The following is a 57,671-nucleotide window of genomic DNA, read 5'->3' on the forward strand; positions in this document are numbered from 1 at the left end:
GCAGGCCCGGAGCGGATCACGCCCGAAGCGAGGCCGCCAGGTTGCGCCGGGACGGCCGCGAAGAGAGGCCCGCCGGGCTGTTGCGACGGGCCGAACAAGGCCGGAGAATGCCCGCCAGAGGCCACCGGCACAGAGGCCAAAGGGACCGCCCGAAGTGAGGCAGCCAGGCCGCCAGGTTGACCGGAACGGCCGCGAAGAGAAGCCCGCCGGGGCTGTTGCGAGGGGTCGAAAAAGGCCAGAGAATGACCGCCAGGAGCCACCGGCACAGCGGCCAAGGGGACCGCCCGAAGCGGGGCCACAGTAGGGAGCCCGCCGGGGCTTTCGGAGCCAGTTCAACAGACCGAAAGCCCGGAGCGGAACGCGCCCGCAGCCAGGCCGCCAGGTTGCCCGCGAAGAGAGGCCCGCAGGGCTGTTGCGAAGGGGAAAATCAGGCCGGAGAGACCGCCTCGGATCATGACCGCCAGAACCCGCCGCCGAGGGTTCCGGGCCGTCCTGGGGGGATCGCCGCCGGGAGTCCGCAGGCCGCCGCAGAGAGGCCGCCGGAGCTCCCGGAACCAGTTCAGCAGACCGAAGGCCCGGAACGGATCGCGCCCGCAGCCAGGCCGCCAGGTTGCCCGCGAAGAGAGGCCCGCAGGGCTGTTGCGAAGGGGAAAATCAGGCCGGAGAGGCCGCCCCGGATCATGACCGCCAGGAGCCACCGGCACAGCGGCCAAGGGGACCGCCCGAAGCGGGGCCACAGTAGGGAGCCCGCCGGGGCTTTCGGAGCCAGTTCAACAGACCGCAGGCCCGGAGCGGATCACGCCCGAAGCGAGGCCGCCAGGTTGCGCCGGGACGGCCGCGAAGAGAGGCCCGCCGGGCTGTTGCAAAGGGGAAAATCAGGCCGGAGAGGCCGCCCCGGATCATGACCGCCAGGAGCCACCGGCACAGCGGCCAAGGGGACCGCCCGAAGCGGGGCCACAGTAGGGAGCCCGCCGGGGCTTTCGGAGCCAGTTCAACAGACCGCAGGCCCGGAGCGGATCACGCCCGAAGCGAGGCCGCCAGGTTGCGCCGGGACGGCCGCGAAGAGAGGCCCGCCGGGCTGTTGCGACGGGCCAAACAAGGCCGGAGAATGCCCGCCAGAGGCCACCGGCACAGAGGCCAAAGGGACCGCCCGAAGTGAGGCAGCCAGGCCGCCAGATTGACCGGAACGGCCGCGAAGAGAAGCCCGCCGGGGCTGTTGCGAAGGGGAAAATCAGGCCGGAGAGGCCGCCCCGGATCATGACCGCCAGAACCCGCCGCCGAGGGTTCCGGGCCGCCCTGGGGGGATCGGTGAAGGGATCTCCGCCAGGAGCCCGCAGGCCGCCGCAGAGAGGCCGCCTTGACGCCTGGAACCAGTTCAGCAGACCGCAGGCATGGAGCGGATCACGCCCGAAGCCAGGCCGCCAGGTTGCGCCGGGACGGCGACGAAGAGAAGCCCGCCGGGGCTGTTGCGAGGGGTCGAAAAAGGCCGGAGAATGACCGCCAGGAGCTACCGGAACGGCGGCCAAAAGGGACCGCCGCCAGGTCATGCAAGGATGGCTCAGGCGACCAAATTAGGGGGAGGATTTTCCCACCCATTTCCCACCTTGATTTTGTGGGAATTTAGGCGGTATTTATGAGATTAAAAAGGCCATTTTTAGGGGTGATAATACCGTTAAAGCGTTTAGTGTTTTAATTGTCCGCGTTTAGTGTTTTAAATGTCCGCGTACAGACCGGGGGACCGGAAATGAATCATGACAAAGAGACTTAAATGCATTCTGGTCAGCCTGTCGATCGCCCTGCTCTTCGCCTGCGGCCAGGAACCTATCCCCAATCAGGTCGAAAAAACCGGGGCAGAAAAGCAGGCCGTAAGTCCGCCCACTACACCCCCAGAGAAAGCCGACACCGTCGACATCCGCCTGGTGCCGGAACGGCCCAAAAGCGGTGAATGTCTGAAGGCAATCGTTACCGGGAAAAAAGATTCGCTGGTTTTGAAGTGGCGGGTCAACGGGGTGGAGTTGCCGGAACAGCGGGGGAACAGCCTGTGTGATGCCAATTTGCGGCGAGACGATCTGGTCGAAGCGTATCTTGCAGGAACAGAAATTCGGGCCGAGGTCACGATCAGCAACACCCCCCCGCGCATTCTGGAAGTTTCGGCCAATATGGAGGCGTTCCAACAGAGGGAAGGTATCCGAATCGTGGCAGTAACCACCGACAGCGAAGGGGACGAGGTTGAATTACGTTATCGGTGGCTGATCAACGACGAGGAAGACCCCTTTTCCACCTCGGAAACTCTGGCCGCCGACCGTTACCGCAAGGGGGATCGAATTCAGGTCGAAGTCACCCCTTTCGACGGCTTCGACGAAGGGAACAGCCTTATCAGCCGGACTTTGACTATCCCCAACACACCTCCGCACATTGTCTCTTCCCCCCCGGCGGGGTTTACCGATTCACAATATATTTATCAAATTCAAGCAGTCGATCCCGACGGCGACGAACTCATTTACCGGTTAGATGAAGCACCCGCCGGCATGAGCATCGACGAAGTCGGACAAATCCGCTGGACCTTAACGGAGGCGACACCGGGAACCTATCCAATCAAAATCACTGCCGAAGACCCCGATGGCGGCAAAATCACGCAAACATTTACCATAACCCTTGCATCCCCGGAGCGATAAACCCCTTTTCACTCCTCCCCCATCTCCTTCACTTTGTAAACCAGGGCCCGCAGGCTGATTTCCAGCAGGCGGGCCGCTTTTGTCTGGTTGCCGTTGGTGGCGGCCAGGGCCTTGCGGATGTATTCCTTTTCAAGTCGCGCCACGGCCTGCTTGAGGGAATAATCCTCGTCCCGATCCCGTTCGCGGCGGCGGACTTCCCAGGGGAGCGCGACCTGATCGACCCATTCCCCCCGGCAGAAGATCAGGGTCTTTTCCATGAGATTTTCCAGTTCGCGGACGTTGCCGGGCCAGCCGTAGTTTTCGAGGGCGGCAACGGCGTCGGCGGTGAGGCGCGGCAGAGAGCGGCCTTCGCGGCGGGCGGCGGCGGCGAGAAAGTGCTCGGCGAGGAGGGCGATATCCTTCTTGCGCTCGCGCAGGGGCGGGATGTGGACATCGACCACCGCCAGGCGAAAATAGAGATCCTCGCGAAACCGTCCGGCGGCCACTTCTTCCCGCAGGTTCCGGGCGGTGGCGGCGAGGACGCGGACATCGACCTTGCGCGGCTTGCTGTCGCCAACCCGCAATACCTCCCCTTCCTGCAACACCCGCAGCAACTTCGGTTGCAGCTCCGCCGGCAGTTCGCCGATTTCGTCGAGAAAGAGCGTGCCGCCGTGAGCGGCGCCGAAGAGTCCCTGGCGGTCGCGGTCGGCGCCGGTGAAGGCACCCTTGGCGTGGCCGAAGAGTTCGCTTTCGAGCAGCCCGGCGGCGATGGCACTGCAATTCACCGCGACGAAAGGAGCCTCGCGGCGCGGCCCGCCTTCGTGCAGGGCGCGGGCGACGAGTTCCTTGCCGGTGCCGGTCTCGCCGGTGATGAGAACCGGCGAGGTCACGGCAGCCAGGGTCGCGACCCGGGCCATGACCGCCGCCATCGCCTCGCTCGCGTAAATCGGCTCGCGCCCGCGCCGTTCCCCGGCGAGGGCCTGTTTGAGGCGGGCGTTTTCCTGTTGCAGGCCGAGGCGCTCCTCGGCCTTCTTCACCGCCAGCACCACTTCGTCGGGCTTGAACGGTTTGGAGATGTAGTCGTAGGCCCCCTGCTTCATGCACTCCAGGGCGGTATCGACGGAGCCGTAGGCGCTCATCATGATCACCGTGAGATGGATGCCTTTCTCGCGCAGGGCACGGAGAAAGGCGAGACCGTCCATATCCGGCATGCGGATGTCGCAGAGGGCGAGCAGGCACTCCCGCTCCGCGATAACCATCAACGCCGCCGCGCCATTCTCGGCCTCGACCACGGCATAGCCCTGCTTCTCCAGCACCAGCCGTAACATATGCCGCATCGGCCCTTCGTCATCGATGATCAGAATCGGTTTCATGGGTTTTCCTTGCCCCGTGAACAAAAAGATCGGGCGATTCATGAATCGCCCCTACCTGGCATGTCGGTTTTCGGTTGTAAGGGCGCAGCATGCTGCTCCCCTACGCCTCACCCCTCACCCCTCACCCCTCACCCCTCACCCCTCACCCCTCACCTCGCTCCTCGCTCCTCGTCCCTCGTTCCTCAACCATACCCGAAACTCACTCCCCAACCCCGGCGTCGAAATCACCTCGATGCGGCCGTCGGCATCTTCGACGATGCGTTGGCAGATGGCCAGGCCGAGGCCGCGGCCGGTGGCTTTGGTGGTGTAGAAGGGGTCGAAGAGATGGGCACGGACCTCTTCGCTCAGGCCGATGCCGCTGTCCTTGACCGCGAGCCGGACCCACTCCCCTTCCACGGCGCCGGAAAGGCGGATGGCACCCCCCACCGTGGTGGCATCGCGGGCGTTGAGGAGCAGATTCACCAGCACCTGCTGCAGGCGGTGGGGGTCCATGTGAATGCCGGGGAGCTGCTCGGGGAGTTCGTCGAAAAGGCGGCGCTGATCGAAGACCCCCTGATGCCGGAGCAGGTCGAGCACCTCGCGCCCGAGAGCGACGGGATCGAAGGCTTCACGGACTTCGGCGGCGGGCTTGGCGAAGTCGAGCAGTTCGCGGACCAGGCGGTCGATGCGTCCGGTTTCGGCCAGGGAGCGCTCGGCAAGATCCCGCTGCGCGGGGTCGGTCAAATCCCCCTTGAGCAGTTCGAGATAGCCGACGACGGCACCCAGGGGATTGCCGATCTCATGGGCCATCCCCGCCGCCAGATGGCCGACGGAAGCCATCTTTTCGGAGCGGATGAGTTCGTCGCGGGTCCGGCGCAGCGAGGCAATCATATGATTGAAGGAGGCGGTCAGTTCGGCGATTTCTCGGGGGCCTTCGACGGCGAGGGTCGCCTGCAGGTTGCCGCTGGCGACTTCGGCGGTGAGGGAGCGCAGACGGCCGATGGGGCGGACGACGTTGCGCCCGAGCAGGTAGAGACCGAAGAGGATGAGGATGGCGCCATAGGCGGCGACGTAGAAGAAGACCAGACGGCGGGCTTCGGCGATGCGCCCGCCGATGTCGGCGAGGGAAAAGCGCGCGTGCAGCACGCCAAGGCGTTCCCCGTTGCGCAGCAAGGGGACATCCAGGGTCAGGCTGCCTGGGTGCTCGCTGTCGGCCGCCAGCCAGTTGGAGGAATAATCGACGGTGACACGAGCCTCGTCGAGGGATGGCGGCGGGTCGCGATGGAGGGCGGAGTCGCCGCCGTAACTCGCCAGAGGGAGGCCGGCGGCGTCGCACAGGGTCCAGTCGACCAGCCCGGCGGGATGGACCAGCGGCATGAGCGCCGCCCGCGCCCGCGCCGCCCGCGCCCGCGCCGCCCGCGCCCGCGCCGCCCGCGCATCGGGCGCGTCATCCCCGGCACTGAGGGAGCGGCCGAGCACCTCCACCGTCGCCCGCGCCCCGGCGACGCGCTGGGATACGAGTTCCTTCTCGGTCAGCTTGAGCAGCAGAAAACCGACGAAGAGCAGCGCCGCTCCGAGCAGAATCGCCAGATTGACGAGTATTTCAGTACGCAAGCCGACACTTCTGGACACCTTGGACTCCCCTCCCCCACAACAAAGCTACCTTGTCATTCTAAGGACTTCGCCGCGACAATACAACAGGCTTGGCGGACGGCGCCGGTCACCCCTCAGCCCGCCGCAACCAGGCCTCGAAACGCTCTCGCGCCCCTGGGGAGAGAATCCGGGCGAAGGTTTCCCGATTGTAGAGATAGAGGCAGTGCCGGATCGAGGTGTAGGGGCTGAAGGTCCGCTCGGCGCTTTCGGCGAGATACGCCTCGCGGTAGTCGCGAACGGTCTTCAGATGTTCAATCAGACTTCGATGCAGATCGGACTTTTTGAAATCGCGGTCGAGTTTGAGGATATCCTCGACAAAGCCGTCGACCTTGAAATCCTCGAATTCGAAATCGCGAAAGAAATGCCGGGCGATGCGCATAAAGTTGAAGGCGTTCGCGGTCTTTTCACTGGCCGCTCCGGCCGTCTCTCCCGCGCCACCGCCGTTACTCCCCGTCGGTTCGCCGATCGGTTCGACCCGGGCTTTCTGGATCAGTTCTTCGGTGGCATTGCGGATCTCTTTAAATTCCCGGTCCGCCAGTTCAAAGAGGGCGGAGAGAACGTTGATCCGGCGTTTGAGCTCATTGGGGATCGATTTTTTGTATTTGATCTTGTGATCGAGGACACTCCAGGCATCCTGAATCAGGGAGCGGATCTGCACCTCGAAGGGCAGATCGGCATAGGCGGCGAACTTGGGCAGGGCTGCCCGCGCTTCGGGCAAGGCCAGGTCCATGTGCAACCCTTTGTAGCCGAAGGAATCCTCGGTGCTTTCCAGGGCCGAAATCTTGTCGGTCACGTCGATAATGCGGAAATGCCGCTTGAGCACTTCGGCGACGGGAACGATCTGGTCTTCGTAGGGGCAGATGATGCGGATGCCGATGAGATCGGTCAGATAGTTCCTGATTTCATAGGGCTGCCCGGCGGCTTCCAGCTTACTCTGGTATTTGCGGTGAAATTTTTTGACGCACTCTTCCCGATCCTTGACCCGCCCTTCGACGGCCGTCACCTCGCCGACCTCCGCCGCCTTGAGCAGCTGGGAGATCATCCGCATATAGCCGTTCTTGACGCTGTTCAGGCGGGCCCGATTGCTGTCGTAAAATTTGTAAAAAGTACGTTTTTCCAGTTCAAAATCGAGAGAGGCCAAGGGCGGCTCCTGCTGTTTGGAGGATGGTCGCGACGACCGCGGAAGCGGGTCGCGCGCCGGTTTGGATCGTGCCGACGCTTATTATTGTAACTCATGAATTGTCCGGCGGCGACAGTTAGGGATGAATTCATCCCGCGCCTTGACAGAAATTTAATAACTGCTAAGTTCCAAGGGTTTCATCCCCTTTTGGCCTTATTCCCGAGGACGGAAGCCGTCCTCTTCGCCTTCGCCGAGGAGACTCGATTCATGGCCCTGCATCCCCTGGCCGGACAACCGGCCCCGAAAAGCCTGCTCCCCAACATCCCCCGTCTGATCAGCGACTACTACACCCGCCGCCCCGACCCGAACGATCCCGCTCAGCTCGTCGCCTTCGGCACTTCGGGGCATCGCGGCGCGGCGACGAAACAGACCTTCAACGAATGGCACATTCTCGCCATTGTCCAGGCGATCTGCGACTACCGCAAGCAGGCGGGGATTTCCGGGCCGCTCTTTCTCGGCATGGACACCCACGCCCTCTCCGAACCGGCTCACGCCGGCGCCCTGGAAGTGCTCGCCGGCAACGGCGTCGAGACGCGCGTCGCCAAGGATTTCGGCTACACGCCGACGCCGGTCATCTCCCACGCCATCTTGGCCTACAATCGCGGCTCTCAGGCGGATCAGGCCGACGGCATCGTCATCACCCCTTCGCACAACCCGCCGGACAACGGCGGCATCAAGTACAACCCGCCCAACGGCGGCCCGGCCGACACCGACGTCACCGGTTGGATCGCCGACCGCGCCAACGGCTATCTGCGCGACGCCCTGCGCGGGGTCAAGCGGTTTGCGCTGGTTGAGGCACTAGCCGCGCCGACGACGCAAATGCACGATTACGTCACCCCCTATGTGGCCGATCTGGCCAACGTCATCGACATGGAGGCCATCGCCAAGGCCGGGCTGCGCATCGCCGCCGACGCCCTCGGTGGCTCGGGGCTCGGTTTCTGGCGGCCCATCGCCGAGAAATACGGGCTGAACATCGAGCTCATCAACGGCCATCCCGACCCGACCTTCAGCTTCATGAGCGTCGATAAGGACGGCAAGATCCGCATGGACTGCTCCTCCGCCAGCGCCATGGCCGGGCTGATCCAGCTCAAGGACAAGTACGACATCGCCTTCGGCAACGATCCCGATTTCGACCGCCACGGCATCGTCACTCCCTCGGCGGGGTTGATGAACCCCAACCACTACCTGGCGGTGGCGATCAACTATCTTTTCGCCAACCGCGCCGGTTGGCGCAAGGATGCGGCGGTGGGCAAGACGTTGGTCTCCTCGTCGATGATCGACCGGGTGGCGGCATCCCTGGGGCGCCCCCTGGCCGAGGTACCGGTCGGCTTCAAGTGGTTCGTCGACGGCCTGGTCGACGGCTCCTACGGCTTCGGCGGCGAGGAGAGCGCCGGCGCTTCCTTCCTGCGCCGGGACGGCACGGTTTGGACGACGGACAAGGACGGCTTCATCCTCGCCCTGCTGGCCGCCGAGATCACCGCCGTCACCGGTCGCGATCCGGCGCAGCACTATCAGGAACTGACCGCCCGCTTCGGCGCGCCGGTCTACGACCGCATCGACGCCGTAGCCACTTCCGCGCAAAAGGCGGTGCTGGAAAAACTCTCGCCGGAGATGATCAGCGCCGCGACCCTGGCCGGCGAGCCGATCACCGCCAAGCTCACCCGCGCTCCGGCCAACGGCGCCGAGATCGGCGGCCTCAAGGTCGTCACCGAAAACGGCTGGTTCGCCGCCCGCCCTTCGGGGACGGAGGAGATCTACAAGATCTACGCCGAATCCTTCAAAGGGGCCGAGCATCTGAAACAGATTCAGCAGGAGGCCCAGGCCATCGTCAGCGCCGCCTTCACCGCCGCCGGCGTCTGAAAGATCCGCTCAAAGCCTTGCGCCCCCGGGTTAACTAACTTGGGATATGCCTATTCAAGCAGCCCCCCTCCTTCCTCCCCCCTCCGGGTGGAGAACTCTTTGCCCTCCCCCAGCGGGGGAGGGGTGGGTGGGGGCAAAAAAGCTGAATGAGTAGCCAGCGTACTTCTGACTAACTATCCGAGGGCGCGAGACTTTTTATCCTCATGAAATTTATTGACAGCGCCCGCGGCAAAGGCGCATAATCCAAATTCATATATTTGGTTATTGATGCTTCCACAAAAAGCATCTCGCTGGATGGCTAAGCAAAAAGCGCCAAATGCAAGGCGCGCCATTGTTGAGCAATGAGGCGTGCCCAGGCACGTCGAACCCGCGAGACGATGGCGGCAACGCAGCAGTTGGCGAGTTTTTGCGACGCCATTCATTATTTCCGAAGGGACGCCTGTGCGAGCAGGGGGGAGGTTGCCAATGGAAGCAGCTGTGGAATTCGATAAGACGTTAAGTTTCGACCGCGAGGCGGAAATCCTCAAGGTATTGGGCCATCCGGTGCGCCTGAAAATCGTCGCCGGACTGATGTCCCAGTCCTGCAATGTGAAAAAGATCTGGGAATGTCTCGAACTACCCCAGGCCACCGTCTCCCAGCATCTCGCCCTGCTGAAAAACAAAGGGATTATCGAGGGGCGCCGGGAAGGGGTGGAAGTCTACTACCAGGTGGTCTGCGAAGAAGCCCGTAAGATCGTCGGCGCCCTCTTCGAATGCATGTCCTGCCGCTGACCATTCCCTCAGGCAAAACTCCCGTTTAACCCTTTGCAATCCCCAAAAATTACTACGGGCGCCCCGCTTTCGCGACGGCGCCCGTTGTCGTTTCTTTCCGCTCAAGGGCGGCGAGCCATACCGTAAATCACTTCGTAGGTCGCCGGAATCATCCCCTCCCGACCGTGTTCCCGCCGATAGAGTTCCATCATCCGTTCCATGACCCGGCGCGAGGCGAGACCGGCCGGACCCGAGCGACTGGCGTTCTGGGCCCCGATCTTTTTCAGGGCGCGCAACAGGTCGGGGACGTCGGGATGGTGCTCCCGCTCATCGACGCTCTCCACCGAAATCCCGACAAAACCAGCCAGCCGCAGCGCCTCCGCGACCTCCTCCCGGGAGGGAAACTCCTGGGTGTGGGAGGGACGGCCACCGTCGATCTCGGCCTGCGCCCGGCGATGGGAGGAACGCAGTTCGCACAGGGTGCGGGCGCCGAAGAGGGCGAAGACGAAGTGGCCGTCGGGTTTGAGCACCCGCGCACTTTCGGCGAAGGCGGCGGGGAGATCGACGATCCACTGATACATGGAAGCCGAGAGCATCAGCCCGAAGGAGCGGTCGACAAAAGGCAGACAGGCGGCGTCGGCATCCAGGGCCGAGGCACCGGGTAGTTGTGCCGCCGCCTGACAGGTCATGCCGTGGGCTAGATCGGTGACGACCAGAGGCAGATGGGGATAGCCTTCGGCGATGCGCCGGGCGAGGGCGCCGGTACCGGCACCGACTTCAAGGATCGGACCGGAGAAGGGCCCGAGGCAGACCAGCCGTTCCAGCAACCCGGCCACTACCCGCTTCTGCACCTGGGCATAACGCTCGTATTCTTCGGCATGGCCGGAGAAGTGCCGACGCACCCGCCGCTGATCGATAGAGGGACGCTTCATGCGAGAAAGGTTCGCCATTGGGCAAAGACCTCGTCGGGCCGGCTGAGGAAGGGGGCGTGGGCGATCCCCGGCAAGAGATCCAGGCGCGCCCCGGGAATCTCTTCGGCGAGGGTGCGAGCGGCGCCGGGCAAGGTGATGGTATCCAGTTCACCGTGCTGCACCAGGGTCGGACAGTCGAGGGCGGCGAGGCGCCCGCGTTGATCCTCCTGCCGCAGGGCAGCGAGGGCCGCCAGAGCGTCGGCGGGCACCGGCGGCGGAGCGATCAGGGCGGCGATACGCTGACGGCGGGCCGAGGGGAGTTCTTCCCCGGCCAGCATCCGCTCGCGAAAATCCTTGAGGGCGGCCGGATAATCGCGACGCAGCTGGCGTTCCAGCGCCCGCACCTGTCCCTCGGGCAGGCCGTGCGGCCAGTCGGCGGCGGCAAAGAAACGCGGCGTCACGGCGACCAGCAGCAGCCGTTCGACCTGTTCCGGCGGCAGCGCAGCGGCCAACTCCAACGCCACCTGCCCGCCCAGGGACCAGCCGAGCAGGCGGATACGGTCGAGAGCCAAAGCCGCGAGCCACTCCCGCAGATCCGTCGCCAGGGCGGCGAAGCCGTCATCGGTGGCGGGGTCACTGGCGCCGTGCCCGGGCAGATCGGGGGCGAGCACTCGATAGTCGGTGGAGAAGGCAGTGAGCGCCTCGGCGAAAACCAGGGAGGAGAAGCACCAGCCATGCAAGAGCAGCAGAGGCGGTCCCGCCCCTGCTTCCCGCCAGGCCAGGCGGCGCCCATCGGCGAGGCGGAATTCGTTCATCGGGGGAGCTCCGCAAGAATGCGCACGATCATTTCGGCGGCGGCCGCCACCTCCTCGGGCCGGTGATCGGCCATGAGAGTGGCGCGCAACCGGCATTGGCCGACGGGGACGGTGGGCGGGCGAATCCCCTGGAGAAAGATGCCCCTATCGAGCAGCCGCCGGGCTGCTTCCATGGTCGGTTGGGGCTCGCCCGTGACAATCGGCACGATCTGAGTGACGCTCTCGCCCAGGTCGAGCCCGCCCCGGCGCAGCCCCTCGACGAAAATTTGCCGGTTGTTTTCCAAAGCGGCCCGTCGGGCCGCCCCTTCCGCGCTGTCGACAATATCAAAGGCGGCCAGAGCCGCCCCCAGCACCCCCGGCGGCAGGCTGGTGGAGAAGATGAAGGAACGGGAGCGGTTGATGAGGGTATCGATCACCTCCCGCCGGGCGGCGAGGTAGGCGCCGAAGCAGCCGAAGGCCTTGCCCAGGGTGCCCATGTGCAGATCGATGCGGTCGAGACAGCCGAACCGTTCGGCACTGCCGCGCCCGCTCGCGCCGAGCACCCCGCCGCCGTGGGCGTCGTCGACCATCAGCAGCGCTTCGTAACGCTCCTTGAGGGCGACCAGCTCGGGCAGCGGCGCCAGATCGCCGTCCATGCTGAAGACGCCGTCGCTGACGATCAACCAACGGCCGTGGCGTCGGGATGCCTCGGCCTGCAGCAACTCTTCCAGGGCGGCCATGTCGCGGTGGGGATAGACGACCACCCGCGCGCCGGAAAGGCGGCAGCCGTCGATGATCGAGGCATGGTTGAGGGCATCGGAGAAGATCAGGTCACCGGGCCCGGCCAGACCTTGCAGGATGCCGGTATTGGCGGCGTAGCCCGAGTTGAAGACCAACGCCCCTTCCGTCCCCTTGAAATCGGCGATGCGCGCTTCCAGCTGTTCGTGCAGCTCCATCGTCCCTGAGACCAGGCGGCTGGCGCCGCTGCCGACTCCAAAACGACTGGTTGCGTCGCAGCTCGCCTCGATCAACGCCGGATGCCCGGCCAGCCCCAGGTAGTTGTTGGAGCAGAGGAGCAGCACCTCGCGGCCGTCGACAATCACCCGCGGCCCCTGGGGACCGGCAACGGTCTTGAGGGTCCGCAGCATCCCCTGCTCGCGCAGGGCCTCCAGTTCCTTTTGCAGTTTGCGCATGGTTTTAGTCCCGCCAGTCTTCCGCGCCACCGATCGTTCCGATGCGATCAAAGAGGAGCACGGCATATTCGAGAAAAGCGATGAGGCCCGCCTGGTCAAGCCCGGCACCACAAACAAAAAAGGCCCGTCCGCCGCGCTCTTCCCCCAAAGGTTTGAGCTGGGGGAAACGGACATAACCCAACTCGCGGCTCGCCACGTAACCGGCCGTATAATCGGGATCGTCGGACCAGCAGAGTTCAGCCAGCACCTCCGGCACGGCCAGCACCTTGCTCGCCAGCACCAACGCCTCGCGCACGTGGGGGTTGTCGAGACCCTGTTCACCGAGACGCGCCCGCAGTTCGGCCTCGGCGGTCGCGGTCAAATCCATGCGACTGGCGCGCACGCCGCGAGCGGGATCGTCTTCGAGGCGCGCACCGCTTTCGGCATCGATGAGCATGGCGCCGCGCATAGCCCGGCCATCGGGCGCGGCCCCTTGGGCGATCCAGTCCATGGCCGAAGTCACTGCCGCCTCGGCGACGCCGACATCAAGGAGCAGACGCCGCGCCGCCCGCCGCCCCTGTTGGTAGTTCCGCACCCGGTAAGTGCGCAGATCGAGGAGGCGGCCACGGCGGATCGCCGACGGCGGCACCAGATCGACGGCCAGGCGGATTTCCTCGGCCCGCCCCCGGGGATGCTCCAGGGCACGGAGCACCAGAGCCGCCGCCGCCGTCTCCAAATCGGCGGGACCGACCAGGCGCTCGGCGCCGGAAAGATGCCGATTTTCGCGGCGGGAATGCATACGCACACTGTAAAGGGACTCATCCATGACGGCAGAATTAGCACGGGGGAAAGCGCCTTGTCAACGAAAGACGCCGCCTTGGTTAACCATCCATTCTTGGCAGTTCCATCAACTTTGTGATAGCGTGCCGAAAACTGCGCTGGACACCCTTCGCGCCTGCTCCGACAACCCTATAGTGACGTGCTGACCATGACCGAATTCGCTCAGATCCTCCTCTGGGGAGCCTTCCTCTGCTACCTGCTCTCCGTCAATCTCTATCTGCTCCACGCCCTGATCCGCCGTCCGCTCCTCTGGCGCGGCGCCTTCGCTCTGGTCGGGCTCGGCTTTCTGCTGCACAGCCTCTGCCTCGGGCTGCGCTGGTATCTGGCCGGATACCTGCCGGTGACCAACCTCTTTTCCACCCTCTTTTTCTTCAGCTGGGCGCTGGCGGCCGTCTACCTCTATTTTGAGCTGCGCTACCGGATTCACGCCGCCGGGCTCTTCGTCATGCTACTCAACCTGCTTCTGCTCGGCACCGCCCTCCCCCGCGACAGCGCCCTCAAACCGCTGATCCCGGCCCTCGACACCCCGCTCTTCACCCTGCACATCGCCTTTTCCTTCCTTGGCTATGCCTTCTTCGCCATGGCCTTCTCCCTTGGCGTCCTTTATCTCGTTCAACGCCGTCTCGCCACGGCGCTTTTGCCCGACCTTGCCCTGTTGCGCCGACTCAACGAGGAGGCGATCTTTCTCGGTTTCACCCTTTTCAGCCTGTGCATGCTCTTCGGCGGCATCTGGGCCCAGGTCGCCTGGGGCTACTATTTTTCCTGGAACATCAAGGGGCTCTGGTCCTTCCTCGTCTGGCTCTTCTACGCCGGGATGTGCCATGCCAAATTCGTCCGACGCTGGCAGGGGACAGGCTATGCCGGCCTCTCCATCCTCGGCTTCGCCCTGGTTCTCTTCACCTACCTGGGAATCGGTCTGCTCATGAGCAGCAACCATCCCCTCGACTGAGCGAAAATCACCATGTCCCGATTCCGCCCTCTGCTCAAAGATTTCTGGAAGCTCTGCTGTTCCCTCAAGCTCGCTATCGTCCTGGCAACCCTGGCGACCCTGACCGCCTTCGGCGGCTCTTTGCTGATGCCTTCCCGCCCCTGGATCTTCGCCAACATGGACAGCGTCAACCTCGGCGAATGGCTGGCCCACCAGGGCCGACAGTATCCGGGCGTGACCTGGTGGATTCACCTCTACGGCGTGCTGCTGCTGTTGTTGGGGCTGAACACCGCCTGCTGTGTCACCGACTGGCTCGTCCATCTGCGCGGGCGCTGGCGCAAGAGCGGCGAATATCTCATCCACCTCGGCTTCGTCCTGCTGCTCGCCGCCTATCTCTGGGGGAGTCTGGCCGGTTTCCGCGTCGCCGGGGAAACGATCGCCGTCGGCGAAACCCGGCCAGTGCCGCGCCTGCCCGGTTACTACCTGCGCCTGCATGGGGTCGAACCGGTACTCGGACCAAGCGGCCGGCCCATGGATGTGCGCAGCTCCTTGAGTCTGCTGCGAGGGGAGACGGTCGTGGCGGAACAAGCCGTGCGTGCCAATCACCCCCTGATCTGGAAAGGCCTGACCGTTCTCGGGGTTTCCTTCGACCAGCGCAACGACGGTTTCCGCTTCACCGGCAGCCTTGGCACGGTGGAGCTGCGGGCCGGCAGCCGGATCGCCTTGCCGGACGGCGGCGAGCTGCACATCCTCGACTATCGCCCTAACGGCGCGCGGCGAGGAAGCGGCGGCGGTCTGTTCGAGCCGGTCTTTTTTGGCGAAATCCGCTATCCCGGCCAGCCGTCAGAGCACGTCCGCTATGCCCTACGCGAAGGCCTCCCCTCCGCTCTGACTCGCATCGGCCTCGACCTGCGCCCGCTGGCCCCCCTCCAACAACCGGTGAGCATCCTCGCCATCCACTATGATCCCGGTCTTGCCTTGGCCTTTGCCGGCGCATTGGTGATGACCCTGGGAATTCTGCTGGCGATCGGTTCTTTTTACTACAAACGCTCCCGAGGGGACCGGCCGCTCCTCTGAGAGCCCGAAAAGCCTCGGAAAGAATGGGTTTTCCCTTGAGTTTTTCAGCGCATAGCTGTTATCATCAAAACAATTATGAATGTTTTTCTCACTAATTTAATGTAATTCAAGGGTCCTCGCCGGTGATCATGATTCGAAACCTCTTCATCTCGCTCCTTCTCGTCGCCCTGTTCCCTCTTTCCGCCTGGTCGGCCCTGACTTTCGGCGCGGTGCCGCGCGAGGGGGGACTGATCCGCGACGATGCCCAGGCCCGGCAATTCGCCGCCGCCCTGGAGAATCAATTGGGGGAGGAGGTGGATGTGCGCCTCTTCCGGGACGAAGCGACCCTGCATGCCTGGCTGAACCGTTACCAACTGGTCGATATCGCAAGTCTGTCCCGGGATTACGTGAAGCGGCAATCCGCCGGGGAATTTATTCTCCTCTCCGGCAGCGGCGCCTTCGGCTCGCTCGACTCCTTCGTCCTCCGCCAGGGGACCAACCGCCGCCTGGTGCCCCGGCTGCAGACAACGATCAACCGCCTCTCCGCAGACCCGCAGGTACGGCGGATTTTCCAACCGGCTCCCGTGCCGCCCGCCCAACCGAAAGTCGCCGCGACGAAAACAAAACCGCAGCGTGCCGCTAAGGCGGTCAAAGCCACCCCAGCAAGGAAGGCGAAGGCGGCCCAAAGCAAAGTGGCGCCCAAGCCGACGGCGACTAAACCAAAATCGACCGCGAAGACCCTGCCAGCGTCAGTTCCCACAGCAACTGATGGGAAAACCTCAGAGTCGGCCGGTGTTTCTCCGGCACCAAGCCCGGTCTCGGCCCCGGCGTCCGCACCGACAGCCGCGACACCAGCCCCGGCTGTCGAAGCGACTCCCCCGGTCGGTGCGGAACCGACGGCGACCGCCGAAACGGATCCGACCAAGCCGGAACCTGAGGTGGCCCCCACACCGAGCACCGCCGTACAACAGCAAACCGCCCAAACTCCCGCACCTGCTCCCGCACCGGTCGACGCAAAACCCGCGCCTTCCCTGTTCGGCCTGAAAGGTCTCCTCCTCACCCTGGCCGCCGCTCTCGCCGCGACCGGGCTGGGCTTGCTCCTCTTCCAACGGCGGCGCCGGGCTGCCCCCCAGGAACCGATTTACACCGGCAAAACGCCTCTCGCCGCGGGCGACTCGATCATCACCGCTGCCCGGGTCAAGGAACAACTTTATGGCGAGCGGCCATCCCCGGGCGCATCGATATTGAAAGAGGCAGCACTCGATGACGTCGCTGTCGCACCGCTTCCCATTGAGGACCAACTTCCCCCCGTCGATGAAGAAGCGGCGCCACAACAAGAGGTGAAAGCATCCAGTTTTTCGAATCTGGCCGCCCTCATCGCAGAAGCGGACACGGAAGAGGAATCTCCTTTTGAACCGTTTTTTCCCGAAGTCTCTCCCGCCGAAAGCATCGAAAGTGAAAGCTCCATTCCGACGACGGACGCCGTGAACCCTGAAGCGGAACCGGAGCAGGTACTTTCCTGGGGACAGGAGAATGAAACCGAGGCGGAAGAGTTGATGACCAACAGAGTGGAAAACGGCTCGGCGGCCGATGACCTCCCCGATGATCTCGGTTATGACGAAGATCCCGAAGGGCTTGCGATCCTCCCGCCGGAGGAGCCGACGGAACCGGAGAAAAGCGAGGAGTTCCCCTGGCTCGAAAAGACCGAAGAGCCGGCGGATCAGGTCTTTGCCGAAGAACCGTTGCCGGAGGCTCCCTTCGCGTTCGCCGGGGAAAATGAGGCGGAGTCCGAGATTCCTGGCGCCCTGCCCCTTGAAGAGACCTCCTTCCCCTGGGACAGCCCGGAAGCGGCACCGGAAGAACTCCAACAGACAAGCGTCGAAGAACCGGAAGCCTCCGCCGATGTCGCGGAAACGCTTCCCCCCTTTCCTTTTGAAGAAGAGTCCGACGCCACGGATATCCCTCTGCCGGTGGTCAATCCGGAAGACCCCTGGGCGCAAGAGCCGGTCGAGACGGACCCCCTCCCAACCTGGGAAAACACTGCGGGGGGTGAGGGTGGATCCTCTTCGCCCCTGCCGGACGGTTTCTTGAAAGTCGACCTTGCCGACGAATTCGGCGGAGAGTCTACCGCCCTGCCGACCTTCAGCGACATCCCGGAATCCCATGAGTTCTGCTCCGAGCCGCAAGGGGGAGAGATTCCGATGGTGGAAACCCCCAGCTATCTGAATTTTTTCCACGGTCCGGAAACGGTCGCAGCGGCGGCGGCAGTGACGCCGACCGAAATGCCGCGCCCGAAGGCGGCCGTCTCCCGCCCCCGTTCAGCAGCCAAACGCCCGAGCCTGAGCATCCAGGGGGAACTGGGGGGGACACAGGCCCCGGCCCTGCTGAAGCTCATTTCCGGCCAGCGCAAGCCCGGTCGGCTCAGGGTATTGACGGCCGTCGACGAAAAACACCTGCACTTCCATCGTGGACATATCGCTGCCGTTCACTCGTTCCACCCGACGGACGGCTCGCCCACGGCCTTTCTCATGCACAAGCTCGGCGACCTGCTGCTGCGTCGCGATCTGATTACTCCCCAGCAACTGGAGCGCGCCACGGAAATCTGCTCGCTGCAACCCCACCGGCGCATCGGGGAAATCCTTTTGGAAACCTCCCCCCTGACTGAAGGGGATTTGCGCGACACCCTCCATATCCAGGCCGAAGAGATCCTCTTTTCCTGGCTCTTCACCCCCCATGGCCGCTTCGAATACGTGGCGACGAAGAACAACGTCCCGCCCCATGAAGACCTGGGGATCGACGTGAACGACCTGCTGCGCAAGGCGGCCTTGCAGGTCGACGAATGGAAAGGCCTGCGGCGGACGATCCCGTCGCTGGAAACGCGGATCGATTTCAAAGGAAATGGCCGGGCCAAATTGCAGCACGCGCGCATGCCCGCCAGCCAGGAAAATATTCTCTCCCTGGTGGATGGCCGGCACACGGTGCGGGAGATCTGCCAGAAATCGGGAATTTTCGAGCTCGAAGTCTGCCGCTTCCTCGCGGCGATGATCAAGGGCAGGATTTTGCAGATCAATCAGGACGAGTAAAAAAGGCCACGCCAGTCTTTCACGCGAACCTAAAAAACCCGGGAGCCTGGGGAAATCCCCCCGCTTCCGGGTTTTTCTTTGTTTCCGGAGTTCGACCTCAGAAAAAACTAGACTTCCCGTTCCCGCCAGGGCATGACGAAATCCTCCTGCCCAAAGGAATAGTCGTTTTCCATATGATCGCGACAGCCGCCGTTGAGGATGGCGGCCACGTCCTCGGCAAAGACCAGTCCATCGGCGACCGGAATCGCGTAGACCGGAAGCCGGGAGTCCGGTCGGGTGATCAGGGTTTCTCCCTCATCCCGATCCGCCTGGCGGTTTTGCTCCCGATCCAGATCGATGCCAAGAAACTCCAGCCCAGCCAGGGCCTTCTCGCGCACCGACCAGCCCACATCGCTGTAGTTGGAGGTAAAAATCAGCGCGTCGACGCGACCGAGGGCGGCAAAGTAGGCGCCGATGTATTTGCGTAAGCGGTAACCTTCGATCTCCTGGGCCAACTGACAGCGAAGATCGCCGGCGGCAGCCCCTTCCAGGATTTCCCGCCGTTCTCCCGTCCCCCCGGCAATCCCCGCTAAACCGCTCTTCTGGTTGAGGATCGATGTGTAGTCCTTGGGGGCGAGCTGCTCCGCCTGCATGATATAAGGGAAAATCCCCGCGTCAATATCACCGCAACGGGAGCCCATAGCGGGCCCTTCGAGGGGGGTCATGCCCATGCTGGTATCGACGGAACGGCCGTTGCGGATGGCGCAGAGGGAAACCCCCTTGCCCAGATGCACCGTGATCAGGTTGACGGCGTTGGCCGGTTTGCCGAGCAGCACCGCGCCACGCTTGGCCATGAAGAGATGGGAGGCGCCGTGAAAGCCATAGCGGCGCACGCCATGCTTTTCATACCATTCATGGGGCAAGGGATAGACGTAGGCTTTGGGGGGCATCCCCTGATGGAAGGCGGTGTCGAAGATCGCCGCCTGAGGGATCTTGGGAAGTAGCCGGCGGGTGGCGTCGATGCCGGCGAGGTTGGGGCCGTTGTGCAGGGGAGCCAGATGTTCCACGGAGCGGATGGCGGCCACGACTTCATCGTCGATGAGGACCGAGCAGGTGAACCGTTCGCCGCCGTGCGCCACCCGGTGACCGACCGCGGCGATCTCGGCAACGGAATCGAGTACGCCGAAATCCGCCGAGGTCAGGGTACGCAGAATCACTTCAATGGCACTGGCGTGATCGGGACAATCGACGGGGATCTGCCAGATCCCCCGGCCGGTCACTTCATGACTGACCGATCCGTCGCCAACCACCACGCGCTCGACGGTGCCGCGGGCGAGGATGACTTTTTTCCGCCAATCCAGCAGATGATAGTTGACGGAACGACCCCAGCAATTCAACGAAAGTATCTTCATGCGAAAATCCCGAAGCAAGGCAAGGCAGGTGATCGGCTCACGGCGACGGCTTCCGGCAGAGCGGCGCGGCGCGGCGGGCAGCCATATCCGGTTTCCATAGGAAACCGAAAATAACATAATACATTTTTTAACACAAACGTTATAAAGCGCCGACCTTCAGCCGATCCCCTCCTTGCGCCTTGGCTTCGTAAAGAGCCTTGTCCGCCTGGGAAAAGAGCTGCTCCAGCATATCGGAGTGACCGAGATCTTGCTGCTCGGGATGCTCCGAGGGGACCGGCAAAGCCGCCAAGCCCGCGCTGAAGGTGATCCCGAAATCCTCCCCCTTCGCGGTCCAGACCAGGTCGCGAATCGATTTACGCAAGCGTTCGGTGAGTTCGGTCGCGCCGTCAATACCGGTCTCCGGGAGGATCACCGCAAACTCCTCACCACCAATCCGCGCGAGAATGTCCGTCTCCCGCAACCGGTTGCGCAGGGTATCGGCCACATCCTTGAGAACCTGATCCCCCATTCCATGGCCATAACGATCATTGACCCGCTTGAAAAAGTCGAGGTCAATAATCACGAAGGTCGCCGTATGCCGATAACGTAGGGCCCGAGCCACCAGCAGGGCCCCTTCGGAGAAGAAAAACCGCCGATTGTACAAGCCGGTCAGGGCATCGACCATGGCCAGGGACTGATAACGCTCTTTCAGCTCTTGGGTTTCCCGCAACACATTCTCCAACTGACGGGTTCGTTCCCGAACCTGTTTTTCCAGATTATGCAAGAGCCGGCTCGACATCATCGCCTGCCCGAGAAAGAGCGCAAAGAGGGGGATGAAACGCTGTTGCCAGGCGCCGAACCGCTGGGGTTCGAAGGCCGCAAGGAGCAAAACGCCGACCCGCTCTCCGCCCACCACCAGGGGGGAACCAAGCAAACTGCGGGGGGAGCCCTCCTTCACCAGGGGGTTGAGTGCGTCATCGGCCAGACAGTCATCACAAAGGCAAACCTCGCCGGAGCGAACCACCTGCTCGACAAAGGCGGCCTCGAGGGGAGGAACCTCGTCGCAGCAGGCATTTCCCCCCTCGGAACAGATTTTCAGGGTGCCGTTGCACCAGGCCACGGCGGCGACGGGGCGTTCGCTTCCGGCCTCGACAAAGAAGAGGGCGCAGCGCTCGACACCATAATTTTCTACCAGGGAAACAAGCGCCTCCTGCAGGAGCTGTCCTTCGCCGCACTGGCCAAGATCGAGGGAACCCAGCCCCTGGAGGGTGGAAAGGGAGGACAACAGCTCATCGAAAACGGCCGTCATCTCCTGAAAAGTTTTATTGAGGGGGAGTGTCATCAGGCATCAACTCCATGCCGGGTCAGGGTCCGGGCCATGTTGCGAAATTCCTCGGCCCGCTGGATCACCTCGGCGATCACCTGATCGATTTCCTCGCGCCGGCCCCAGTGGGTTCCCACGGGCTCCGGAAAGGGGGGCAGACCCTCATGGTCCAGGGACGTCTCGGCAAGTCGAACCGCGACCGCAACGAGCTCGGCCAGGGGGTTATCGCGCAGGACCGCCAGAGGGGAGCGACAGCGTCCGATCGCCTCGCACAGCGGTTCGGGTAGCCCCCAGCGCCGCGCCAAAAGGGTGCCGGCCTGTTCGGCATCGACACCGAGCAGTTGCTGCGTCAAGGCGTGCGGGTCGGCCTCCTCGCTGGTGAAAACCCGATTCATCTCTTCGGGATAGAGCGCAACCAGGGCGCGCGTCCCGAGATTGTGCAGTAGCCCGGCGGCATAGGCCGCCCCCGGCGAGGGAGAGGGCGTCCCGCGATGGAGCGGCGTCAAGGCCCGGGCCAGGTGGGCGGTGACAACGGAAAGATACCAGTGGCGCTCTTCCCTGAATCCCGGGCAGGACTGGACCCGCAAGGAGCTTTCGAGAGCGAGGGAGAGGGCCAGGGCCTTGGCCATGGAGAGTCCGAGCACCCGGATGATGGCTTCGGCCACCGACTGGATCTTCCCCCGATGACCGTAGTAGGCGGAATTGGCACAGCGCAGGATGCGGGTCGTCAATTCCGGATAGGTCTCGACGATGGCGGCGACCTCTTCGAGATCCGCCTGATCGTCGGCGAGCACGGCGAGGATCTCCTTCGCCATGGGGGACGGGGGGGCGAGATCCTGCAAGCGAAAGAGCCTGGATCGGGAGTCCTGATTCAAACCAACCTCCTCCGAAGAACTAAAAGCATGAAATGGAATGAAAGCGACCGGTCAAACACCGGTCGCCAAGGTAATACGAGAGTTTTGCGCTGAAGCTCCCTGAGCGAAATGTTCGCGCACCTGCGCCACCAGGCTTGCCGCATCGATACCGATACGTTGACGCAACTCATCCTGGGTCCCCTGTTCGACAAAGCGGTCGGGCACCCCGAAACGGAGCACGCGGGGGCTTGCGCCCTGATCGGCGAGCAGTTCCAACACCGCCGAACCGAAACCGCCCTGCAGGGCGTTCTCCTCGACGGTCAGCAACAGCCCGGTGGCACGGGCTTCGGCGAGGATCAGTTCGCTGTCAAGGGGCTTGACAAAACGGGCATCGACCACGGCCAGGGAGAGTCCCTCCTCCTGCAAACGCTCGGCGGCTTCCAGCGCCGCTGCCACCCCAACGCCAAGCGCCAAAAAAGTGCCGTCTGTCCCCTCGCGCAACTTCTCCCCCCGGCCGATTTCCAGCGGCTCGATGACCTCGGGAATGGGCAGCCCCAGCGCCGCCCCCCGAGGATAGCGGTAGGCGAAGGGACCTTCTGCGACCAGGGAGGTGCGAATGGCGCGGCGCAGTTCGATTTCATCCCGGGGGGCCATGACCGCCAGATTGGGGATGTGACGCAGAAAGGAGAGATCGAAGACCCCGTGATGGGTCGGACCGTCAGCGCCGACCAGTCCGCCCCGGTCGAGAGCAAAGGTCACCGGCAGGTTCTGCAGGCAGACATCGTGCAGCACATTGTCGTAGGCCCGCTGCAGAAAGGTCGAATAGAGGGCGACGGTGGGACGCAGTCCGTTCGCCGCCAGTCCGGCAGCAAAGGTCACGGCGTGCTGTTCGGCGATGCCAACGTCGAAGAACCGTTCGGGAAAGCGTTTGGAGAATTCGATCAGTCCGGTCCCCTCGGGCATCGCGGCAGTAATCGCCACCACCCGGGGATCGGCTTCGGCCAGGGCAATGAGGCTCGCACCGAAGACCTCGGTATAACTGGGAGGGCCACCGGCGCTGCTTTTGACCTGCCCGGTCTGACGGTCAAAGGGACCGATGCCATGGAAAAGCGCCGGATTCTCCTCGGCCGGAGCATAGCCCTTCCCCTTTTTGGTGAGGACATGGAGCAGCACCGGGCCTTTGAGCCGGGAAACATTCTCCAGGGTCTCCATGAGATCTTCGAGCTGATGGCCGTCCACCGGGCCGACGTAGTCGAAGCCGAAGGCCTCGAAAAGCATCCCGGGGGTGAAAAAGCCCTTCAAGGAATCCTCGGCGCGACGGGCCAGATTGAGCAGATCCTTGCCGAAATGGGGCATGCCCGAGAGGATGGACTTGGCGTCTTTCTTCATGCGCACGAAGAGGTCGGAGGTCATCTTGCGGCTGAGGAAGGAGGCCAGCGCCCCGACATTGGGGGAAATGGACATTTCGTTGTCGTTGAGAATGACGACCATATCCTTCTTCAGATCGCCAGCCTGGTTCAGCCCTTCGAAGGCCAGCCCCGAGGTCAGCGAACCGTCGCCGATGATCGCCACCACCTTTTCCCGTCCCCCGCGGGCGTCGCGGGCCGCCGCCATGCCGAGCGCCGCCGAGATCGAGGTGCTGCTGTGCCCGACGCCGAAAGCGTCGTAAGGGCTTTCGCTGCGCTTGGGAAAACCGCTGATGCCGTCCAGCCGGCGCAGGGTGGAGAAACGGTCGAGACGGCCGGTCAGCAGCTTGTGGGCATAGGCCTGATGCCCCACATCCCAGACGATCTTGTCCGTCGGCGTATCGAGCACCCGGTGCAGGGCGATGGTCAGTTCCACCACCCCCAGGGAGCTGGCCAGGTGCCCGCCATTGACGGATGTCGTGGCGACAATCCGCTCACGCAACTCTTCAGCCAGGTCCTTGAGTTCCGTGAGGGAGAGATCCTTGATGGCGGGGGGATAGTTATTGATCTTTTCCAGATTCATTTGCACAGCCTTTTCTCCGCAAGCGCGACCCGGTTGTCAGCAGCCGCGATCGACAATATAGCGGGCGATTTCCCGCAGAGGCTCAGCGGGGGCGCCCAGAGGCGCCAGATATTCGATGGCCCGTTCCTTGAGTTCCCGGGCTCGCGCGCGCGCTTCGTTCAGCCCCAGCAGGGCAGGATAGGTGATCTTCCCCCGCGCCTGATCCCCACCGACCCCCTTACCCAGGGCCGCGCTTTCGCCGACCACATCGAGAATATCGTCGGCGATCTGGAAGGCCAGACCAGCAGCACCGGCATAACCGCTCAGGGCCTGCATGGCGCTGTCGTCGGCGGCGCCGACCAGCCCCCCAGCCTGAACCGAGGCCAGGATCAACGCCCCGGTCTTATGGGTGTGGATATATTCGAGAACGGGAAAATCGACGGTTTGCCCTTCCGATTCCATATCGACCACCTGGCCACCGACCATCCCCATCGACCCGGAACAGCGGGCGACGAGATGGATGATGCGGGGGAGGGTCGCGGGGGACAGACCCGAACAGAAGTCCGGATCGGAAAGCAGGACAAAGGCCTGAGTCAGCAGGGCGTCGCCGGCGAGAATCGCCGTCGCCTCACCGAAGACCTTGTGATTGGTCGGCCGCCCCCGGCGCAGATCATCATCGTCCATGGCCGGCAGGTCGTCATGAATCAGCGAATAGGTATGGATCATTTCCAGGGCGCAGGCCACCGGCAACGCCCGCTCGGTTGGCGCGCCCACCGCCTCGCAGGCGGCCAGAGCCAGCACCGGCCGAATGCGTTTGCCACCGGCGAAAATCGAGTAGCGCATGGCTTCGTGCAGCCGCCCGGGCAAAGTCGCCGCATCGGGAAGATAACGGTCCAGCGCCTGTTCGACCAGAGCGATCCGCTCATCGAGATAGCTGTGCAAATCCATCCGTAACTCCGGCGTCAATCCTGGGGAAAGGGGTGTTTGGCGAAGCCGCCGTCCTCGCTCCGAGTCAGCTGTTCGACCTTGAGTTCGACCTCGTCGAGCAACCGACGGCAGAGCGCCGCGTTCTTCACCCCGTCCTCGAAAAGGGAGAGGGAGGCCTCCAGGCTGAGATCCTCCTGCTCCAGACTTTCGACCGCTGTTTGCAGGGCCTTGAGTGCCCCTTCGAAACTCGTTTTTTTGGCCATCCCGACTCCTTGCGCAAGTGTTGGATTATGAACATGCCCCCCAAGGGGAGTCAAGATTTTTTCCCACCCAGAAGGGTCGTCAGGGCCAGGGGATCGACCCGGTCGCCGCGCAATTTCACCCCCCAGTGCAGATGGGGGCCGGTGGAGCGGCCGGTACTGCCGACCCGCCCCAGGGGTGTGCCCAGGTCCACCGTCTGGTTGGGGGCGCAATCGAGGCTTTCGAGATGGCAGTAGATGCTGTAGAGACCGTCGCCATGATCGACGATAGCGGTGAGACCGCAATAGTAAAGATCGCCGGTAAAGACCACCCGCCCGGCGCCGCCAGCGCCAACGACCGTCCCCCGGGGGCTGCGGAAATCGACCCCGGCATGGGGGGAGCGAGGTTGACCATTGAGGATACGGCGCAGACCGAAGGGGCTGCCCATCGGGTCGCCGACGGGCAGGACAAAAGCCGTCGGCAGCGGCACCGACGAACGCACCGAAAAGATCTGCCGGAGCAGCTTGCTCTCCCGCTCGATACGCTGGAGAACGGCCGGATCCTGCGGAGAGACGTAGGCCTTGGGGAGGGTGAGGCGTTCTTCCGGACGTTTCTTCGCCGTAACCTTCAGGGTTCCGACCGGCCGTTCCGTTCCCCCCGGTAGCCGCAGGCGCAGGGGATAATCGCCAGGGTCGGCCCCCAGGTCGAGCCCGAGGAGCGCCCATCCGCCCTCTTCCCCCGGCTCCAGGGGAATCAGCTTGTCATTGAAGCGCAGCTCCCCCACCGTCGGCCCGCTCGCGATCCAGCGCGCCAAGGCGACCTCGCCGGGGGCGATTACCTCCGGCTCCAGACGCAGTTCATCCCCCCAGGCCAAAGCCGTTATCCCCAGCCATAATCCCACCAACAGCAGCAACCAGTTTAGCTTCTTCATGATTCCACCTCTTCGATGCGAGCCGCCGCCTGCCCCTGGGCGAAACGCAGGCGCACCCGCTCGCCGGGGGTGAGAACGGCCGCATCACGAACGACGTCCCCTCCAGCCCGACTGACGACGGCATACCCCCGCCCCAGGGTCCGCAGAGGGGAGAGATCGTCCAGCCGTTCGGCCAGGCTGCTCAGGCGCCAGGCCCGTTCTTTCAGCCGTCTTTCCATGGCCTGTGACAGCCGACGGGCCAAGTCGGCCTGGCGCTGCCGGGCCAAAGCCAGGCTTTCCCGGGGGGAACGCAGGCGACGGTGCAGCCCGTTGAGCCGCTCCCGGCCGAAATCGACCCGGCGCCGCATCTGCGTGGCCAGGCGCATGACCAGATGGTCGAGATGCCCTTCCAGCTCCAGCCGCCCGCGCGCCACCATTTCGGCGGCGGCGCTCGGTGTCGGCGCGCGCAGATCGGCAACGAAATCGGCGATGGTATGATCGACTTCGTGCCCCACCGCCGAGATCACCGGAATCTTCGAGCCGTGAATGGCCCGCGCCACCGGCTCTTCGTTGAAGGCCCAGAGATCCTCGAGGGAACCGCCGCCGCGCCCGACGATCAGCACCTCAGCCTCCCCCTGGCGGTTGAGTTCGGCGATGGCGGCGGCGATCTCCTCGGCCGCCCCCTCCCCCTGCACCCGCACCGGCCGTAGCAACAGATGCACCCCGGCCCCCCGGCGGCGCAGAACCTGGATGATGTCGTGAATCGCCGCCCCGGTCGCCGAGGTGACGACACCAACCACCCGGGGAAAGGCGGGGAGCGGGCGCTTGCGCTCGACGGCGAAGAGCCCCTCGTCGGCCAGGCGGTTTTTGAGTTGCTCGAAAGCCAGCTGCAGCCCCCCCACGCCTCGGGGTTCCAGCCCTTCCACGATCAGCTGCACCTCCCCGCGCTGGGGATAGAGGGACAAACGGCCACGACAGACGACCCGCATGCCACTTTCGGGAACGAAGCCGAGAAGGCGGTTCTGCGCGCGAAACATCACCGCGCGCACTTGGGCGTCGGCATCCTTGAGGGAAAAATACCAGTGGCCCGAAGCGGGGATGGAGAAGTTGGAAATCTCCCCCTCGACCCAGACCTGCATGAAATTGTCCTCGACCAGCTCGCGCAACAGGGCATTGAGCCGCGACACGGTGAGGATCATAATGTTGTCTTGCATTGCGAATACCACCATATATGGGGGTTTAAGATTGACTTTTACGCCTATCTGCCCTATATAGGGCCCTATCTATCGACCCGCGGAAGGAAGTCTCATGTCCCGACCTTATGTACTGACCATCTCCAGCGAAAAAGGCGGGGTCGGCAAGACCACCCTGGCCACCAATCTGGCCATCTACCTCAAAGCCATCAACGAAGATCTGCCGGTCACCCTCTTCAGTTTTGACAACCACTTCTCGGTGGACCGCATGTTCCGCATCGGACGCGCGCCCCACGCCGGCAACGTGCTGAAGATGCTGGTGGAGAAAAAAATCGACCCGGCAGTCGAGATGGGGGAGTACGGGGTGCAGTTCGTCCCTTCCAGCGGCGAACTGGCGGAAATGCGCGACCAATTGACCAACCCCGCGCGCCTCGCCCGGATCCTCGCCGAGTCGGAACTCTCCGGGGTGGTCATTATCGACACCCGCCCCGACATGGACATCTTCACCCAGAATGCCCTCTTCGCCGCCGACCGGGTCGTGGTCCCGGTGAAGGACGCCCCCTCCCTGGAGAACTGCAAGCACCTCTACGAATTCTTCGACCGTCACGGCCTTTCCCGGCGGGCGCTGCGCATCCTCCCCTGCCTGGTTGACCAGCGCATCCACTACGACGGCCCCTTCCGCGACCCCTACCAGCTGCTCAAGGCCTACGCCATCAATCGCGGCTACCGCTGCCTGGAAGGCTATATCGCCAAAAGTCCCAAAGTCGAATCCCTCAACACCAACCCCGAAGGGAAGATCTACCCGGTCATCACCCACGGGCGCGCCACCGAGGTCCATGTCCAGTTTTCCCATCTGGCCCGCCAGATCTATCTGGACACCCTCGAGGCCCAACCCCGCCGTCTCGACCTCTTCGCCGAGGAATTGGGGCGCCAGGCCCACGCCCGGGATGAATCCTTCAGCACCCGCCGCGCCCACCTGAGCAGCACCTGCCTGCTCTGCGACAAACCCCTCGTCGCCGACGACGGCTGTCTTCATGCTGGTTATTACTGGGAAAATCCAGCCGCCGAGCGGGCCGGCTTTCTCGAAGAGGACTGTTTCGCCGGCCTCGTCTTTCCCTATTTCTATCGCTCCCGGCGCCAGATCGAAAATCAGGATCCCCTGCGCGAACTCTTTCGCGAGTCGGCGCAACGCTCCTTCTTCGTCCTGCGTCGCGCCCCCAACAGCCGGGGCTTCTACCAGCAGCAGCTCTCCTTCTACCGTTTTGACGACGAGGGGCTGGAAGTCTCCCACAAGGTCATTGAGCTGCCCGAACTCTCCGGCGCCCCCCAGGAAGGGCTGCCCCACTGGACCCCCCTGCTGCGCAACGCCGCCCTGCTCGATGACGACAACCGCCTCACCGACGGTTTTCTGCTCATCCGCCGGGTCAGCTCCGATTTCTCCGAAGGGATTCTCTACGACGAACAGTACCGGCAGTTCCGACAAACGGCTGAGCGCATCGCCGCGCAACTCCCCCGGGACTAAAGCGGCGGGTAAAATCGCCGGCCGCCGTTCAGCGCACCAGCAGGCGGGAGGCCGGCACCACGCGGATCCCCTGGGCGCGCAAATAGCCCACTTCCGCACGCAGGGCGGCGAAGGTTTCCGGGTAGGGATGGCAGATTGCCAACGCCTCACCGGATTTCTTCGCTATCCCCACCATGCGGCGAATCTCCCCGCGAATCGCCGGAACCGTGCGGACATTGTCGAGAAAGATATCTCGCCGCACCGTCGCCACCCCCAACTCCCGCGCCGTTTCAAAAGCCACCGAACGATTACTGGTGCGGCTGTCGACGAAAAACAACCCCGCCTGACGCAACTCCTCCAGCACCACCGCCATCTTTTCCCGGCTCTCGGTAAAACGCGAGCCCATGTGGTTGTTTCCCCCCACGGCATAGGGCACCCGCTGCCGGTAACCGCGCACCAGGGCGCGAATTTCCTCGTCGGAGCGGCTCAGCAGCAGGGCATCGACCCCGGGATTGGTGCGGGGGTAGCCCTGGGGCTCCATGGGCATGTGGATCATCACCTCCCGTCCGCTCTGGTGGGCCAGGGTCGCCACCTGCGGCGCCGCCTCGTTCTGGGGGATAATGGCGAAAGTCACGCCCAGGTCGATCGCGAGGAGTTCCCGGGCCGAGGCCAGATCCCGGCCAAGATCATCCATGACGATTGCCACCCGGCCACCGCTCTCCGGGGGAGGGGGCGTCAGCGAGGTCGGTGGCGGCAGTGCCGGCCGCGGCGCCGGGGGAGGCGGAAGAGCCTTGGGCGGCGGGGGCGCCGCAACCCGAAGCGGACGAAACTGCAGGCGCGCAACCACCCGATCCCCCAGCAGCACCAGCAGCGCCCCGGGGGCTCTTCCCGTTTCCAGACGCACCTCCGGCGCCTCCCGGCGCAAGGGGTCGAGCAGGACATCGAGCTCCGCCGCATCCGGGAAGGGGGTATCGAGGACATAGGTCGTCACCCCATGGTCCTGCTCGATCGTCAGACCCCCGTCGGCATAACCACCCCGGGTCAGGGATTGCTGCAGAAGACGGCGCAAGCCTTCGGGCTGCGGCAGCGCCCGGGTCAGTTCCGGCACAACCGGGGTCGGAGGTTTCACGATCACCGGCGGCACTGGCGGCGACGTTTCGGGGGGAGCGAGGCGAGATTGCCGCACATAGGTCAGCAGGATCAGACTGAGCAGAAGAAAGCCCACCACCCCCAGGGCGGCCAAAAGCAGGCGCAACGGGCGATTGGAGGTCTTTTTAACGGCCGGACGTTTGGCGCGGCGGCTTTTCTTTCGAGGAGGCACAGGGCATAACCAGAAAAAAAGGGGGGATATTCTCCCCCCGTCGTGAGTCGAAGAATCCCGTCGATCAGGCGGCGGGGGCTTGGAGTTCCTTGAAGACGCGCCAGCCCTTGAGCAGGTCGAGGGCGCGCATCAGCTGATAATCATCCCGATCCGTCTCCTTCAGGTCGAACTTTCGGGTCGTTTCGACATCCTTCGGCTGGACTTCGAGAGGTTCGGTGTCGAAATGATTGCTCAGGTCCTTCTCTCGGAAATGGTCGCCCTCCCCCACCTTCTTCAGCTCGGCCGGGGCGACGACGATATCCGGGGTAATGCCCCGCGCCTGGATGGACGTGCCGCTCGGGGTGTAGTAGCGGGCCGTGGTCAGGCGCAGTCCCGAGTTGTCACTTAGGGGGATCACCGTCTGCACCGAGCCCTTGCCGAAGCTCTGGGTACCCAGAACCAGAGCCCGGTCATGATCCTGCAGGGCGCCGGCGACGATCTCCGAGGCGGAGGCGCTACCGCTGTTGATCAGCACCACCAGGGGGAAATCCTCTTCTTCCGTCCCCGGGCGGGCGTGGAATTCCATGTGGCTGCCTTCCTCACGGCCATCGGTATAGACGATCAGCCCCTTGCCAAGGAAGAGGTCGGTCACTTTTACCGCCTGCTCCAGCAGACCGCCGGGATTGTTGCGCAGATCGAGCACCAGCCCATCCAGACGCCCGCCATTTTCCTTGCGCAAATCTTTGAGCGCCTTGGCCAACTCCTCGTCGGTACGCTCCTGGAACTGGGCCAGGCGCACATAGCCGTAGCCGTCCTCCAGGGTCCGGGCCTTGACGCTGCGGATCTTGATGATTTCCCGCTTGAGTTCGAATTCCTTCGGTTTTTCGAAGGCTTCGCGGACGATGGTGATGCGGATCGGGCTCCCCTTGGGACCGCGCATGAGCTTGACCGCATCCATGACGCTCATGTCCTTGGTGAAACCGTCGCCGATCTTGACGATCTGGTCCCCCGCCTGCAGTCCGGCCCGGTAGGCCGGGGTATCCTCGATGGGGGAAACGACGGTGAGAACGCCGTCTTTGATGGTAATCTCGATGCCGATGCCGCCGAATTCACCGCGGGTGTCGTCCTTCATCTCTTTGTAGACGTCGGGAGGCATAAAGGAGGAATGGGGATCGAGGGCGGCGAGCATGCCGTCGATGGCCCCGTAGATGAGTTCCTGCATGGGCACGTCTTCGACGTAGCTTTTGCGCACCAGCGCGAGAACGTCGGAAAAGAGGCGGATATCCTCATACTGGGACTTGGCCTCGGCGGCCAGCGGCCGGGTCAGCTGGGCAACCGCCAGCCAACCGATAGGAAGACAGGCCAACAGGACCAACAGGCGCAACCAGCGGCGTTTGAACATGGATGATTCCTCCGGGTGGGACAACCTCAACGAGGTTTAAGCCAGGGCGCCGGATTGAGCGGCGTCCCGCGATGTCTGATTTCAAAGTATACCGTATCGCTCCCCTCATAGCCCGCATAGGCCACCGTTTCCCCCTGGGCGACCGTTTCGCCGACTCGTTTCGCCAGACGGGAAGCCTGGGCATAGAGGGTATAGTAGCTGTCGCCGTGATCGAGGATGAGAAGATTGCCGTAGCCCTTGAACTCGTTGGCGAAGGCAACCCGACCAGACCAGACGGCGGTCACCGGCTGCTGCGGAGAGGCGCTGATTTCGATGCCGTGGCTTTCGTACAGGGTTCCCAGATCGGCATGGCGCCCGGTCCCGAAAGGGACCTTGACCTTGCCCTTGACCGGCCAGGAGAGCCGACCCTTCTGCCGGCCGAAGGGGTTGGCCAGAGGGGTTTTGGGATCTTGCGCAGAAGGCTTGGAAGTATACGCCCGGGGCTTGGTCGATTCAAGTTTTTTGACCAGGCTCGAGAGCCGCGCGGCCCGCTCCTTGAGGGCGGCCACCTCACTGGCGAGCTTGCTTTTGTCGGTCTTGACCTTCGCCAGCAACCGCTTCTTCAGTCCGGCCGCCTTCTTCAGCGATTCCCGATCGTGCCGCCCCTGCGCCACCAGTGTTTCCTGTTCCTTTTGCAAACCGGTGAGCCGCTCGCGAGTGGCGCTGAGTTCGTCGAGGCGCCGGCGGTAACCGTCCAGCAGTTCCCGATCCCGACGAACGATGCGCCCGAAAAATTCGTAATCCTCGGCCATGCGCGCCGGGCTCTGCGCCAGCATCAGGGTCCGCAGCAAGCCCATGTCCCCACTCTTGTAGAGCGTCACCAGACGTCGCTCGACCTGCCCCCGCAACGACTCGGCGGCCTCTTTCCGCCGGGCACTCTCCCCTTCGGCCGCAGCCAACTCCTCTTTGAGGGCGGCAAGGCGCTCTTCCTGGTTCGCCATACGTTTTTGCAGACGGGCCAGTTCGTTCTCTACCGTCTTCAGATCCTTGCCCAGGGACTTTTCCTCTTTCTGCTTCTTCGAGAGGGATTTGCTCGCCTGGGACAGACGCTGCTCGATCTCCTTGAGGGACTGCCGGGTTTCGTCAGCCTTCTTGTCGGCGGCCAGGCTCTCCCCCGGGGGGTAAGCCAGCAGCGCGCAGAAAAGCAGAATCAGGAAAAAACCGATCCGTGACTTCAAATCCGCACCAGTTTACGCAGGGAGGTGATGCTGCCGAAAAACCCGAGGAAGACCCCGGCGAAGATCAGCAGCAACTGAAATCCGAGAGGGAGAAAGACGATGGAACCGCTGGCCGAGGCGAGGAGCAGGGAAGCCAAGGCCTCGTGGAGAAAATAGCGGAAGACGGCAAAGGCTAGGCTGACAGCGATCAACCCGCCGAGCAATCCCTGCAGGGCGCCTTCGATGAGAAAGGGGGTCTTGATGAACATGCTCGTCGCCCCAACCAGACCCATCACCTCCAGTTCGTCGCGACGGGCATACTGGGTGAGGCGGATGGTGTTGGAAACGATGAAGAGGGCGGCAAAGAGGAGAAAACCGCCGATCACCGCCCCGCCGATCTTGAGCAGGGTGACGAAGGCCTCGAACTTTTCCAGCCATTCCCGGCCGAAACGCACCTCGTCGAGACCGAGATTCGTGCGCAGAGTCGCGACCACCCGTTCAGCTTCGGCGGGGGTGCGGAAATCGGGCTTGAGGGTGATGGCGAGCGATGCCGGCAGGATTTCGGGACCGACCCCTTCGAGCAGATCGGCATCCCGGCCCAGCCGTTTTTTGAAGAGGGTCATGGCCTCTTCCTGGGAGGTGTAGGCGACGGCGGCCACCTCGGGCAAGGCCTCGACCTTTGCACGCAAGGCCTTGAGCGCCCCCGCCTCGGGAACGCGGTCAAGGTAGGCGACGATCTCCACCCGCTCACCGATATGGGCGGTCAACTGCTGCACATTGATGACCACCAGAGCAAAAAAGGCAATGATGGTCAGGGCCACCGCTGTCGTTCCGACCGCCACCCCACAAAGCAACGGGCACTGGCGCATGTTGCGCAAGGCCCGCAGAAAAAAATAGATCAAGCGTTCCACTCGTTATCCTTTATTCGGTCTTCTCAAGCCGGGCGATCCTCGATCAGGCGCCCATGCTCCAGGGTCAGCACCCGTCGCGGAAAGCGGCGGATCATCTCCCGGTCGTGGGTCGCCAGCAGCACCGTCGATCCCCGGGCGTTGGCCCCCTTGAACAACTCCATGATATCCAGGGTCACCTCCGGATCGAGATTGCCCGTCGGTTCGTCGGCGATCAGCACCAGCGGATCGATCACCAGGGCGCGGGCCACCGCCACCCGCTGCTGCTCGCCGCCGGAAAGCTCCAGCGGCAGCCGGTTCAGTTTATGCTCCAGCCCCACCAGTTTCAAGGTCTGGAAGACCTTCTTTCCCACTTCCATGCGCTTGCGTCCCTGTACTTCCAGAGGGAAGGCGACATTTTCGAAAACCGTGCGGGTATTGAGCAGCTTGAAATCCTGGAAGACGATGCCGAGCCGCCGCCGGAGAAAGGGGATCTGCCGGCTGCCCATGCGCGTCACGTTCTGGCTGTTGATGAGGATCTGCCCCCGCGTCGGCTTTTCCGCCGCGTAAAGGAGCTTGAGCAGGGTCGATTTCCCGGCGCCGGAAGGGCCGGTGATATAGACGAAATCCCCTTTGGGGATCTTCAAGTTGAGATCGACCAGCGCGGCCGCGTCTTTCTTGTACGACTTGCAGACATTATAGAACTGGATCATGCACTTACCATTCGTTATAGGGAATGCCGTTAAGCCCGACCAGATCGCTGACGCTGCGGAAATCGTAACAGCCCCCCGGCGCCAGTTCCCCGTCGTCGGTCGCTTCCGGGGGAATGCACTCCCATTCGCTCTCGTTGGTGAAAGGATCGCGGGGAACTCCCCGCAGGTAGCGCTTGTTGATCAGATCCTCGAGGGATTCAGGATAGGCCGCGTGGTCGGCATAATAGGCGTCCGTAGCCCGACGGATCTGGTAGAGATCCTCCATGAGCACCGTTTCCCGCGCCTTGATCAGGCTGCGTTTATAGCTCGGCACGGAGATGCTCGCCAGGATACCGATAACGGTCATGACGATCAAGAGTTCGACCAGGGTAAACCCCCGGGGCAGATGGCGCAAACATTTTATGATCCGCATGGAAGCATTCACCAGGTGGAGTAAGAGGTGCCGTCAAGGGCCGTCCGGCCGCTCTGGGAGTAGACATCGTAAACGTCCTCTCCCCCCCAGACCGTCGAATCGGCGTCGTCGGCATAGGAACGCAGTCCCCAGCCGTCACCGTATTCGTCGAAAGGATCGGAAGGAATGCGGCGCAGGTATTTGCGTTTTATCTTGTTCGGGCCGCCCCAGTCCTTGCCCGTCACCAGGGTTTCCAGATCCTCGGGATAGCCCGAATCGCCGAGAGAGGCGCCGCCGGGCAGGGTATTATCCTTTACTGCCTTGTCATAATCTTCTTTGTAGGCATCGATGGCGCTGCGGATTTCACGCAGGGCGCGGCGCAGTTCGATCTCTTTGGTGCGGCGCACGGTGACTTCGGCGACCGGCAGCACCGCCGCCGCCAGTACCGAGAGAATCGCCATGGCGACCAGCAACTCGACCAGGGTCAGACCCCGTGCGGAAGAAAATCGCATGCGGCGCGTCATGGAGAGCCTATCGCACCTCCAAAGTGGTGGACATGGGCAATACCACCAGGCGATTGCCGGCGGGGTCGCGGAAATTGATGCGATCGAAGCCGACCTGCGCCGAGCCTGCGGCCCGACCCTTGAACACCAGGCGGAAGAGCTTGCCGCTGCCGGTGGCGCCGGGACCGCCCAGCCCCTGTTTGTAGCCGACGATCAGTTCCCCCTTCTCCTGGTTGACGCTGCTGGTGAAAAGGGTCGACTGCCCGTTAGCCTTGAGGAAATCCCCCTCCTCGGCGCGGACGAAACTCAGTTTCTGGCTATCGAAACGGACAAAGAGGGGAGCGCTGTACAACCCGGTGATTTCCTGGACCATCGCCTCGAGCACCACTTCCTGCCCGACGCCGACCTCGGCCGGCCCGGTGAAAGAGACCCGGGCACGGTCTCCGAGCCTGGGCAATTCGGGGATATCCGCGGCGGCTGGAGCCGGGGGGGAAATGACCGGCGCCACGGGGATCGACTCCGGGGCAGGTGCGACGGGCGTGATGGTTTCGACCGAAGACACGGCGGTTGACCCCGGCAGCGGACCGGTACCGCCGACGGGCGTTTCCGCAGTAGCGGCAACGGCGCCATCGACTACCTCGGCGTAATCCTCAGTCACCTCCGCCTCGACAAACCCTTCCGGAAGCCCGGCGGGAGGGGCCGCGACCGCTGCCGCTCCCGGCGCCATGACGGGGAGGGGTTCTTCCAGTTCCGGCTTGAAATAGGCGAAGGAACCGAAATTGGCGCCAGCGCGCAACTCGTCCTCCCCCCCCGACCAGATACTGGCGACGGCCGCTTCCGGCATATCGAGCTTCTTCACGATATGGGGGGTGATGGAAAGGAGAATCTCCCGCTTGGTCTTGTTGTTGTTGTGCCCGGTGAAAAAGTGCCCGATCAGGGGGATATCGCCGAGGATGGGGATGGTCGTCTTGCTTTTCGAATTGTCGTCCCGCAACAGTCCGCCGATCACCGTCTGCTCACCGTCCTTGAGGACCAGCGCGGTGGTGGCGTTGGTAGTGGAGATGACGAGCGGGGTGGTGCCGCTCTTCAAAGCGGCCAGCCGGGTGGCGTTGCTGACTTCGAGGTTGAGCTTGGTCACCACCGTATTGTCGAGCTGGATGAGGGGCTCGACATCGAGCTTGACCCCGACATCCACATACTGGATGTTCTCCGAGGTCTGGTCGCCGTTGATGGTCACGGTGATGACCGGTTCGCGGCTACCGATGTGCACCTTCGCCTTTTCCTTGTTTTTCACCCGGATGCTGGGATTGGCGAGGATCTCCGAATCGGTCAGCTTGCGCAGCACGTCGAAGGTCGCGGTCGGCAGGGTGTAGAAGGTCTGCAGGTTGCTCAGCCCCGAAACCAGATTGTTGGCCAGGCCCGTGGTGGTGGAGTCGGTTCCCGAGGAAACCGTCGTCGAGCCGGCGGTGAGGGTGTCGGAGACGATGTTCTGGCCGTCCTTGCTCAGGCCGAAACTGACCGAGTTGGTGCTCAGGGTCGGGCCGATCTTCAGCTCGTTGTTGTGGGTCACCTCGACCAGCTCCAGATCAAGAACGACCTCCGCGTCTCCCCGATCAGCGGCCTCGATGACCTGCTGGGCGAGTTTGATCACCTGCGGGGTATCGCGGATGACCAGAGCGTTGAGCTCCTCGTGAACATAGATCTTGCGCAACTGCAGCATGGTGCGCAGCATGTTGACCGCTTTTTTGGCATCGATATGGGACAGGTAGAAGGTCTGGATGATGTGATCCTCGTACTGCTTGGCCTTCTCCTTGCTATTGCTGTAGATGATGATGGTCTTGCTGTTGAGCACCTTTTTCCCCAGGTCGTTCATGCGCAGCAAGAGTTCCAGAGCCTGGGAGAAAGTCGCCTTCTCGAAGGAGAGAGAGACGGTCTGTTCTTTCATCTCTTCGTCAAAGATGAAGTTGATCCCCGAAAGCTTGGAGAGGATACCGAAAACTTCCTTGGTCTTGGCCGACTTGAAGGTCAGGGTGATGGTCGTGTCCGAATCGACGTCGAGCTCGAAGCCGTCCATGAGGGTGCCGGCACTCTTTTGCACCCGCTCCTGTAACTCCAGGGCCCGGGGATGACCGGGGCTGATCTCCAGCAACCGGGTGAGAGTGACCTTGGCGTTGCCATAGCGCCGCGCCCGGTAGAAGCCTTCCGCTTCGGCGAGAAGTTTTTCCGCCTCGGCCAGCGCCTCGACCCGTTCTATTTCCTGAGCAGCCACGGCGAGGGAGGTATCCAGCGCCCGCGCCTGGCGCAGCTCATAAAGGGCGCCCTCGTACTGGCCGCGTTCGGCCAGGCGCCGGCCCTCGGCGAGACGTTCCTGGGCCGCCCGAACCTTGGCTTTGAGCAGACCGAGGCGATACTCCCGGCTTTCGGGGGAGCGCTCTACCGCCTCGGCGAATTTGGCCACCGCCTCTTCGTAGCGCCCCTGCTGATGCAGATCTGCCCCAGCCTTGAAAGCCCGCGTGCCGCCGCAACCCGCCAGCGACAAGAGCAGCAGCAGAAGGGCCAGATTGCGGAAAGCGGAATGCATATTCGTCATTGGATGGTGCTCCTCAACTGCAAGGTACTCATCGATTCCATGGGCGATTCGGGCGGCTTCTCCTCGCTTTTGGGCGCGAAGGGTCGCGGTGGCGGCTCCGGCTCCTCCACCACTTCAAGGTCGGTACCCTCTTCCTCCTCCCCGTTATTCGACGGTTGAGGAAAAACCGGCATGCGCGACCGGCCGGGGACGAGAGGGGCATCCCGCTCCGGCGAGGGGCGATTGCTCCGGCCGGAAAGGGAGGCGGTCTGTTGCGAGGTGTCGGTCAGCGACAGGGTCACAGGGCGCCCGTCCTGGCGCACCACCAGTCTGTCCCGGGTCACCTCTTCCACCAGATATTCCCCAGTGGGGCCGAAGGACTCTCCGACCTGGGCAATGAAAATTTCACCGTTGACCCCGAGAAAAACCTTTTTTACCCCATCCTTCTCGAGACCGCCCAGATAGGCGAAGCGCGCCGTCGCATTCGCCGTCGCACCGCCTCCTTCTAAGGAGGAGAAGGTCGGCGGAGGCGGAAAGCTCACCGTTTGAACCACCGGCTCGGGCTCGGGTCGCGCTGCAACGGCGGCGTTCGTCGTCAGCCGGAAGATATCCCGGCTCGGCTCACTGAAGGACGCCCCGGCCCGCTCAAGAATATCCAGGCGCACACGGGGCTCCGCCGCCGCCGTTTCAGGCGCAGTCGGGGTCTTGGCCAGGGCGCGAGGACGGACCGCCGGTTTGGTCGTCACCCGCTCCTGGCGCGGCGTGGCCCACCAGGCATAAGCAAGGGACAAGCCGAGCAAAAGGGCCAATCCGCCGAGAAGCCAGGTCTTACGATTCATGGCTCCTCCGTGCGAAAGAGGGTTGAAAGCTTGATATTGAGGGTCACATCCCCCGCATCCGGGTCGTCGGTGCCGCTCAGAGTCAGGGATTCGAGGGCGATGAGCCGGGGCGATTCTTCGAGGGCATGAACGAAACGCTTGACCTGGAGATAGCTGCCGCTCACCGAAAACCCCAGGGAATAGCGTAAGAAAGGGCGCCCCTCCAGTGTCTGGGGGTCGTAACCGATCTGATCGATGAGCAATCCCGCCTCGTCGGCGAGGGTGAAGAGTTCGCCGAGCAAACCGGAAAGTTCCGCCCGATGGGGGATCGCCTGCCGGAAGGTCGCCAGATCCTGTTCCGCCAGAATCAGGCCGTCCTCCTCCTGCCGGGGGGCGCGCCCCTCCTTTTGTAACCTGCGCACTTCCTCCTGCCGTTGCAGGTAGGTTTGCTCCAGTGCCTGCAGACGGGGCTCCAGCCGGAAACGCAGGCCAGCCCAGGCGCCGAGGTCGATGAGGAGCAACAGCAAGAGCATTACCGGCACCGTCTTGTTCATGCGCCAGGCGGCACGGAGCAGGGAATGGCCGCTCATATCAGAACGCCCCCTTCACTTCCAGGGAGAACCCGATGACACTTCCCCCGGACGGATTATCCCGCCGGGCCTGCTGCAACAGGTAGACATCGCTGAAATCCGGCGAGGCGCTGAGATTGTCAAGCAGCCCGCGCAGGGCATCAAGGTCGCGGGCCTGGCCGGTGAGACTGAAGGAACCCTGGGCATAATCGGGGCGAATCGCCTGGATGCCCACGGTTTCAGGGAGCACCCCCTCCAACTGGTCGAGGAGGCGGGTCCAACGGAAGCTGTCCATGCGCAAAATACCGTTGGCAAAATCCACCTCGGAAAGGAGCCGTTCCCGCTCCGACCCGCTCAGAGCCGGACGTGTCGGCGCCCTTTCAATCCCCCCCCGCGTCTCCAACTCGACCAGCCACTGCTCGACCTGAGCGAGCTGCCGGTAATCCCGCACATAGCCGTAGGTCAGCACGCCCAGCACCAGCAGCAGGAGAAGGGCGACACCCCCGTAGGCAAAGCGCAGAGCCCGACGGCTGAGATAGGTACGACTGGCAAGATTGAGGGTGAGTTTCATGGTGATCCTCAGAGCAGACGCTCGGCCGCGCCGACGGCCGCCGCCAGATGGGTGCCGCCGTTCAGAAGCTGGGGCAGAGGGAGCGGGGCCAGCTGTTCGATTTTCGGATCGAGCAACCGAACCTCCCGTTCGAAGGCCGCCTTGAGAACCTCCATAAGTGCGGTCGCCGGCGGGGCGGTGTGCAGAAAAACCCCGGCCCGCTGGAAACCGGGAAAACTTTCCCGAACCGAGGCGAAGGAGAGGTTGATCTCCTGAAAGATCTCTTCGAAGGCTCCGGAGATCCGCTTGTGGCGCTGGAATACCGGTATTTTACCCTGAAAGAGCTGCAAGCCGAGGAGATCACCGTCGACCCCCACGAGAATGAAATCCTCCCCCAGGTCGATGCGGGGGCGGTAGAAGTTATAACGGTGCATGGCGTGAAAATCGATGACGACGGGATGGTAGCCGGCCTCGGCCAGGACTTCCTCGTACTGACCCAGAACGCTCCCCAGCATCAGGGAAACGAGCACCCGGTAGCGCCCCGTCTCGGTCTTCTCCACCACCTGATAATCGAGCCGGACCTCCCGGGGCTCGGCGGGCAGGCTCTTCTTCAGCTGCCACTTGAGCACCTCGATCCCTTCCTGGTGGGACTTGAAGGCCGTTTCCACCTCGGCCAGCAGGATCCGCCCCAAGGGATCGGGGAGAGAAAGGGCAATCCGGTCCTCGCCACGGGCGATGGGGTCGAGGACGCTCTTCACCGCCGCGATAAAAGCGGCCCGATCGCGGATATTGGGTTCGCGCACCGACAGCGACCAACTCTCTTCCGCAAGCGACGCAAGGCGCACATCGACCAGGGCCGGCGCCTTGGTTCCCCGTCGCCGCAACGCCGCCGCCTGCAACTGCCGACCGCAGAGGTCGAGTCCGAGAAAGGTTCTGCGGATCATGCCGACTCCACCTTTTCGACGAAGGTCACGCGATTGATCTCCTTGAGAGTGGAAATGCCGAGCAGCACCTTCTCCACCGCCGACTCCCGCAGAAAGCGGGTGCCGCTGGCAACGGCCGCCTTCTTGAGTTGGGAAACGGGAACCTTGTTGACCAGCAGTTCGCGGATTTCGTCGTTGAGTTCGAGCAACTCGACAATGGCGCTACGCCCCTGATAGCCCATGCCGTTGCACTCCTTGCAACCGCTCCCCTCGTAGAAGGGGTGATCCAGGTACTGGTCGGCATTGAGCCCCGACTCCTCCAAGGTCTGGCGGTCGTAACGCACTTCGTGCTTGCAGTGCGGACAGATTTTCCGCACCAGCCGCTGGGCGACGACACAGTTGAGACAGGAGACGAAATTGTAGGGATCGATCCCCATGTGCAGAAAACGACCGAGCACGTCAAAGACGTTGTTGGCGTGGACCGTGGTGAAGACCAGGTGGCCGGTCAGGGCCGACTGTACGGCGATCTGGGCCGTTTCCGAGTCGCGGATCTCGCCGACCATGATCTTATCCGGGTCGTGACGGAGGATGGAACGCAAGCCCCGGGCAAAGGTCAGGCCTTTTTTCTCGTTGACCGGAATCTGCACGATTCCCTTGAGCTGATATTCGACCGGATCTTCGATGGTGATGATCTTCTCCTCTTCCGAATGGATCTCGGAGAGGGCGGCATAAAGAGAGGTCGTCTTACCGCTGCCGGTCGGCCCGGTCACCAGCACCATGCCGTAGGGTTCGCGAATCAGGCGGCGGAAGCGGGTCAGCTCCCGCGCGGGGAAACCGAGGGCTTCGAGAGTCAGGCCTTTGAGGTCGGTGGCGATCGTCTCCTTGTCGAGAATCCGGATGACCGCGTCCTCGCCGAAGATACTCGGCATGATCGAGACGCGGAAGTCGATGGATCTCCCGCCGATACGCACCTTGAAGCGGCCGTCCTGGGGGACCCGCCGTTCGGAGATGTCGAGCTCGCTCATGACCTTGATGCGGGAGATGATCGGCCCTTGAAAACGGCTGTCGAGGGGCTCGGTAGCGCGGTAGAGAACGCCGTCGATGCGGTATTTGATATAGACGCCGTCTTGGCCGGCCTCGATATGGATGTCGCTCGCCCGTTTGTTGAGGGCATCATAGAGGGTCGAATCGATGAGGCGGATGATCGGGCTGGTGTCGGCGGTGAGCTTTTCCAGGGAGAGGACCTCTTCCCCCTTGTCCGTCTCCTTGACCAGTTGCAGCTTGAAATCCTCGGAAACCTCGTCGAGCACATGCTTGGTTCCCTCGGCCCGCTCGAGAATACGGAGGATCTTCCCTTCCGGCGCCACCCGCAGGATGAGCGGCACGTCGAGTAGCAGTTCGAGACTCTCCCGCGTCGCCACATCGGTAGGATCGGCGATGGCCACCACCATCCCCTGCTCGTCGTGACTGATGGGGAGGAAACGGTAGCGCGTGGCCATCCCCGCCGGCAGGGACGACAGCAGTTCAGGGTCGGGGATGAAATGCTCCAGGTCGACATATTCCAGGTTAAACTGACGAGCCAGGGCCTGCGCGAGGGCTTCGGCGGAAAAAATCCCCTCGGCGACGCCGGTGCTGCCGAAATTTTCCCCCCGCGCCTGCATGCGTTCCAGCACCAGACGGATTTCCGCCGGGGTGATGGTCCCCATGGAGACCAGGATTTCGCCGATTTTTTTCCGTTCGAAATTCACCATGAAAGGTTCTCGCGATAGTTCATCAGCGTTACCCGGACTGATCAAAAATGCCCAGGCGCAAGGCGCCCGAAATTCGAGGAGCGAATCGTACCTGTAAGGTACGTTGCAGCGACGAGGATGAGGGCAACGCCGCGAATGGGCGTTTTTCATCAGCCCGCTAGCGGACCGTTCCCGCCAGCTGGAAAATCGGCACATACATAGCGACGATGATGCCGCCGATGAGCAGGCCCATGGTCAGCATCATGATCGGCTCGACCAGGGTGGTCAGGCGGTCGAGGCGCCGCTCCACCTCCCCTTCGTAAAATTCGGCGACATCGTTAAGCATGTCGGCCAAAGCCCCGGTCGTCTCGCCAACCCCGATCATGCGCAGGGCCAGGCTCGGGAAAAAAACAGCCTGCTCCAGAGACGAAGCGATGGTCATCCCTTCCTCCACTCGCCGGGTTGCGACCGCCAGACGGTTTTCCAGCAGACGGTTGTTCAGCGTGCCTCGAGACATGCGCATCGACTCGACGACGGGGATGCCGCTCGCCAGGGTTGTGGCGAAGGTGCGGCAGAAGCTGGAAATGGCATAGTCGCCGAGCAGCCGGCCGAAAAAGGGAACGGCCAGCTTGCTCCGGTCGTAGAGCAGGGCGCCGCGTTCGGTGCGGACGAACATCCGCAGGGCAAAAGCCAGGGCCACCAGGAGCGGTACGGCGAAGGGCAAGCCTTCGGTCAGCACTTCGGTAAAGCCGATGAGCACCCGCGTGATCAGCGGCAGCTGGGCGTTGGCATCGGCGTAGATCTGGGTAAAGCGAGGGACCACGAAGAGCATGAGAAAGAGGACGACGACGATCACCGCCCCGCTCAGAAGGAGGGGATAGAAAGCCGCCCCCTTGACCCGCCCCTTGAGGGCTTCGACCCGCTTCTGATAGGCGATGTAACGGCCCAGGGTCACCGGAAGATCCCCGGTCTTTTCCCCGGCCCGCACCGAAGCCACGTAAAGCGTCGGGAAGAAGCGCGGAAACTTGGCGAAGGCCTCGGAGAGCGATCCGCCCCCCTTGACGTCGTCGCGGATCTCCCGCAGCACCTCGAGAACCTTCCCCGCTTCCATGCGCTCGATAATTGCGTCGAGCACCTGCAGAATCGGCAGACCCGAACGGATCAGGACCAGCAGTTCCTGGTTGAAGGATAAAAAGCGCCGGCCGCCGAACTGAGGACCGAAAGAAAGCCCCAAGGATGCGGGGCGCAGGCCCTTCCGGCGGATCTGAAAGACGTGAAAGCCCTGGGCTTCGAGATTCTCCCGCAGAAGATCCCCGTGGGTCGCCTCGAATTCCTTTTCGATGATGCGGCCGTCGGCGGTGCCGACTTTACAGATAAAGCTCGCCATAGGGGCTCAAGGTAGCACAGAGACTAAAAATTAGAAACCCGAATCCATAAGGATTTCAAGACGACAGAGGACGTTTCCGGGTGTTGGCCGAGGCCGTTTTACGCTTCGAGCCTTTTAGTAGGAACGAGGATTATGCTCGATGCCGTGACAGTTGAGCAGACACTCGCCGTGACGCGTCGCCACTCCCGTCGCCCGAAATTCGAGTTTGTCGTCTTCATTGGGGCTGACGAACTCTTCGTTGAAGCGGATCAGGTACTGATACTTGGTGCTGCCGTGGGCATCGTGGCAGGTGAAGCAGGAGGTTCCCAGTTCGTTGTTGCCGGGATTGCCGACGATATGCAGGGCATGATAGGGGAAGCTCTCGTTGCCGAGAATGCTGCTGCGGTCATGGCAGCGGTAACAGAGAGCGTAGGCCTGGGGGCTCTCCGGCCGCTGGTCTTCCATTTCGTAGTTGCGCACCAGCAGCCCCTCGTAAATGGAGCCGTGCGGCCCCTTCGGGCCATTGGGGTCGTCGTTGCCGTGACAGTCGCTGCAGGTGAGAATGGCGATATCCCCGGGCTGCTCCTCCCGCTCGTTGTACGGCTCCATCAGGCTGATGACGTAATGGTTGCGCCCCTCCCCTTCCACCGGATGAAAGGAAGGGTTGGTGATCTTGAATTCGGCGTGCTTGTTGGTCGCGTCGGTCGGCAGGTTGGCGCTGGAGGAATGGCATTTGTAGCAGAGTTCGTATTCTTTCTCGATCTCGGCGACAAAATTGCCGATGCGCCGCCCTTTCAACCCGCGAAAGGGCTTACCCTTTTCAACTTCGTGGGATTCGTGGCAGTCGACGCACTCGGCATGACGGGCGGCGTTGCTGACTTCCTCGGGCAGAGTCTCCCCCCCCTGATGCACCCCGCGCACGGTCAACACCGGATGACGATAAGGCTTGCGCAACGCCTCACCAATATCCTGCACATCCCCCGTCGCCGTCGCCTTCAGATAGCCCCGAGACACCATATTCTGCCGATCCTGGGCCGAACCGTGGCACTGCAGGCAAACCTGCTCTTCCCCGGTGATTTTCATGGTCATGCCACGGTGGCAGCTGCGGCAGGTCTTGGGCAGAACAGAAGGATCACCATGCGAGCCTTGCAGTTTGGATTGCCTGTTATCTTGCGCCTGAGCGATAAAAGCCGTTGACAGCAAATTTAATCCGAGAAAAAACAGAACTGGAACGACCCAAAGAGAGCCCAACATTCTCATAACAAATGCCTTCATCGTTGAAACGCGTCAGTGTGGTGCGCATCGGAAGTTACAATCGGCCCATGACAATGTTTGCAGAGGTCGTCATAAGAGTTGGCGGAAGTAGCTGAGACAATTCTCCAGAATGGCGGAACATCGGCATACTCCCCCCGGTCATCGTGTGGGTTGTGACAAGTGGTACACTGCACACGCTGTTGACTGTCGCGCAAATCGGGACTGGGAATCTTGAAGCCCGTTCGTCCACGGTCGACGATGGTCTGCTGAACCAGCGAGCTATACACAAAGGAGACGGGATGGGTCAATTCCAGATCGATCACCGGGTCGAATGTCAGCGTCGTCGGTACATTTTCCATGGTTTCATGGTTCGTGGTCAGGGTTCGATCCAGCAAAGTACCGATGCCGGTAACCCCGTCGTGACAGGATAGGCAGAGCTTGGAAGCACCATTGGGATAGTCGGCGGTGCTGTTATACTGCGCCTCGGGGATATCCTTGATCAACAAGGAAGTCGAATTGTAGAGGGGAAATGGGCCAGTGGGATCGTTACGATTCCACAGCGCCCCCTGTTTGGAGGCGCTGTGCGGGGTGTGACAGAAGATACAGATTTCCTTGGCACCGGGTTGGGAATCGTCGGTGGCCTGGGTCCGGCCATGAGTGGCGCCAAAGGAGAGGTTGTGGGGATTGGCCGGGTCGGAAACAGGGCGGCCGTCGGCCGCAGGTAGCGCCAAAGAAAAAAGGCCGACGAACGCCAGTATTGAAACTATCCGGGTTGTTTTCATCAATCCTCGCCCCCGCATGAAAACCATCAATCTTTATCCTTCGGGCATCTCGGCGAATATATCTGCAAGTAAAGTACCAGCTTCAGGGTTGCGGCAGATACTCGAAGATCTGAATCCGCCGATTGTACATGTCGGCCACGTAAAGACGGTCTTCTCCGTCGAAAAAGAGCCCGGCGGGCATGTTGAATTTTCCCGGCTCTTTGCCCGCGCCCCCCCAGAAGAGAAGCAGATTCCCCGCCATATCGAAGATCTGAACATTGTCAAATGCCGCATCGGAAACGTAGATGTGCCCCTGGGAATCGACCGCCACCCCCCGCGGCCGGGCAAAGGAACCGGGGCCGTCGCCAATGGCGCCGATGGTGGCGCGCACCTCACCTTCCGGCGTAAAGACGACAATACGGAAGTTGAGGGAGTCGACGACGTACACCTGCCCCGCCGGGTCGACGGCAAGATTCGCCGGCCGATAGAGCGTCCCTTCCCCGAAACCGCTCAGATGCTCCCCTTCGGGAGAAAAGACCTCGATCCGCCCCGCCAAGGCATCGGCGACATAGAGCTGGCCCGAGCTGTCCAGCGCCATCCCCGCCGGGCGACTGAAACCCTCCCCGGGAGCGCGGGTGCCGAGCAGGCGCCCCTTGCGGTCGAGAACGAAGACCTGATTCAATCCCGTGTCGGAAACGTACAACCGTTTGCGTTCACGATCGTAGGCCACCCCGACGGGAGAGACGAGCATCTGTTCCCCGGCCGTGAGCAGATAATCGACCTGGCGCTCGGCCAGGTCGAAAACGTGCACGGCATGGGCCTCGGGGTCAGCGGCCCAGACCCGCCCCTCCCCGTCGGCGGTTACGCCATAAGGGGCGCGCAAAGGCAGTTCCGCCTCCCCTTCTCCCACGACCCAGCGCATCAACCGGGAAGGGCGACCTTCGCGACGGAAATCCTCGGGGCCGGTGATCGTGCGAAAATAGCGAATGCGCGGGGTATCGGGAGGCAGGGGCCAAACGATAGACTGAGCGGGATCGGAATCGAAAAGCCCTTCTCCGCCGCGCGCGGCGCACCCGGCGGAGAAGGCCAGACAGAAAATGAGGAGCAGGCGGACGAGGGTCGACATCAGGGCGTTAGCTTCTTGACCGGATAGCGCTCGCGCAAGGCAGCCATCCATTCGCCATAGAGCGTTTCACGGGCATCGGATTCGAGGGTTTTACGAATTTTATCCCGCACTTCGTCGAATTCGAGCTGTCGGGGATCGTTGTTTTCGAAGAGCTTGACGATGTGGTAGCCGTACATGGTGCGAATCGGCTCGGAGATTTCCCCGGGCTTGAGCGGCTTCAGGGCATCCTCGAATTCCTTGACCGTCTGCCCTTCATGAAAATAGCCGAGATCCCCACCCACATACTTGCTGCGGTCGTCGGAGTTGTAGTAGGCCAGGTTGTAAAAATCTTCGCCGGCCCTGGCCTGGGCGAGCAGCCCTTGGGCCTTTTTCAGCAACGCCTCCCGCTCCTCTTTGTTGGAGGCGGGATCGACCTTGACCAAAATCTGGCTGGCCTTGAACTGGCGCGGGCGTTTGTAGGTGGCGCGGCGTTCGTCGTAATAGGCCCGAACCTGCTCATCCGTCACCGTGACCCGTTGATCGACCGCCACCTTCTCGGCCTCGGCGGCGAGCAGTTGACGATAAAGGGAAGCCTTATAGCCGTCGGGCCCTTCTTCGCCCAGGGCGGCGAGTAATTCCTTCTGGGTCTTGAAACGGGCGCGAAGTTGATTGAACTTCTCTTCCACGACAGTGCCGTCAACCCGCAGCTCCTCTTCAAGGGCATAGCGAACCTTGAAGGCCTGCTCGATAAGCTTTTCAAAGGCCTCCTTTTCAATCTGTGCCAGCTTTTCCTGGGAAACGCCGACATGAAAGGCGACCTGCATCGGAATGAGTCGCTGCTGCTCACGGCGCAACTCTTGGGCGGTAATCGGAACCCCGTCGACTTCGGCCAGAATCCGTGCGGCTGCCCAAGCCGAAGGGACTCCTAAAAGGGCCGACAGAATCACGGCCAGGGTGAGCGCTTTCGGGAAAAATAATCGCATGCACAATACTCCTCAAGGCGATGGGGGAAGGCTCGGTTAATCCAGTGCCATGATAGGAAACCAGCTTCGGCAAAGTCAAGGTCAATACAAGGAGGGAAGGAACGTCATCGAAGGCGCAAAGAAAAACAAATGGGGTGGCTCCTTACGGAGCCACCCCATTTGTTTTATTATGGCGGGGCTGACGGGACTCGAACCCGCGACCTCCGGCGTGACAGGCCGGCGTTGTAACCGACTCTACTACAGCCCCCGATACTCTATGTGATTGACGCTTATCTTCGTCATTTAAAAGATTGGTGGGCGAAACAGGGATCGAACCTGTGACCCTCGGCTTGTAAGGCCGATGCTCTCCCAGCTGAGCTATTCGCCCATCGACTTGTAAAATGGCGGGGCTGACGGGACTCGAACCCGCGACCTCCGGCGTGACAGGCCGGCGTTGTAACCGACTCTACTACAGCCCCGCAAAAAAACAGGAAACAATACTCGGTCTAAGTTTCGGAAAGATCCGAGTCGCTTGCTTCCTGTTTGAGGTCAAACGTGAAAATTTAGTTAACCGCGTCTTTCAGGGCCTTGCCAGCCTTGAACTTCGGGGTCTTGGCAGCGGCGATCTCAATTTTCTTGCCGGTCTGGGGATTCTGGCCGGTGCGGGCGGCGCGCTCGCCAACACTGAAGGTGCCAAATCCGACCAGAGCGACTTTCTCACCGGCTTTCATAGCCTCGGTAACGGCATCGATGAACGACTTAAGGGCTTTCTCGGCATCAGTCTTGCTGAGTCCTGCTTTCTCTGCCATCGCATTGACAAGGTCGGCTTTTGTCACAACATACCTCCAGTTATTAGGAATGGATTAAGCCCTTCAAAACGAGGGCATATATATCAAACTTCCAAAAAGAGTGTCAAGCTAATATTTTGCTAAAAAAGGCTAATGACGCACGGTTTCACCGGGTCCGGCGCCAAATTCTTCAGCTTCGCCCAGAGCCGGCAATGGCACGGCCAGGCCGAGGGACTCTTCCAGAACCTGATCCATATGGGAAACGGGAACCACCCGCAGCGATTTGAGAATTCCCGCAGGGACTTCCTCAAGATTTTTTTCATTTTCCGCCGGAATGAGAACCTTGGAAATCCCCGCCCGTTTCGCCGCCAGCAGCTTCTCCTTGAGCCCGCCGATGGCCAGCACGCGACCACGCAAGGTGATCTCCCCGGTCATCGCCAAATCCCGGTCCACTTCCCGCCCCGTGAGCGCGGAAGCCAGGGCCGTGGCCATGGTGATCCCCGCCGACGGACCATCCTTGGGAATCGCCCCTTCCGGGACATGGATATGGATATCCAGCTTGTGATAGAAATCTTTCTCCAGCGCCAGCTCCCGCCAGCGGGAACGCACATAACTCAAGGCCGCCTGGGAGGATTCGCGCATCACTTCACCCAGCTGCCCGGTGACGGTCAACTTCCCCTGTCCCGGCAGAATCGCGGTCTCGATGGTCAGCAGCTCGCCGCCAACTTCGGTCCAGGCCAGCCCGGTCACCATCCCCACCCGGTTCTCATCTTCCTTGACCCCGTAGGTGTAGCGAGGAACCCCCAGGTACTTCTTGACCTGCGCCACCCCGACGGTGAATTTCTTCTTTTTATCCTTGGACTTCACCAGCTCTCTGGCGATCTTCCGGCAGATGTTGGCGATTTCTCGCTCCAGATTCCGCACCCCCGATTCCCGGGTGTAACGCCGGATAATCTCATAGAAGGTCGGCTCGGTGAAATGCACCTGCTCGGGGAGTAACCCGTGGGTTTCCAGCTGCTTCGGCAGCAGGTAGCGCTGGGCGATGGCGAGCTTTTCCTCCTCGGTGTAGCCTTCGATGCGGATGATCTCCATCCGGTCCTGCAAGGGCCGGGGGATGGAGTGCAGGGAATTGGCTGTGGCGATGAAGAGAACACTGGAGAGGTCGTAATCGACATCAAGGAAGTGATCGCCGAAGGCGTTGTTCTGTTCGGGATCGAGCACCTCAAGCAGGGCCGAGGACGGATCCCCGCGAAAGTCGGTGCTCATCTTGTCGATCTCATCGAGCAGGAAGACCGGGTTTTTCACGCCGACTTTGCGTAATCCCTGGATGATCTTGCCGGGCATAGCGCCGATATAGGTCCGGCGATGGCCGCGAATCTCGGCCTCGTCCCGCATGCCGCCCAAGGACATGCGCACGAACTTGCGCCCCATCGCCCGGGCCACCGAACGCCCCAGGGAGGTCTTGCCCACCCCCGGCGGACCGACCAGACAGAGGATCGGCCCCTTGATCTTCTTGACCAGCGCCTGCACCGCCAGATATTCGAGAATCCGCTCCTTGACCTTCTCCAGGCCATGATGGTCCTCTTCGAGAACATCCTCAGCCCGGTCCAGATCGATCCGATCCTGGGTCCCCTTTTTCCAGGGGAGAGAAACCAGCCAGTCGATATAGTTGCGCACCACCGTGGCTTCGGCAGACATCGGCGACATCATCTTCAGCTTGCGCAGTTCGGCCATGGCCTTGGCACTGGCCTCCGCAGACATGCGGCGCTTCTGAATTTTCTCTTCAAGATCGCGGATTTCCTGCTTGAAGTCATCCTTTTCGCCGAGTTCCTTCTGGATCGCCCGCATCTGCTCGTTGAGATAATACTCTTTCTGGCTGCGCTCCATCTGGCTTTTGACGCGGGTGCGGATCTTCTTCTCGATCTGCAGAATTTCAACCTCACGCTCCATCATCGCCAACAGCTGTTCCAAGCGCTCCAGGGGATCGAGATTAGAGAGGATTTCCTGCTTGTCGCTGATCCGTACGTTCAGATGGGCGCCGATGGTGTCGGCCAGGCGGCCCGGATCGGTGATGCCCGCCACCGACGCGACCATCTCGGAGGGAATCTTCTTGCCGAGATTGACATAGGTCTCGAAGGTTTCGCCGACACTACGCAACAGGGCTTCGACTTCGGGGGAGGATACGGGCGGGTCGATGAGGGCCTCGATCTCGGAGAAGACACACTCATCACGATCAAAAAAAGAAAGCATCCGGCCGCGATACTTGCCTTCGATCAACACCTTGACAGTGCCGTCGGGCAGCTTCAGCAGTTGGATGACCTGGCCGACCGTGCCGATTTCGTAAAGATCCCGCTCCGTCGGCTCGTCGGTTTTGGGATCTTTCTGAGTCGCCAGGAAGACCAGCTTGTCCGACTCCATGGCCCCTTCCAGGGCACGAATCGAGCGGGGCCGCCCGACGAAAAGAGGGGTCACCATATAGGGAAAGATAACGATGTCGCGCAACGGCAACAGTGGATGAACCGTCGAGTCCGAGGCGTCGCCCCGGACGGTCTGATCGGAATAATCGGTCATGAATCCCAGTAGTTTCCTGCCGGAAAAGAGAGAAAAAGGCCTTCGCCCGAAGGCGAAGGCCTGGAGGACATCAGGCCGATTCGGCGCAATCGTAGAGGACGATCGGTCGGGCCTGCTTGAGAATGACGTCGTCGTTGATGACGACTTCCTTGACCCGGTCCTGGGAAGGAATATCGTACATCACGTCGAGCATGGAATTTTCCAGGACGGAGCGCAAACCCCGGGCCCCGGTCTTGCGTTTGAGAGCTTCCCGAGCAATCGCCACCAGGGCGCCGTCGCTGAACTTGAGATTGACCTTTTCCAGCTCAAAGAGCTTCTGGTATTGCTTCACCAGAGCGTTTTTGGGCTCCTTGAGAATCTGGATAAGGGCCTCTTCATCCAGTTCATTGAGTGTCGCCACCACCGGCAAGCGACCGATAAATTCAGGAATCAGGCCGTATTTGAGCAAATCTGCCGGTTCAACCTGCGAGAGGGTTTCGCCTAGGCGCTGCTCTTTCTTCTGGCGGATGTCCGCCCCGAACCCCATCCCCTTGGTCCCGTTGCGGCGGGAGATGATCCCTTCCAGGCCGGCGAAGGCGCCGCCGCAGATAAAGAGGATATTTGAGGTATCGACCTTGAGAAACTCCTGCTGCGGGTGCTTACGTCCCCCCTTGGGCGGAACGCTCGCCATGGTTCCCTCGATGATCTTGAGCAGGGCCTGCTGCACCCCTTCGCCGGAGACATCACGGGTGATGGAGGGAGAGTCGGACTTACGGGCGATTTTATCGACTTCGTCGATGTAAATGATACCCTTTTGGGCCTTTTCAATATCGTAATCGGCGGCCTGCAGCAGGCTGAGGATGATATTCTCGACATCTTCGCCGACATACCCGGCTTCGGTCAGATTGGTGGCGTCGGCAATGGCGAAGGGTACATTGAGAATACGCGCCAAGGTCTGCGCCAGCAGGGTTTTGCCGCTGCCGGTCGGGCCGAGCAGGAGGATATTGCTTTTCTGAACTTCGACATCCCCGGTCTTGCCGGCGAACTCCACCCGCTTGTAGTGATTGTAAACCGCTACCGCGAGAACTTTCTTGGCCCGCTCCTGGCCGACCACGAAATCGTCGAGGGCATCCTTGATATCCGACGGCTTGGGCAGATGCCCGGTACCCCCCTGAGTCGAATCCTCAAGCTTGGCTTCTTCGGCAATGATGTCCTTGCACAGCTCGATACATTCGTCACAGATGTAGACCGCCGGGCCGGCAATCAACTTCTTTACCTCTTCCTGCGCCTTGCCGCAAAAAGAACAGGTCAATTGTCCGGTTTGGGTGTCGTCTCGGCTCACTCAATTCCTCCGCGCTAAAAGTCAGGTCTTTCGCTTAACAATATCATCGATAATACCATATTTTTTCGCAGCTTCGCTACCCATGAAAAAATCCCGTTCGGTATCGATCGAAATCCGCTCCAACGACTGGCCGGTATGATGGGCGAGAACGCCGTTCAAGGTATCGCGGATTTTGAGAATTTCCTCGGCGTGGATTTTGATGTCCGTGGCCTGCCCCTGAAAGCCACCAAGGGGTTGATGGATCATGACCCGGGAGTGGGGCAACGCGTAACGCTTCCCCTCGGCACCGGCACAGAGCAAGAGCGCGCCCATGCTCGCCGCCTGACCCACGCAGATAGTCGAAACCGGGGCTTTGAGATACTGCATGGTATCGTAAATGGCCATACCGGCCGTCACCACGCCGCCGGGGGAATTGATATAGAGATGGATATCCTTGTCCGGGTCTTCCGATTCGAGAAAGAGCAACTGGGCGATAATCAGATTGGCCATGTGGTCCTCAATGGCCCCGCCCAGAAAAATAATGCGATCCTTCAGCAGCCGGGAATAGATGTCGTAGGCACGCTCACCCCGGCCCGTCTGCTCAACCACCATGGGGATCAGGCTCATGGCATCACTCCTCGCCCTGGCCGGACTGGGCGGCCAGTTCCTCCTTGGAAACCTCCTCGACAACCGACTGGTCGATCAGGAAGCGCAATACCTTCTCTTCAACGATCTGCGCCATCAGCCCGCGACGGGCTTCATCGCCAGCGTAATACTTCTTGACGGAATCAAGAGGAGCACCAGACATCTTGGCGATCTCTTCCAGCTTGTCGTCGATCTCGCCAGGCTCGGCGGTAATGTTTTCCTGCCGGGCCACGCCTTCGAGGATCAGACTGCCCTTAACCTGGTCGACCGCGTTGTCACGATACATCTGCTGAAAAGACTCCTCGTTCATCCCCATCATTTCCAGGCTGAGACCCTGGTTTTTGAGTCGATTGCGGATATTCCCCAGCATGTAGTCGAGCTGCGCCGCGACCATCGAGTCGGGAACGTCCATGGGATTGCGCTCAATCAGCGCCGCAATCAGCCGCTCGCGCAGATCACCGTCGATCCGGTTCTGCTCTTGCAGGCGCTGGTTTTCTTCAAGCTTGTCGCGCAATTCCTGAAGGGATTCGAGGCCAAAGCCCTTGGCGAACTCATCATCCAGCTCCGGCATGACCTTTTCCTGAATTTCGTGCAACTTCACCTTGAAGGTCGCCGCCTTGCCGGCCAAATCTTTGTTCCCGTATTCCTCGGGGAAAGTCACGGAAATTTCCCGCTCTTCCCCGCGGCGCATGCCTTCAAGCTGCTCTTCGAAGCCGGGAATGAAGGACCCGGAGCCGAGCTCCAGTTGATGCCCCTCGGCCTTGCCCCCGGCGAAGGCGACACCGTCGACAAAGCCTTCGAAGTCGATCAGCACCTCGTCGCCGTCCTGGGCCTCTTCCCGCTCAACGACACGCTGGGAAGTACGCCCCATGCGCATCTCTTCGAGGCGAGCGTCGACCACAGACGGATCGGCCAGGAACTTCTCTTTCTGCAGGGCAATCCCGGTGTAGTCCTTGACCTCAATCTCCGGCTTGACTTCCACGTGCGCCTGATAAGTAAAAGCCTGGCCCTTCTGCAGGGGGGAACTCTCGACGATTTCGGGATCGGAAATGGCCGGAACCTTGTGCTCCACCAGGGCCTTGAAATAGGAGTCGTTGATCAGTCGCCCCAGGGCATGCTCCTCCATCTGGGGACCATAATATTTTTCGATCACCGAACGAGGCGCCTTGCCGGGACGGAAGCCCTTGATCTTCGCGGTCTTGGCAACCTTCTGATAGGCCTTTTCAATCTCGGCATCGACGGTCGTGGCGGGGACTTCAAAGGAGAGCTTCTTTTTGATACTGCTGATATCTTCCAGGGTGACGTTCATGAGTGCTTACCTCGCGGGACTGGGAAATAAATGGGTATCCAGATAAAAAAATCACCGCGGATGACGACTCCGCGGAGCGGTGAATGGAATCCGGTCTAACGGAAGGGAAACGGGGATGGTGCGAGAGGGGGGAGTCGAACCCCCACGGTTGCCCGCTGGATCCTAAGTCCAGTGCGTCTGCCAATTCCGCCACTCTCGCATCAAGACGAGGATCAATCAAATCACGTACCGGCACCGAAAACAAACCCTATGCCAGAATCGTGAATAATGAAAGGCCCATCCTTTTGCCGACGCACCTGTGACCAACCTCGTCACATTCACTGATACGGTAAAAAAGGTGGGCCAGAATAATCAATGGGGTGAGTGAAGGGGATCGAACCCTCGACAACTGGAGCCACAATCCAGTGCTCTACCGACTGAGCTACACCCACCACAAAAGCGGACACATACTAGCCAAGAGGGATACTCTTGTCAACGGGAATCTTCCGGGCTTCCCGGAGTCAATGAATGGCGCGCCAGGGAGGGCTCGAACCCCCGACCCACGGCTTAGAAGGCCGTTGCTCTATCCTGCTGAGCTACTGGCGCCCGTGGTCGGAGCGAGAGGATTCGAACCTCCGACCCCCTGCTCCCAAGGCAGGTGCGCTACCAGGCTGCGCTACGCTCCGACAAGGACGAGTTGTTTAGCATGGCCGTTTCCCTTTTGCAACCAGAAAAGCACCCTTCCGGTAAAAAAACGCTATCCATTTATGAGTATCTATCCACAAGCTGGAAGCTGACTCCCGGCAACGTTAGCATGGACCGGCAAGAACCTTCCCAGACCCACCCCGCTTTGTATGAAAACAATAACCAACTGAAATAACACGAAAAATAGATCTGCACAAAAATTGTTCAAGTTGTTATTTGCATTGATCCCAGGGCACTTTACCCCTCCGAAGGGGAGATTTTCAAAGCCTTATCCACAGACTCTGTGGACAAGCGCATAACCCATTGATAATCCGCACAGGTTGAGTGAAACAACGAAGATCTCGGCGAACCTTGACTCCGATGTGAGTCTTCGTAAAGAGGCGCAACGACCCCCGGTCCTTTTAATCCTGACAGACACGCTTCAGTGCGTTAGAATGTGTTTTTACTTTCTCAAACCTCAAAAGGATCACCCATGACAGACACCCGCTGGACCGCCGGTTTCCGGAAACATGGTTTTACCGTCACCGGGGCGACCGACCTTCCGGAAATCAATCTTTCCTTTATCGAACTGCGCCATGACCAGAGCGGCGCGCGCATGGTCCATCTGGCCGCAAACGACCCGAACTGCCTCTTTGCCGTCGGCTTTCGCACTCCCCCCGACGACTCCACCGGCGTGGCCCATATTCTCGAACACACGGTGCTCTGCGGCTCGCGGCGCTTTCCGGTGCGCGATCCTTTCTTCGCCATGCTCAAACGCAGTCTCAATACCTTCATGAACGCCATGACCGCCAGCGACTGGACCCTCTATCCTTTCGCCAGCCAGAATCGCAAAGATTTTTTCAACCTGCTCTCCATCTACCTCGATGCCGCCTTTTTTCCCCTGCTCAGCGAACGGGACTTTCGCCAGGAAGGACATCGACTGGAATTCGCCGATCCGGACGATCCCAACGCGCCCCTCGAATATAAAGGGGTCGTCTATAACGAGATGAAAGGCGCCATGTCCGACCCTTCGTCCCTGCTCGGACGTCGGCTGGCGGCCGCCCTTTACCCGACCACCACCTACCGCCACAACTCAGGGGGTGAACCGGCGAAAATCCCCGATCTGAGTTGGGAGCAGTTACGGAAGTTTCACGCCGACTATTATCATCCCGCCAATGCCTATTTCTTCACCTACGGCGATCTGGATCTGAAATCGGTCCTGGCGGTCATCGACCAGGAGGCTCTTTCCGCCTTTGAGCGACGGCCGGCCACCGGCGAAGTGCCGCCAGAGATTCACCTGACCAGCCCTCGCCGGGTCGAGGAAGCCTTTCCTGTCGATCCCGGCACTCCCCTGGAAAAGCGCGCTCTGGTGCAGGTCGCCTGGCTGACCTGCGATATCAACGACAAGCTCGACCGCCTCGGGCTCTCGCTCCTTGCCAGCCTGTTGCTCGGCAATTCCGCCGCCCCCCTCTACCGCGCCCTGCTCGACTCGGGGTTAGGCAGCAATCTCGCCCCCGGGGGCGGCTACCAAGATGACAACCGCACCACCTATTTTGCCGCCGGTTTGCAGGGGATCGATCCCGAGAAAAGCGGCGAAGTCGAAGCCCTGATCCTTGCTACCCTTGAAGAATCGGCGCGAACCGACTTCAGCGCCGAACGGATCGACGGCATTCTCCATCGCCTGGAGTTTTCCATCCGCGAAGTCACGGGAGATCAGTATCCCTACCCCCTGGTGCTGCTGATGCGCCTGATCGGCCCCTGGATTCATGGCGGCAATCCGGTCGAGGCCCTGCGTTTCGACGAGTTGCTCGGCCAGTTGCGGCGGAAGCTCGCCGAAGGCCCCTATTTTCAGGATCTGATTCGCCGCTACCTGCTCGACAATCCCCATCGAGTCACCCTGACCCTGCGCCCTGATGACAGCCTGCAAGCCCGCCAGGACCAGGCAATCACCGCGCACCTTGAAGAGCTGCGTGGCCAACTCGACGCTCACAGGATCGAAGAAATCCGTTACCAGGCCAGGGAATTGCGTGAAGCCCAGGAAGCGGAGGAAGATCTCTCCTGCCTGCCGACGCTGGAGCTCAGCGACATCCCGCCGACCGAGCCGGCGGTCGACTACAGGAAAACTCAGCTCGATGAATGCCCGGTTTACTGGTTCGACCAGCCGACCAACGGCATCGGTTACATCACTCTGCATTTCCACATCGGCGGCCTTTCCGAAGAACACCTGGCCCTGGTCCCGGTCTTTTGCACCCTGCTCGGCCAGATCGGCGCCGCCGGCTACAGCTATACGGAAATGGCCGAGCGCATGGAGGCGGCAACCGGCGGCATTCACGCCCGCGCCACCATTCTCGACGCCCCCGAAAGCCTAGCCGCCAGCCGCGACCTTCTCGCGCTCAAAGGCAAGGCCTTGATCCGCAACCAGGAAAAGCTCTTTGCGATTCTCGGCGATCTCTGCCGCGCCCCTGACTTCACCGATCATAAGCGCCTGCACACGGTACTCAACCAGATCCGGACGTCGTTGGAGAACTCCATTCCCGGCTCCGGTCACAGCTATGCCGCCCGTTCCGCGGCCGGCGGCCTGACCCCGGCGGCCCGCCTGCGGGAAGCCTGGAGCGGCCTGGAGCAGCTCCAGCTCATCAAAAGTCTGGCCGCGAAAAGTCCCGAGGAGCTCTCCGGCTTCGCCGAGAGCATGGCGGCGATGGCCGCGCAACTCCTTTCCCGGCGGCGCCTCTCCTGCGCCATCACCGGCGAGCAGGGACATTTTGCCGAGATCTCTCCCGCCCTGGAACAATTCCTGACGCAGCTGCCGGTCGGCGAAATTCCGGCCGCCCAAGTTCCGCAAGATTTCGCCCCCCAGGTCCGCAACCTCGGCTGGT

At 61.9% G+C, this 57,671-nt stretch carries 46 protein-coding genes and 7 tRNA genes (1 of these 53 running past the window's edge); 8 read left to right on the top strand and 45 right to left on the bottom strand.

The window, feature by feature from the left end:
• Positions 1 to 1,751 precede the first annotated feature (1,751 nt).
• Entirely contained in the window at positions 1,752 to 2,675 is a 924-nt protein-coding gene (locus tag BQ4888_RS02855; RefSeq protein WP_092053473.1) for an Ig domain-containing protein, read from the top strand.
• Between the two features lie 8 nt (positions 2,676 to 2,683).
• Here the strand turns inward: BQ4888_RS02855 and BQ4888_RS02860 are convergent, their stop codons facing one another.
• The 3 genes from BQ4888_RS02860 to BQ4888_RS02870 all read right to left on the bottom strand — a co-directional run bounded on the left by BQ4888_RS02860 (position 2,684) and on the right by BQ4888_RS02870 (position 6,800).
• Positions 2,684 to 4,027, bottom strand: a complete 1,344-nt coding sequence (locus tag BQ4888_RS02860) for a sigma-54-dependent transcriptional regulator (protein ID WP_092053476.1) — start codon at positions 4,025 to 4,027, stop codon at positions 2,684 to 2,686.
• A 135-nt stretch (positions 4,028 to 4,162) separates the two neighbouring features.
• A complete protein-coding gene (locus BQ4888_RS17460) occupies positions 4,163 to 5,638 on the bottom strand; it encodes a sensor histidine kinase (RefSeq protein ID WP_092053479.1) in 1,476 nt (491 codons plus the stop codon).
• 88 nt (positions 5,639 to 5,726) lie between these two features.
• A complete protein-coding gene (locus BQ4888_RS02870; RefSeq protein ID WP_092053482.1) occupies positions 5,727 to 6,800 on the bottom strand; it encodes a GTP pyrophosphokinase in 1,074 nt (357 codons plus the stop codon).
• Between the two features lie 246 nt (positions 6,801 to 7,046).
• On the opposite strand from BQ4888_RS02870, the gene pgm reads away from it, so the two are divergent.
• A complete protein-coding gene (gene pgm / locus BQ4888_RS02875; protein WP_092053485.1) occupies positions 7,047 to 8,699 on the top strand; it encodes a phosphoglucomutase (alpha-D-glucose-1,6-bisphosphate-dependent) in 1,653 nt (550 codons plus the stop codon).
• A gap of 465 nt (positions 8,700 to 9,164) precedes the next feature.
• Complete coding sequence (locus tag BQ4888_RS02880; protein WP_092053488.1) at positions 9,165 to 9,470, top strand: ArsR/SmtB family transcription factor; 306 nt, start codon at positions 9,165 to 9,167, stop codon at positions 9,468 to 9,470.
• 101 nt (positions 9,471 to 9,571) lie between these two features.
• Here the strand turns inward: BQ4888_RS02880 and BQ4888_RS02885 are convergent, their stop codons facing one another.
• Genes BQ4888_RS02885 through BQ4888_RS02900 form a run of 4 tightly spaced genes read right to left on the bottom strand, consistent with a single transcriptional unit; the run spans position 9,572 to position 13,131 of the window.
• Positions 9,572 to 10,399: a methyltransferase domain-containing protein gene (locus tag BQ4888_RS02885; RefSeq protein WP_240746384.1), complete on the bottom strand. Its 828-nt coding sequence runs from the start codon at positions 10,397 to 10,399 to the stop codon at positions 9,572 to 9,574.
• Positions 10,378 to 11,175 carry an alpha/beta fold hydrolase gene (locus BQ4888_RS02890; RefSeq protein ID WP_092053495.1) on the bottom strand — a complete coding sequence of 266 codons (798 nt, stop codon included), beginning with the start codon at positions 11,173 to 11,175 and terminating at the stop codon, positions 10,378 to 10,380. The genes BQ4888_RS02885 and BQ4888_RS02890 overlap by 22 nt, the downstream gene beginning before the upstream one ends.
• On the bottom strand, positions 11,172 to 12,347 hold the full coding sequence (gene bioF, locus BQ4888_RS02895) for an 8-amino-7-oxononanoate synthase (RefSeq protein ID WP_092053498.1): 1,176 nt from the start codon (positions 12,345 to 12,347) through the stop codon (positions 11,172 to 11,174). Before bioF ends, BQ4888_RS02890 begins: the two co-directional genes overlap by 4 nt.
• A gap of 4 nt (positions 12,348 to 12,351) precedes the next feature.
• Complete coding sequence (locus tag BQ4888_RS02900; RefSeq protein WP_205748040.1) at positions 12,352 to 13,131, bottom strand: 6-carboxyhexanoate--CoA ligase; 780 nt, start codon at positions 13,129 to 13,131, stop codon at positions 12,352 to 12,354.
• A 183-nt stretch (positions 13,132 to 13,314) separates the two neighbouring features.
• Between BQ4888_RS02900 and ccsA the strand changes: the two genes are divergently transcribed.
• From ccsA to BQ4888_RS02915, 3 genes are all read left to right on the top strand, one after another.
• Positions 13,315 to 14,115, top strand: coding sequence for a cytochrome c biogenesis protein CcsA (gene ccsA, locus BQ4888_RS02905; protein WP_092053502.1), 801 nt, complete (start codon positions 13,315 to 13,317; stop codon positions 14,113 to 14,115).
• A gap of 12 nt (positions 14,116 to 14,127) precedes the next feature.
• Entirely contained in the window at positions 14,128 to 15,171 is a 1,044-nt protein-coding gene (locus tag BQ4888_RS02910; RefSeq protein WP_092053505.1) for a cytochrome c biogenesis ResB family protein, read from the top strand.
• 128 nt (positions 15,172 to 15,299) lie between these two features.
• Positions 15,300 to 18,233 carry a DUF4388 domain-containing protein gene (locus tag BQ4888_RS02915; protein WP_240746392.1) on the top strand — a complete coding sequence of 978 codons (2,934 nt, stop codon included), beginning with the start codon at positions 15,300 to 15,302 and terminating at the stop codon, positions 18,231 to 18,233.
• A 107-nt stretch (positions 18,234 to 18,340) separates the two neighbouring features.
• Here the strand turns inward: BQ4888_RS02915 and BQ4888_RS02920 are convergent, their stop codons facing one another.
• From BQ4888_RS02920 to xseA, 8 genes are all read right to left on the bottom strand, one after another.
• Positions 18,341 to 19,624 (bottom strand): acetate kinase, encoded by a 1,284-nt coding sequence (locus BQ4888_RS02920; protein ID WP_092053509.1) that lies wholly within the window; start codon positions 19,622 to 19,624, stop codon positions 18,341 to 18,343.
• A gap of 139 nt (positions 19,625 to 19,763) precedes the next feature.
• Positions 19,764 to 20,945 carry a sensor domain-containing diguanylate cyclase gene (locus tag BQ4888_RS02925; protein WP_092053511.1) on the bottom strand — a complete coding sequence of 394 codons (1,182 nt, stop codon included), beginning with the start codon at positions 20,943 to 20,945 and terminating at the stop codon, positions 19,764 to 19,766.
• Positions 20,945 to 21,802 (bottom strand): HDOD domain-containing protein, encoded by an 858-nt coding sequence (locus tag BQ4888_RS02930; RefSeq protein ID WP_092053514.1) that lies wholly within the window; start codon positions 21,800 to 21,802, stop codon positions 20,945 to 20,947. The genes BQ4888_RS02925 and BQ4888_RS02930 overlap by 1 nt, the downstream gene beginning before the upstream one ends.
• 51 nt (positions 21,803 to 21,853) lie before the next feature.
• Positions 21,854 to 23,770 (bottom strand): 1-deoxy-D-xylulose-5-phosphate synthase, encoded by a 1,917-nt coding sequence (dxs, locus tag BQ4888_RS02935; protein WP_092053517.1) that lies wholly within the window; start codon positions 23,768 to 23,770, stop codon positions 21,854 to 21,856.
• A gap of 36 nt (positions 23,771 to 23,806) precedes the next feature.
• On the bottom strand, positions 23,807 to 24,697 hold the full coding sequence (locus BQ4888_RS02940) for a polyprenyl synthetase family protein (protein WP_092053519.1): 891 nt from the start codon (positions 24,695 to 24,697) through the stop codon (positions 23,807 to 23,809).
• A gap of 14 nt (positions 24,698 to 24,711) precedes the next feature.
• Positions 24,712 to 24,939 carry an exodeoxyribonuclease VII small subunit gene (gene xseB, locus BQ4888_RS02945; protein WP_092053522.1) on the bottom strand — a complete coding sequence of 76 codons (228 nt, stop codon included), beginning with the start codon at positions 24,937 to 24,939 and terminating at the stop codon, positions 24,712 to 24,714.
• Positions 24,940 to 24,989: 50 nt separating this feature from the next.
• On the bottom strand, positions 24,990 to 25,847 hold the full coding sequence (locus tag BQ4888_RS02950) for a M23 family metallopeptidase (RefSeq protein ID WP_092053526.1): 858 nt from the start codon (positions 25,845 to 25,847) through the stop codon (positions 24,990 to 24,992).
• Complete coding sequence (gene xseA / locus BQ4888_RS02955) at positions 25,844 to 27,040, bottom strand: exodeoxyribonuclease VII large subunit (RefSeq protein ID WP_276609573.1); 1,197 nt, start codon at positions 27,038 to 27,040, stop codon at positions 25,844 to 25,846. The genes BQ4888_RS02950 and xseA overlap by 4 nt, the downstream gene beginning before the upstream one ends.
• Before the next feature lie 94 nt (positions 27,041 to 27,134).
• On the opposite strand from xseA, the gene BQ4888_RS02960 reads away from it, so the two are divergent.
• Complete coding sequence (locus BQ4888_RS02960; protein ID WP_092053531.1) at positions 27,135 to 28,541, top strand: ParA family protein; 1,407 nt, start codon at positions 27,135 to 27,137, stop codon at positions 28,539 to 28,541.
• 28 nt (positions 28,542 to 28,569) lie between these two features.
• On the opposite strand, the gene BQ4888_RS02965 is transcribed toward BQ4888_RS02960, so the two are convergent.
• The 30 genes from BQ4888_RS02965 to BQ4888_RS03110 form a co-directional block, all read right to left on the bottom strand.
• A complete protein-coding gene (locus BQ4888_RS02965; RefSeq protein WP_092053533.1) occupies positions 28,570 to 29,841 on the bottom strand; it encodes a divergent polysaccharide deacetylase family protein in 1,272 nt (423 codons plus the stop codon).
• A 64-nt stretch (positions 29,842 to 29,905) separates the two neighbouring features.
• Positions 29,906 to 31,222: a S41 family peptidase gene (locus BQ4888_RS02970; protein WP_092053536.1), complete on the bottom strand. Its 1,317-nt coding sequence runs from the start codon at positions 31,220 to 31,222 to the stop codon at positions 29,906 to 29,908.
• Positions 31,223 to 31,248: 26 nt separating this feature from the next.
• Complete coding sequence (locus BQ4888_RS02975; protein WP_092053538.1) at positions 31,249 to 32,439, bottom strand: murein hydrolase activator EnvC family protein; 1,191 nt, start codon at positions 32,437 to 32,439, stop codon at positions 31,249 to 31,251.
• Positions 32,436 to 33,329, bottom strand: a complete 894-nt coding sequence (ftsX, locus tag BQ4888_RS02980; protein WP_240746385.1) for a permease-like cell division protein FtsX — start codon at positions 33,327 to 33,329, stop codon at positions 32,436 to 32,438. The genes BQ4888_RS02975 and ftsX overlap by 4 nt, the downstream gene beginning before the upstream one ends.
• 23 nt (positions 33,330 to 33,352) lie before the next feature.
• Positions 33,353 to 34,018: a cell division ATP-binding protein FtsE gene (ftsE, locus tag BQ4888_RS02985; protein WP_092053541.1), complete on the bottom strand. Its 666-nt coding sequence runs from the start codon at positions 34,016 to 34,018 to the stop codon at positions 33,353 to 33,355.
• A 4-nt stretch (positions 34,019 to 34,022) separates the two neighbouring features.
• Entirely contained in the window at positions 34,023 to 34,430 is a 408-nt protein-coding gene (locus BQ4888_RS02990; RefSeq protein WP_092053544.1) for a type IV pilin protein, read from the bottom strand.
• 8 nt (positions 34,431 to 34,438) lie between these two features.
• The gene (locus BQ4888_RS02995; RefSeq protein WP_240746386.1) at positions 34,439 to 34,933 is read right to left on the bottom strand and encodes a type II secretion system protein; all 495 of its coding nucleotides are present in this window, start codon (positions 34,931 to 34,933) and stop codon (positions 34,439 to 34,441) included.
• A 7-nt stretch (positions 34,934 to 34,940) separates the two neighbouring features.
• Positions 34,941 to 37,502, bottom strand: coding sequence for a secretin GspD/PilQ domain-containing protein (locus tag BQ4888_RS03000; protein WP_092053546.1), 2,562 nt, complete (start codon positions 37,500 to 37,502; stop codon positions 34,941 to 34,943).
• The gene (locus tag BQ4888_RS03005) at positions 37,499 to 38,320 is read right to left on the bottom strand and encodes a hypothetical protein (RefSeq protein ID WP_092053549.1); all 822 of its coding nucleotides are present in this window, start codon (positions 38,318 to 38,320) and stop codon (positions 37,499 to 37,501) included. Before BQ4888_RS03005 ends, BQ4888_RS03000 begins: the two co-directional genes overlap by 4 nt.
• The gene (locus BQ4888_RS03010) at positions 38,317 to 38,889 is read right to left on the bottom strand and encodes a type 4a pilus biogenesis protein PilO (RefSeq protein WP_092053551.1); all 573 of its coding nucleotides are present in this window, start codon (positions 38,887 to 38,889) and stop codon (positions 38,317 to 38,319) included. Before BQ4888_RS03010 ends, BQ4888_RS03005 begins: the two co-directional genes overlap by 4 nt.
• Before the next feature lies 1 nt (position 38,890).
• The gene (locus BQ4888_RS03015) at positions 38,891 to 39,439 is read right to left on the bottom strand and encodes a PilN domain-containing protein (protein WP_092053554.1); all 549 of its coding nucleotides are present in this window, start codon (positions 39,437 to 39,439) and stop codon (positions 38,891 to 38,893) included.
• A gap of 8 nt (positions 39,440 to 39,447) precedes the next feature.
• A complete protein-coding gene (locus BQ4888_RS03020) occupies positions 39,448 to 40,362 on the bottom strand; it encodes a type IV pilus biogenesis protein PilM (RefSeq protein ID WP_092053557.1) in 915 nt (304 codons plus the stop codon).
• The gene (locus tag BQ4888_RS03025; protein WP_092053560.1) at positions 40,359 to 42,092 is read right to left on the bottom strand and encodes a GspE/PulE family protein; all 1,734 of its coding nucleotides are present in this window, start codon (positions 42,090 to 42,092) and stop codon (positions 40,359 to 40,361) included. The genes BQ4888_RS03020 and BQ4888_RS03025 overlap by 4 nt, the downstream gene beginning before the upstream one ends.
• 157 nt (positions 42,093 to 42,249) lie before the next feature.
• Complete coding sequence (locus tag BQ4888_RS03030; protein WP_092053564.1) at positions 42,250 to 43,458, bottom strand: type II secretion system F family protein; 1,209 nt, start codon at positions 43,456 to 43,458, stop codon at positions 42,250 to 42,252.
• Between the two features lie 114 nt (positions 43,459 to 43,572).
• Positions 43,573 to 44,520, bottom strand: a complete 948-nt coding sequence (locus tag BQ4888_RS03035) for a cytochrome c3 family protein (protein ID WP_170232936.1) — start codon at positions 44,518 to 44,520, stop codon at positions 43,573 to 43,575.
• Positions 44,521 to 44,708: 188 nt separating this feature from the next.
• A complete protein-coding gene (locus BQ4888_RS03040) occupies positions 44,709 to 45,473 on the bottom strand; it encodes a cytochrome c3 family protein (protein WP_170232937.1) in 765 nt (254 codons plus the stop codon).
• Positions 45,474 to 45,555: 82 nt separating this feature from the next.
• Positions 45,556 to 46,578, bottom strand: a complete 1,023-nt coding sequence (locus tag BQ4888_RS03045; protein ID WP_170232938.1) for an SMP-30/gluconolactonase/LRE family protein — start codon at positions 46,576 to 46,578, stop codon at positions 45,556 to 45,558.
• Positions 46,578 to 47,540: a peptidylprolyl isomerase gene (locus BQ4888_RS03050; RefSeq protein WP_092053572.1), complete on the bottom strand. Its 963-nt coding sequence runs from the start codon at positions 47,538 to 47,540 to the stop codon at positions 46,578 to 46,580. Before BQ4888_RS03050 ends, BQ4888_RS03045 begins: the two co-directional genes overlap by 1 nt.
• A 170-nt stretch (positions 47,541 to 47,710) precedes the next feature.
• Positions 47,711 to 47,787, bottom strand: a tRNA-Asp gene (locus tag BQ4888_RS03055).
• A 44-nt stretch (positions 47,788 to 47,831) separates the two neighbouring features.
• Positions 47,832 to 47,907 (bottom strand) — tRNA-Val (locus BQ4888_RS03060).
• Between the two features lie 14 nt (positions 47,908 to 47,921).
• A tRNA-Asp gene (locus BQ4888_RS03065) sits at positions 47,922 to 47,998 on the bottom strand.
• 84 nt (positions 47,999 to 48,082) lie between these two features.
• Positions 48,083 to 48,355, bottom strand: coding sequence for an HU family DNA-binding protein (locus tag BQ4888_RS03070; protein ID WP_092053575.1), 273 nt, complete (start codon positions 48,353 to 48,355; stop codon positions 48,083 to 48,085).
• 102 nt (positions 48,356 to 48,457) lie between these two features.
• Complete coding sequence (lon, locus tag BQ4888_RS03075; RefSeq protein ID WP_092053576.1) at positions 48,458 to 50,878, bottom strand: endopeptidase La; 2,421 nt, start codon at positions 50,876 to 50,878, stop codon at positions 48,458 to 48,460.
• Positions 50,879 to 50,948: 70 nt separating this feature from the next.
• On the bottom strand, positions 50,949 to 52,199 hold the full coding sequence (gene clpX, locus BQ4888_RS03080) for an ATP-dependent Clp protease ATP-binding subunit ClpX (protein ID WP_092053579.1): 1,251 nt from the start codon (positions 52,197 to 52,199) through the stop codon (positions 50,949 to 50,951).
• 21 nt (positions 52,200 to 52,220) lie between these two features.
• Positions 52,221 to 52,805 (bottom strand): ATP-dependent Clp endopeptidase proteolytic subunit ClpP, encoded by a 585-nt coding sequence (clpP, locus tag BQ4888_RS03085; protein WP_092053580.1) that lies wholly within the window; start codon positions 52,803 to 52,805, stop codon positions 52,221 to 52,223.
• Positions 52,806 to 52,809: 4 nt separating this feature from the next.
• Entirely contained in the window at positions 52,810 to 54,132 is a 1,323-nt protein-coding gene (gene tig, locus BQ4888_RS03090; protein ID WP_092053583.1) for a trigger factor, read from the bottom strand.
• A 116-nt stretch (positions 54,133 to 54,248) separates the two neighbouring features.
• Positions 54,249 to 54,331, bottom strand: a tRNA-Leu gene (locus BQ4888_RS03095).
• A gap of 156 nt (positions 54,332 to 54,487) precedes the next feature.
• Positions 54,488 to 54,563: transfer RNA gene (locus BQ4888_RS03100), tRNA-His, on the bottom strand.
• A 77-nt stretch (positions 54,564 to 54,640) separates the two neighbouring features.
• Positions 54,641 to 54,717, bottom strand: a tRNA-Arg gene (locus BQ4888_RS03105).
• Between the two features lie 3 nt (positions 54,718 to 54,720).
• A tRNA-Pro gene (locus tag BQ4888_RS03110) sits at positions 54,721 to 54,797 on the bottom strand.
• A gap of 491 nt (positions 54,798 to 55,288) precedes the next feature.
• On the opposite strand from BQ4888_RS03110, the gene BQ4888_RS03115 reads away from it, so the two are divergent.
• A protein-coding gene (locus BQ4888_RS03115) for an insulinase family protein (RefSeq protein WP_092053586.1) crosses the window boundary here: on the top strand, positions 55,289 to 57,671 show its 5' portion. 575 nt of this gene lie beyond the right edge of the window; 2,383 of the gene's 2,958 nt are visible here — the first part of the coding sequence; its start codon is at positions 55,289 to 55,291; its stop codon lies off the right edge, out of view.

This window comes from Desulfuromonas acetexigens, assembly GCF_900111775.1.
In the GTDB taxonomy this organism is placed as follows: Bacteria; Desulfobacterota; Desulfuromonadia; order Desulfuromonadales; family Trichloromonadaceae; genus Trichloromonas; species Trichloromonas acetexigens.

Coding starts and splice junctions, on each gene's coding strand:
- BQ4888_RS03040 (WP_170232937.1), bottom strand. CDS start 45,473: ATGAAAACAACCCGGATAGTTTCAATACTGGCGTTCGTCGGCCTTTTT.
- BQ4888_RS02915 (WP_240746392.1), top strand. CDS start 15,300: ATGATTCGAAACCTCTTCATCTCGCTCCTTCTCGTCGCCCTGTTCCCT.
- BQ4888_RS02855 (WP_092053473.1), top strand. CDS start 1,752: ATGACAAAGAGACTTAAATGCATTCTGGTCAGCCTGTCGATCGCCCTG.
- pgm (WP_092053485.1), top strand. CDS start 7,047: ATGGCCCTGCATCCCCTGGCCGGACAACCGGCCCCGAAAAGCCTGCTC.
- BQ4888_RS02920 (WP_092053509.1), bottom strand. CDS start 19,624: ATGAAGATACTTTCGTTGAATTGCTGGGGTCGTTCCGTCAACTATCAT.
- BQ4888_RS03045 (WP_170232938.1), bottom strand. CDS start 46,578: ATGTCGACCCTCGTCCGCCTGCTCCTCATTTTCTGTCTGGCCTTCTCC.
- BQ4888_RS03015 (WP_092053554.1), bottom strand. CDS start 39,439: ATGAAACTCACCCTCAATCTTGCCAGTCGTACCTATCTCAGCCGTCGG.
- bioF (WP_092053498.1), bottom strand. CDS start 12,347: ATGCGCAAACTGCAAAAGGAACTGGAGGCCCTGCGCGAGCAGGGGATG.
- BQ4888_RS02860 (WP_092053476.1), bottom strand. CDS start 4,027: ATGAAACCGATTCTGATCATCGATGACGAAGGGCCGATGCGGCATATG.
- xseA (WP_276609573.1), bottom strand. CDS start 27,040: ATGCAAGACAACATTATGATCCTCACCGTGTCGCGGCTCAATGCCCTG.
- tig (WP_092053583.1), bottom strand. CDS start 54,132: ATGAACGTCACCCTGGAAGATATCAGCAGTATCAAAAAGAAGCTCTCC.
- BQ4888_RS03020 (WP_092053557.1), bottom strand. CDS start 40,362: ATGATCCGCAGAACCTTTCTCGGACTCGACCTCTGCGGTCGGCAGTTG.
- BQ4888_RS03025 (WP_092053560.1), bottom strand. CDS start 42,092: ATGGTGAATTTCGAACGGAAAAAAATCGGCGAAATCCTGGTCTCCATG.
- BQ4888_RS02950 (WP_092053526.1), bottom strand. CDS start 25,847: ATGAAGAAGCTAAACTGGTTGCTGCTGTTGGTGGGATTATGGCTGGGG.
- lon (WP_092053576.1), bottom strand. CDS start 50,878: ATGACCGATTATTCCGATCAGACCGTCCGGGGCGACGCCTCGGACTCG.
- BQ4888_RS02970 (WP_092053536.1), bottom strand. CDS start 31,222: ATGTTCAAACGCCGCTGGTTGCGCCTGTTGGTCCTGTTGGCCTGTCTT.
- BQ4888_RS03005 (WP_092053549.1), bottom strand. CDS start 38,320: ATGAATCGTAAGACCTGGCTTCTCGGCGGATTGGCCCTTTTGCTCGGC.
- BQ4888_RS03035 (WP_170232936.1), bottom strand. CDS start 44,520: ATGAAAATCACCGGGGAAGAGCAGGTTTGCCTGCAGTGCCACGGTTCG.
- xseB (WP_092053522.1), bottom strand. CDS start 24,939: ATGGCCAAAAAAACGAGTTTCGAAGGGGCACTCAAGGCCCTGCAAACA.
- BQ4888_RS02890 (WP_092053495.1), bottom strand. CDS start 11,175: ATGAACGAATTCCGCCTCGCCGATGGGCGCCGCCTGGCCTGGCGGGAA.
- BQ4888_RS02990 (WP_092053544.1), bottom strand. CDS start 34,430: ATGCGGATCATAAAATGTTTGCGCCATCTGCCCCGGGGGTTTACCCTG.
- BQ4888_RS02880 (WP_092053488.1), top strand. CDS start 9,165: ATGGAAGCAGCTGTGGAATTCGATAAGACGTTAAGTTTCGACCGCGAG.
- BQ4888_RS03000 (WP_092053546.1), bottom strand. CDS start 37,502: ATGACGAATATGCATTCCGCTTTCCGCAATCTGGCCCTTCTGCTGCTG.
- BQ4888_RS03030 (WP_092053564.1), bottom strand. CDS start 43,458: ATGGCGAGCTTTATCTGTAAAGTCGGCACCGCCGACGGCCGCATCATC.
- BQ4888_RS03010 (WP_092053551.1), bottom strand. CDS start 38,889: ATGAGCGGCCATTCCCTGCTCCGTGCCGCCTGGCGCATGAACAAGACG.
- dxs (WP_092053517.1), bottom strand. CDS start 23,770: ATGAATCTGGAAAAGATCAATAACTATCCCCCCGCCATCAAGGATCTC.
- ftsE (WP_092053541.1), bottom strand. CDS start 34,018: ATGATCCAGTTCTATAATGTCTGCAAGTCGTACAAGAAAGACGCGGCC.
- BQ4888_RS02910 (WP_092053505.1), top strand. CDS start 14,128: ATGTCCCGATTCCGCCCTCTGCTCAAAGATTTCTGGAAGCTCTGCTGT.
- BQ4888_RS02885 (WP_240746384.1), bottom strand. CDS start 10,399: ATGGCGAACCTTTCTCGCATGAAGCGTCCCTCTATCGATCAGCGGCGG.
- BQ4888_RS03050 (WP_092053572.1), bottom strand. CDS start 47,540: ATGCGATTATTTTTCCCGAAAGCGCTCACCCTGGCCGTGATTCTGTCG.
- BQ4888_RS02940 (WP_092053519.1), bottom strand. CDS start 24,697: ATGGATTTGCACAGCTATCTCGATGAGCGGATCGCTCTGGTCGAACAG.
- BQ4888_RS02925 (WP_092053511.1), bottom strand. CDS start 20,945: ATGACACTCCCCCTCAATAAAACTTTTCAGGAGATGACGGCCGTTTTC.
- BQ4888_RS02995 (WP_240746386.1), bottom strand. CDS start 34,933: ATGACGCGCCGCATGCGATTTTCTTCCGCACGGGGTCTGACCCTGGTC.
- ccsA (WP_092053502.1), top strand. CDS start 13,315: ATGACCGAATTCGCTCAGATCCTCCTCTGGGGAGCCTTCCTCTGCTAC.
- clpP (WP_092053580.1), bottom strand. CDS start 52,805: ATGAGCCTGATCCCCATGGTGGTTGAGCAGACGGGCCGGGGTGAGCGT.
- BQ4888_RS02960 (WP_092053531.1), top strand. CDS start 27,135: ATGTCCCGACCTTATGTACTGACCATCTCCAGCGAAAAAGGCGGGGTC.